This is a genomic window from Pseudomonas sp. SWRI154 (assembly GCF_014268645.1).
GTDB classification, from domain to species: Bacteria; Pseudomonadota; Gammaproteobacteria; order Pseudomonadales; family Pseudomonadaceae; genus Aquipseudomonas; species Aquipseudomonas marvdashtae.
Map to the genome: position 1 here is coordinate 1 of NZ_JABWQW010000008.1, position 57,111 is coordinate 57,111.

At 59.9% G+C, this 57,111-nt stretch carries 53 protein-coding genes, 1 tRNA gene and 2 pseudogenes; 44 read left to right on the plus strand and 12 right to left on the minus strand.

Annotation, left to right across the window (positions count from 1 at the left end; genetic code table 11):
• Positions 1 to 565 precede the first annotated feature (565 nt).
• Positions 566 to 925, plus strand: coding sequence for a DUF6124 family protein (locus HU806_RS09140; RefSeq protein ID WP_186611081.1), 360 nt, complete (start codon positions 566 to 568; stop codon positions 923 to 925).
• Positions 926 to 1,097: 172 nt separating this feature from the next.
• Here HU806_RS09140 and HU806_RS09145 read toward each other — a convergent pair whose 3' ends face one another.
• Positions 1,098 to 1,907: a helix-turn-helix domain-containing protein gene (locus tag HU806_RS09145; protein ID WP_186611082.1), complete on the minus strand. Its 810-nt coding sequence runs from the start codon at positions 1,905 to 1,907 to the stop codon at positions 1,098 to 1,100.
• Between the two features lie 44 nt (positions 1,908 to 1,951).
• On the opposite strand from HU806_RS09145, the gene HU806_RS09150 reads away from it, so the two are divergent.
• Positions 1,952 to 3,109 carry a trans-sulfuration enzyme family protein gene (locus tag HU806_RS09150; RefSeq protein ID WP_186611083.1) on the plus strand — a complete coding sequence of 386 codons (1,158 nt, stop codon included), beginning with the start codon at positions 1,952 to 1,954 and terminating at the stop codon, positions 3,107 to 3,109.
• A gap of 214 nt (positions 3,110 to 3,323) precedes the next feature.
• Here the strand turns inward: HU806_RS09150 and HU806_RS09155 are convergent, their stop codons facing one another.
• Complete coding sequence (locus HU806_RS09155; protein ID WP_186611084.1) at positions 3,324 to 3,653, minus strand: hypothetical protein; 330 nt, start codon at positions 3,651 to 3,653, stop codon at positions 3,324 to 3,326.
• Between the two features lie 273 nt (positions 3,654 to 3,926).
• Positions 3,927 to 4,011, minus strand: a tRNA-Leu gene (locus tag HU806_RS09160).
• Between the two features lie 108 nt (positions 4,012 to 4,119).
• On the opposite strand from HU806_RS09160, the gene queA reads away from it, so the two are divergent.
• The 6 genes from queA to HU806_RS09190 all read left to right on the plus strand — a co-directional run bounded on the left by queA (position 4,120) and on the right by HU806_RS09190 (position 10,200).
• Entirely contained in the window at positions 4,120 to 5,169 is a 1,050-nt protein-coding gene (gene queA / locus HU806_RS09165; protein ID WP_018607457.1) for a tRNA preQ1(34) S-adenosylmethionine ribosyltransferase-isomerase QueA, read from the plus strand.
• Positions 5,170 to 5,183: 14 nt separating this feature from the next.
• Positions 5,184 to 6,299, plus strand: a complete 1,116-nt coding sequence (tgt, locus tag HU806_RS09170; protein WP_186611257.1) for a tRNA guanosine(34) transglycosylase Tgt — start codon at positions 5,184 to 5,186, stop codon at positions 6,297 to 6,299.
• A 43-nt stretch (positions 6,300 to 6,342) separates the two neighbouring features.
• Entirely contained in the window at positions 6,343 to 6,678 is a 336-nt protein-coding gene (yajC, locus tag HU806_RS09175; protein ID WP_007956696.1) for a preprotein translocase subunit YajC, read from the plus strand.
• 63 nt (positions 6,679 to 6,741) lie between these two features.
• Complete coding sequence (secD, locus tag HU806_RS09180; protein WP_186611085.1) at positions 6,742 to 8,610, plus strand: protein translocase subunit SecD; 1,869 nt, start codon at positions 6,742 to 6,744, stop codon at positions 8,608 to 8,610.
• A 9-nt stretch (positions 8,611 to 8,619) separates the two neighbouring features.
• Complete coding sequence (gene secF / locus HU806_RS09185) at positions 8,620 to 9,534, plus strand: protein translocase subunit SecF (protein WP_186611086.1); 915 nt, start codon at positions 8,620 to 8,622, stop codon at positions 9,532 to 9,534.
• 117 nt (positions 9,535 to 9,651) lie between these two features.
• A complete protein-coding gene (locus HU806_RS09190) occupies positions 9,652 to 10,200 on the plus strand; it encodes a glycine zipper 2TM domain-containing protein (RefSeq protein ID WP_018607449.1) in 549 nt (182 codons plus the stop codon).
• A 259-nt stretch (positions 10,201 to 10,459) separates the two neighbouring features.
• On the opposite strand, the gene suhB is transcribed toward HU806_RS09190, so the two are convergent.
• Positions 10,460 to 11,278 (minus strand): type III secretion system regulator SuhB, encoded by an 819-nt coding sequence (suhB, locus tag HU806_RS09195; RefSeq protein WP_003185165.1) that lies wholly within the window; start codon positions 11,276 to 11,278, stop codon positions 10,460 to 10,462.
• A 144-nt stretch (positions 11,279 to 11,422) separates the two neighbouring features.
• Here suhB and trmJ point away from each other — a divergent pair, with 144 nt between their 5' ends.
• From trmJ to HU806_RS09305, 22 genes are all read left to right on the plus strand, one after another.
• The gene (gene trmJ / locus HU806_RS09200; protein ID WP_186611087.1) at positions 11,423 to 12,193 is read left to right on the plus strand and encodes a tRNA (cytosine(32)/uridine(32)-2'-O)-methyltransferase TrmJ; all 771 of its coding nucleotides are present in this window, start codon (positions 11,423 to 11,425) and stop codon (positions 12,191 to 12,193) included.
• A 1-nt stretch (position 12,194) separates the two neighbouring features.
• Entirely contained in the window at positions 12,195 to 12,971 is a 777-nt protein-coding gene (gene cysE, locus HU806_RS09205; RefSeq protein WP_186611088.1) for a serine O-acetyltransferase, read from the plus strand.
• 157 nt (positions 12,972 to 13,128) lie between these two features.
• A complete protein-coding gene (iscR, locus tag HU806_RS09210) occupies positions 13,129 to 13,620 on the plus strand; it encodes a Fe-S cluster assembly transcriptional regulator IscR (protein WP_039592124.1) in 492 nt (163 codons plus the stop codon).
• 50 nt (positions 13,621 to 13,670) lie between these two features.
• The gene (locus HU806_RS09215; RefSeq protein ID WP_186611089.1) at positions 13,671 to 14,885 is read left to right on the plus strand and encodes an IscS subfamily cysteine desulfurase; all 1,215 of its coding nucleotides are present in this window, start codon (positions 13,671 to 13,673) and stop codon (positions 14,883 to 14,885) included.
• A gap of 43 nt (positions 14,886 to 14,928) precedes the next feature.
• The gene (gene iscU / locus HU806_RS09220) at positions 14,929 to 15,315 is read left to right on the plus strand and encodes a Fe-S cluster assembly scaffold IscU (RefSeq protein ID WP_003185157.1); all 387 of its coding nucleotides are present in this window, start codon (positions 14,929 to 14,931) and stop codon (positions 15,313 to 15,315) included.
• Between the two features lie 25 nt (positions 15,316 to 15,340).
• Positions 15,341 to 15,664, plus strand: a complete 324-nt coding sequence (iscA, locus tag HU806_RS09225; protein ID WP_186611090.1) for an iron-sulfur cluster assembly protein IscA — start codon at positions 15,341 to 15,343, stop codon at positions 15,662 to 15,664.
• An 8-nt stretch (positions 15,665 to 15,672) separates the two neighbouring features.
• Positions 15,673 to 16,194 carry a co-chaperone HscB gene (gene hscB, locus HU806_RS09230; protein WP_003185153.1) on the plus strand — a complete coding sequence of 174 codons (522 nt, stop codon included), beginning with the start codon at positions 15,673 to 15,675 and terminating at the stop codon, positions 16,192 to 16,194.
• Positions 16,195 to 16,244: 50 nt separating this feature from the next.
• Positions 16,245 to 18,107, plus strand: coding sequence for a Fe-S protein assembly chaperone HscA (gene hscA / locus HU806_RS09235; protein ID WP_186611091.1), 1,863 nt, complete (start codon positions 16,245 to 16,247; stop codon positions 18,105 to 18,107).
• 3 nt (positions 18,108 to 18,110) lie between these two features.
• Complete coding sequence (gene fdx, locus HU806_RS09240) at positions 18,111 to 18,452, plus strand: ISC system 2Fe-2S type ferredoxin (protein ID WP_042727996.1); 342 nt, start codon at positions 18,111 to 18,113, stop codon at positions 18,450 to 18,452.
• A 14-nt stretch (positions 18,453 to 18,466) separates the two neighbouring features.
• The gene (iscX, locus tag HU806_RS09245) at positions 18,467 to 18,667 is read left to right on the plus strand and encodes a Fe-S cluster assembly protein IscX (RefSeq protein ID WP_025212006.1); all 201 of its coding nucleotides are present in this window, start codon (positions 18,467 to 18,469) and stop codon (positions 18,665 to 18,667) included.
• A gap of 92 nt (positions 18,668 to 18,759) precedes the next feature.
• Complete coding sequence (ndk, locus tag HU806_RS09250) at positions 18,760 to 19,185, plus strand: nucleoside-diphosphate kinase (RefSeq protein WP_003185145.1); 426 nt, start codon at positions 18,760 to 18,762, stop codon at positions 19,183 to 19,185.
• A 28-nt stretch (positions 19,186 to 19,213) separates the two neighbouring features.
• Positions 19,214 to 20,362 carry a dual-specificity RNA methyltransferase RlmN gene (gene rlmN, locus HU806_RS09255; protein ID WP_186611092.1) on the plus strand — a complete coding sequence of 383 codons (1,149 nt, stop codon included), beginning with the start codon at positions 19,214 to 19,216 and terminating at the stop codon, positions 20,360 to 20,362.
• Positions 20,363 to 20,374: 12 nt separating this feature from the next.
• Positions 20,375 to 21,133, plus strand: a complete 759-nt coding sequence (gene pilW / locus HU806_RS09260) for a type IV pilus biogenesis/stability protein PilW (protein WP_186611093.1) — start codon at positions 20,375 to 20,377, stop codon at positions 21,131 to 21,133.
• The gene (locus tag HU806_RS09265; RefSeq protein ID WP_186611094.1) at positions 21,133 to 22,164 is read left to right on the plus strand and encodes a RodZ domain-containing protein; all 1,032 of its coding nucleotides are present in this window, start codon (positions 21,133 to 21,135) and stop codon (positions 22,162 to 22,164) included. Before pilW ends, HU806_RS09265 begins: the two co-directional genes overlap by 1 nt.
• 3 nt (positions 22,165 to 22,167) lie before the next feature.
• On the plus strand, positions 22,168 to 23,277 hold the full coding sequence (gene ispG / locus HU806_RS09270) for a flavodoxin-dependent (E)-4-hydroxy-3-methylbut-2-enyl-diphosphate synthase (protein WP_186611095.1): 1,110 nt from the start codon (positions 22,168 to 22,170) through the stop codon (positions 23,275 to 23,277).
• Between the two features lie 22 nt (positions 23,278 to 23,299).
• On the plus strand, positions 23,300 to 24,589 hold the full coding sequence (hisS, locus tag HU806_RS09275) for a histidine--tRNA ligase (RefSeq protein WP_186611096.1): 1,290 nt from the start codon (positions 23,300 to 23,302) through the stop codon (positions 24,587 to 24,589).
• 40 nt (positions 24,590 to 24,629) lie between these two features.
• Positions 24,630 to 25,271: a tetratricopeptide repeat protein gene (locus HU806_RS09280; protein WP_186611097.1), complete on the plus strand. Its 642-nt coding sequence runs from the start codon at positions 24,630 to 24,632 to the stop codon at positions 25,269 to 25,271.
• Complete coding sequence (gene bamB, locus HU806_RS09285) at positions 25,264 to 26,415, plus strand: outer membrane protein assembly factor BamB (RefSeq protein WP_186611098.1); 1,152 nt, start codon at positions 25,264 to 25,266, stop codon at positions 26,413 to 26,415. Before HU806_RS09280 ends, bamB begins: the two co-directional genes overlap by 8 nt.
• Positions 26,416 to 26,548: 133 nt before the next feature.
• Complete coding sequence (gene der, locus HU806_RS09290; protein ID WP_186611099.1) at positions 26,549 to 28,021, plus strand: ribosome biogenesis GTPase Der; 1,473 nt, start codon at positions 26,549 to 26,551, stop codon at positions 28,019 to 28,021.
• 89 nt (positions 28,022 to 28,110) lie between these two features.
• A complete protein-coding gene (locus HU806_RS09295) occupies positions 28,111 to 29,259 on the plus strand; it encodes a pyridoxal phosphate-dependent aminotransferase (RefSeq protein WP_186611100.1) in 1,149 nt (382 codons plus the stop codon).
• Positions 29,247 to 30,041 (plus strand): amidohydrolase, encoded by a 795-nt coding sequence (locus tag HU806_RS09300; protein ID WP_186611101.1) that lies wholly within the window; start codon positions 29,247 to 29,249, stop codon positions 30,039 to 30,041. The genes HU806_RS09295 and HU806_RS09300 overlap by 13 nt, the downstream gene beginning before the upstream one ends.
• A 63-nt stretch (positions 30,042 to 30,104) precedes the next feature.
• Entirely contained in the window at positions 30,105 to 30,521 is a 417-nt protein-coding gene (locus HU806_RS09305; protein ID WP_186611102.1) for a hypothetical protein, read from the plus strand.
• Positions 30,522 to 30,612: 91 nt separating this feature from the next.
• On the opposite strand, the gene leuA is transcribed toward HU806_RS09305, so the two are convergent.
• The 3 genes from leuA to xseA all read right to left on the minus strand — a co-directional run bounded on the left by leuA (position 30,613) and on the right by xseA (position 34,829).
• Positions 30,613 to 32,292, minus strand: coding sequence for a 2-isopropylmalate synthase (gene leuA, locus HU806_RS09310; protein ID WP_186611103.1), 1,680 nt, complete (start codon positions 32,290 to 32,292; stop codon positions 30,613 to 30,615).
• Positions 32,293 to 32,624: 332 nt separating this feature from the next.
• The gene (locus HU806_RS09315) at positions 32,625 to 33,446 is read right to left on the minus strand and encodes a M23 family metallopeptidase (protein ID WP_186611104.1); all 822 of its coding nucleotides are present in this window, start codon (positions 33,444 to 33,446) and stop codon (positions 32,625 to 32,627) included.
• Between the two features lie 3 nt (positions 33,447 to 33,449).
• Positions 33,450 to 34,829 carry an exodeoxyribonuclease VII large subunit gene (gene xseA / locus HU806_RS09320; protein ID WP_186611258.1) on the minus strand — a complete coding sequence of 460 codons (1,380 nt, stop codon included), beginning with the start codon at positions 34,827 to 34,829 and terminating at the stop codon, positions 33,450 to 33,452.
• A 156-nt stretch (positions 34,830 to 34,985) separates the two neighbouring features.
• Here xseA and HU806_RS09325 point away from each other — a divergent pair, with 156 nt between their 5' ends.
• The 9 genes from HU806_RS09325 to HU806_RS09365 all read left to right on the plus strand — a co-directional run bounded on the left by HU806_RS09325 (position 34,986) and on the right by HU806_RS09365 (position 45,958).
• Positions 34,986 to 35,753 carry a sulfite exporter TauE/SafE family protein gene (locus HU806_RS09325; RefSeq protein ID WP_186611105.1) on the plus strand — a complete coding sequence of 256 codons (768 nt, stop codon included), beginning with the start codon at positions 34,986 to 34,988 and terminating at the stop codon, positions 35,751 to 35,753.
• Between the two features lie 69 nt (positions 35,754 to 35,822).
• On the plus strand, positions 35,823 to 36,371 hold the full coding sequence (locus tag HU806_RS09330) for a sugar ABC transporter ATPase (RefSeq protein WP_186611106.1): 549 nt from the start codon (positions 35,823 to 35,825) through the stop codon (positions 36,369 to 36,371).
• A gap of 269 nt (positions 36,372 to 36,640) precedes the next feature.
• A complete protein-coding gene (guaB, locus tag HU806_RS09335) occupies positions 36,641 to 38,110 on the plus strand; it encodes an IMP dehydrogenase (RefSeq protein WP_186611107.1) in 1,470 nt (489 codons plus the stop codon).
• Between the two features lie 128 nt (positions 38,111 to 38,238).
• Complete coding sequence (gene guaA, locus HU806_RS09340) at positions 38,239 to 39,816, plus strand: glutamine-hydrolyzing GMP synthase (RefSeq protein ID WP_072408106.1); 1,578 nt, start codon at positions 38,239 to 38,241, stop codon at positions 39,814 to 39,816.
• Between the two features lie 326 nt (positions 39,817 to 40,142).
• On the plus strand, positions 40,143 to 40,397 hold the full coding sequence (locus HU806_RS09345; protein ID WP_186611108.1) for a FitA-like ribbon-helix-helix domain-containing protein: 255 nt from the start codon (positions 40,143 to 40,145) through the stop codon (positions 40,395 to 40,397).
• Positions 40,394 to 40,813 (plus strand): type II toxin-antitoxin system VapC family toxin, encoded by a 420-nt coding sequence (locus tag HU806_RS09350; RefSeq protein WP_186611109.1) that lies wholly within the window; start codon positions 40,394 to 40,396, stop codon positions 40,811 to 40,813. Before HU806_RS09345 ends, HU806_RS09350 begins: the two co-directional genes overlap by 4 nt.
• A 231-nt stretch (positions 40,814 to 41,044) precedes the next feature.
• Positions 41,045 to 43,198, plus strand: coding sequence for a nuclease-related domain-containing protein (locus HU806_RS09355; protein WP_186611110.1), 2,154 nt, complete (start codon positions 41,045 to 41,047; stop codon positions 43,196 to 43,198).
• A 414-nt stretch (positions 43,199 to 43,612) separates the two neighbouring features.
• Entirely contained in the window at positions 43,613 to 45,226 is a 1,614-nt protein-coding gene (locus HU806_RS09360; protein ID WP_186611111.1) for a Fic family protein, read from the plus strand.
• Between the two features lie 147 nt (positions 45,227 to 45,373).
• Entirely contained in the window at positions 45,374 to 45,958 is a 585-nt protein-coding gene (locus tag HU806_RS09365; RefSeq protein ID WP_186611112.1) for a plasmid pRiA4b ORF-3 family protein, read from the plus strand.
• Between the two features lie 449 nt (positions 45,959 to 46,407).
• On the opposite strand, the gene HU806_RS09370 is transcribed toward HU806_RS09365, so the two are convergent.
• Complete coding sequence (locus HU806_RS09370) at positions 46,408 to 48,480, minus strand: TerD family protein (protein WP_186611113.1); 2,073 nt, start codon at positions 48,478 to 48,480, stop codon at positions 46,408 to 46,410.
• 294 nt (positions 48,481 to 48,774) lie between these two features.
• On the opposite strand from HU806_RS09370, the pseudogene HU806_RS09375 reads away from it, so the two are divergent.
• From HU806_RS09375 to tadA, 5 genes and pseudogenes are all read left to right on the plus strand, one after another.
• Positions 48,775 to 49,176, plus strand: a pseudogene (locus HU806_RS09375) (DUF6632 domain-containing protein).
• A gap of 268 nt (positions 49,177 to 49,444) precedes the next feature.
• Positions 49,445 to 49,720: pseudogene (locus HU806_RS09380) on the plus strand (hypothetical protein).
• Positions 49,721 to 49,724: 4 nt separating this feature from the next.
• Complete coding sequence (locus HU806_RS09385) at positions 49,725 to 50,249, plus strand: helix-turn-helix transcriptional regulator (RefSeq protein WP_186611114.1); 525 nt, start codon at positions 49,725 to 49,727, stop codon at positions 50,247 to 50,249.
• Positions 50,250 to 50,375: 126 nt separating this feature from the next.
• The gene (locus HU806_RS09390) at positions 50,376 to 51,752 is read left to right on the plus strand and encodes a multicopper oxidase family protein (protein WP_186611115.1); all 1,377 of its coding nucleotides are present in this window, start codon (positions 50,376 to 50,378) and stop codon (positions 51,750 to 51,752) included.
• On the plus strand, positions 51,752 to 52,249 hold the full coding sequence (gene tadA, locus HU806_RS09395) for a tRNA adenosine(34) deaminase TadA (RefSeq protein ID WP_186611116.1): 498 nt from the start codon (positions 51,752 to 51,754) through the stop codon (positions 52,247 to 52,249). The genes HU806_RS09390 and tadA overlap by 1 nt, the downstream gene beginning before the upstream one ends.
• Before the next feature lie 38 nt (positions 52,250 to 52,287).
• Here tadA and cmoB read toward each other — a convergent pair whose 3' ends face one another.
• The 4 genes from cmoB to lon form a co-directional block, all read right to left on the minus strand.
• Complete coding sequence (gene cmoB / locus HU806_RS09400; protein WP_186611117.1) at positions 52,288 to 53,244, minus strand: tRNA 5-methoxyuridine(34)/uridine 5-oxyacetic acid(34) synthase CmoB; 957 nt, start codon at positions 53,242 to 53,244, stop codon at positions 52,288 to 52,290.
• Positions 53,241 to 53,984, minus strand: coding sequence for a carboxy-S-adenosyl-L-methionine synthase CmoA (cmoA, locus tag HU806_RS09405; protein WP_186611118.1), 744 nt, complete (start codon positions 53,982 to 53,984; stop codon positions 53,241 to 53,243). Before cmoA ends, cmoB begins: the two co-directional genes overlap by 4 nt.
• Positions 53,985 to 54,074: 90 nt before the next feature.
• On the minus strand, positions 54,075 to 54,467 hold the full coding sequence (locus HU806_RS09410) for a protease inhibitor I42 family protein (protein WP_186611119.1): 393 nt from the start codon (positions 54,465 to 54,467) through the stop codon (positions 54,075 to 54,077).
• A gap of 134 nt (positions 54,468 to 54,601) precedes the next feature.
• On the minus strand, positions 54,602 to 57,016 hold the full coding sequence (lon, locus tag HU806_RS09415; RefSeq protein WP_238350146.1) for an endopeptidase La: 2,415 nt from the start codon (positions 57,014 to 57,016) through the stop codon (positions 54,602 to 54,604).
• Positions 57,017 to 57,111 lie beyond the last annotated feature (95 nt).

A 57,111-nucleotide genomic window follows, 5' to 3' on the forward strand; every position in this document is an offset into this window, starting at 1 on the left:
AAACCCTGTTACTGAGGAGCCGGATGCGTGAATTGCGCACGTCCGGATCTGTGGGAGGCCGGCCCAGGTAACTGGCCGGTCGACCCGACTTATTACTACGCTGCTCAGTTGAGTAAACGCTGAACCCCGTGGCGAGGGAGCTTGCTCCCGCTGGGCTGCGCAGCAGCCCCTCTTCATCCATCGAGCAACCGCTCACGCCAGCCATATGAAGCCTTGTCAGTAAAGCCCGACAGACACCGCCAACAAAGCGTCGCCAGCCCACGTCGCCTTGCGCCTTTGCCTACAACTACGCCAGAATCCGCCGGCTTGTGCGCCTTTGGTTACGTCGGTAGTTTGGGACCTGTCACTGCTCATCAGTGATCGGGTTTAGTCGCCCGCCGTAGCTAAGTCGCTCAAGCGTCCGTCAGTCAGGTATCCCCATCCCTGCACTCGATGGTGGCTGTGCGCAGGGCGCCTCCGGGCGCGCCGATTTCTTAGCTCGTCGGTCGACTAACCTGCGTACAGCTGCCTCCCAATCGTTTAGTCGCGAACGGGTCGTAGCCTCAACCAAAAGAGAGCTAGGACCATGGTCAAAATTACACCGAATCCCCCAGTTACCGACGAGCACGTCTCCCGTGCTCAGTCTGCGCGCAATAAGAAGATCGACGACGCTGCCACGCGGGCGTTGGATTACTACCTGAAGCCTAAGCCAAAGAGCGAAACGTCTGACAAGCCCGACTCCATTTTTCGGATTGATCCGGGGATTGATTCTGAGTGTTTACTTGCGAATCTCAGTGAGAACCTGGCTTCGGCGAATGCGATGATCAGTGATCTTGCGTTCGATCTGGATGGCTCGCGAAGGCGGGTTGCGTTGGGGATTTTGCAGGTGATCGAGGTGAGTGAGCTGTTGGCGAATCGGGCGTTGGATATTGTTGAGGTGAGGTAGCCGAGGCGTTCGTCTCGGTAGAGGAAAGGTCTTGCGCAGCAGACCTTTCCTGCCGCCTGACGGGAGCATCAAAGCACACCGGGCTTTGATGTGAGCTGGAGTGATGACTCGGAACTTGCGGCTGTCACCTTGCATCGGTTGGCGCTGGAGCAAGCTGTGATGTAAACAGGAATTACTGAGTCATGCTTTGCATTAAATGAGTGGCCTGAAAAGCTCGTGGCGTACTGCCTGTTATTTTTCGAAATGCCGCCACATAAGCGGCTGCACTTGCAAACTGTAGAGTGTGCGCAACCGATTTTACGGACCGATTCGATGCTAGCAAATCCAGTGAGGCGACGATGCGCGCTCGTTGGTGCCAGGTGCGATAGTTCAAGCCAACTTCCGCGCTAAAGCGCCGCGTAAAAGTGCGTTCGGACATGGCCGCACGATACGCAATTTCAGATATCGGCCAATGCCACTGATTGCCTGAAATCAGTTCCATCAATGCCGTGCGCAGCCGGTCGTCAGTCGGCATCGGTAAATGTGTCGGCAGGCAGGCTGCTTCACGCAATGCATGCAGCAGTAAATGCACCATCAGGTCGCGCATTTCATCTTCGCGCGGCTGCTCGAACAAACCCAGTACCAACTCCTTGATCAGCGTGGATGCCACAACTGCGTGCACCTCGTGGCAGCGCGCGAAGTCGGTGATTTGGGTGAATAGCGCCGGTTGGAAATACACCGTTCGCATTTCAACATCCGACAGGATCTGAATGGCATGCGGTTGATGTGGCGGTATCCACAACGCGCGTTGCGGCGGAATCGTCCAGCGACTCAGGTGGGTCTCAACCAACATGATGCCGCTCAACGCAAACACCAGTTGCCCGGTCTGGTGCTCGTGCGAAGGCAATACAGCGCCACGCTCATGCCGCTTCGCCAATAGACGAAACTCGGCGGGCTCGCGATGGCGTTTCAGCGATGTATTTTGGCCGATGGAGTCTGACATGCCAAACATACTATAGGACTCTGACTACTTGAATCGAGGCCATCATGCATCGTGACTCTGATCTTGTTCACCTAGGCCGTACCAGTGCTGCAGCGGTTCATGCGGTCAACCCGCCCTTGGTACGTGCGTCAACGGTCGTGTTTGAAACGCTGGAGCAATACCGGCAGTCGTACCAGAGCAGGGTCTTTGAATCCTCACGTTATGGGCGTTCCGGCACAGTGACCGCGTTTGAGTTGCAGGAGGCCATGGCGAGAATTGCAAATGCCGAAACTTGTATCGCCACTTCCAGCGGTTTGAACGCCATCACCGCCGTGTTAGGCGCACATGCGGGACCGGGGAAACATATTTTGGTCTACGACGGCGTGTATGGTCCGACCCGTATATTTTGCGAGCAATCGCTGACAACACTCGGCACGCGGGTCAGCTTCTTCAATGACGGTGCCGAAGCAAGACGACTGATCAATGACGATACGAGCCTTGTGTTCATCGAAGTGCCTTCGTCGTTGACGATGCAGATGCTGGACATCACGCAAGTTTGCGCGGCGGCGCACGAACGGTGCATACCGGTTGCCTGCGATTCAACATGGGGCTCACCGATGTATTTCAACGCCCATGCGTTGGGGATCGATATTTCGATTCATTCGGCGACCAAGTTCATCAACGGTCACTCAGACGTCATCCTCGGTCTGATTACCGGCACTTACTCAGCGTTGGAAACGACACGCCAATGGTGTGACCGCTACGGCTCGCATGCTTCCCCGGATGCTTGCTGGCTCACCTTGCGCGGGTTGAGAACCCTTGCCGTGCGCATGCCCCGGCACCAAGCCAGCGCAATCGAAGTGGCTCAATGGTTGTGTAGACATCCGAAGGTCAAATGCATGATGTTTCCAGTGTTGGCATCCGATCCCGGGCATGCACTTTGGAAAAGGCAGTTCTCCGGTGGCGCGGGGCCCTTTACCTTCGAATTGCAACCGTGCAACGAAGCCGCATTTGAACGCTTCATCAATGCCTTGAAACTGTTTGGTCTAGGTACCAGTTGGGGCGGCTATGAAAGCTTGGTGATACCAGCAATTCCATACGCGTTGCGCTCGGTCAAGACGCTGCCTGACGAGGGGCGACTGGTTCGTCTGCACATAGGGCTCGAACACGCGCCGGACCTGTGTGCAGATCTGGCTCATGCGTTTGATCAGATGGATGAATGAACCTGGTAGCTCCTTCGCGGCGATCGCGCTGGCAATCGCGAAAGCGATGCAGAAGAGCGTTTCCGGGTTGCTCCCATCCGCCGCTTCGTTTCGTGGGTTTCGGTTAGCCTACTGCCTATCGCTGCGATGAGAGGTTGTCCATAGATTATCTGCGTAGGAGTGTGTTTTGCCTGTTGGATCAGCAACCCCGCAGCGTGGGAACGAGCGCTGCGGTTCATAGAATATCTTTCACATAACCATTGAGCGCGATGAGCGGAGCATAAAGATCATCCATTTTCTGCACTGCGTTGAAGTCCGCAGCCAAACGATGCAGCTCCCGCCCCAGCACCGTATCCACCCCACCAACCGCCCCCAACGCTAAACCCAGGCATCGGCTGATTTCGCCCTGAATCCCAGCCAAGTCCCCCCGCCGTATCAACAACTCAAAAACCTCGCGGTCGCAACTGCCCATCAAAGGATCATCCCGCAGGATCGGGCTGTGGCCTTCTGTCTCATAAGCCAGCTTGAGGGAGTAGAGAGCGACCGTTTCCAGCAGCAATTCCATGGGGGAAATCCTTTTTGACTGGGTGAGGAGGGAGTGGTAGCTCGAAGCATCAGTGGGTGCAGTGACATTTTTGTGAGCGCTACGCGCTCAAGCGGGAGCAAGCTCCCTCGCCACGGGTTCTTCCTCTCCATGAGGTTCGGTATCGGGCCGCTTCGCGACCCAGCGGGGATAAATCCCCTCGCCACAAAAGCGGGATGGTGGCGTCGATAATGGGCAAGCCACTTTCCTACAGACGAAAAAAAAGACCTTGAATTTCAAGGTCTTTCTTTAAGATGGTGCCCCGAGGGAGACTCGAACTCCCACTCCTTTCGAAAACGGATTTTGAATCCGCCGCGTCTACCAATTCCGCCATCAGGGCTCAATGGCGGCGAAGTATAGAGAGGTGCCTACCGTTGGTCAATCACGTTTCATGGTGAATTTTTAATAATTCCGCTAGACTTTCCGGCCCTGCTAGACGAACCCCATCATGCGTGTTGCTGACTTTACCTTCGAACTCCCGGATTCGCTGATCGCTCGCCACCCTCTGGCTGAGCGTCGCGCCAGTCGACTGTTGACCCTGGACGGGGTCAGCGGTGCCATGGCTCACCGTCAATTCACTGATTTGCTTGAGCATTTGCGCCCAGGCGATTTGATGGTGTTCAACAATACCCGCGTCATTCCGGCGCGTTTGTTTGGCCAGAAGGCCTCCGGCGGCAAGCTGGAGATTCTGGTGGAGCGGGTTCTGGATAGCCATCGCGTGCTGGCCCATGTGCGGTCGAGCAAGTCGCCCAAGCCTGGCTCGTCGATCTTGATCGATGGCGGCGGTGAGGCGCGGATGGTGGCGCGGCATGATGCGTTGTTCGAGCTGGAATTTGCCGAAGAGGTGTTGCCGCTGCTCGACCGTGTCGGGCACATGCCGTTGCCTCCTTATATAGACCGCCCGGACGAAGGTTCGGATCGCGAGCGTTATCAGACCGTGTACGCCGAGCGCCTGGGGGCGGTGGCGGCGCCGACGGCGGGGCTGCATTTTGATCAGCCGTTGCTGGAGGCGATTGCGGCCAAGGGCGTGGAGACGGCGTTCGTGACGCTGCACGTCGGCGCGGGGACGTTCCAGCCGGTGCGCGTGGAGCGCATCGAAGATCACCACATGCACAACGAATGGCTGGAAGTCAGCCAGGAAGTGGTCGACGCCGTGGCGGCCTGTCGCGCGCGCGGTGGGCGGGTGGTGGCGGTGGGGACCACCAGCGTGCGCTCCCTGGAAAGCGCTGCGCGCGATGGTGTGCTCAAGCCGTTCAGTGGCGACACCGATATCTTTATCTACCCGGGCCGGCCGTTTCATGTGGTCGATGCCTTGGTCACCAACTTTCATTTGCCCGAATCCACGCTGTTGATGCTGGTTTCGGCGTTCGCCGGTTATCCCGAAGCCATGGCCGCCTACAAGGCCGCCGTCGAGCATGGATACCGCTTTTTCAGCTACGGTGATGCGATGTTCATCACCCGTAACCCCGCGCCACGCGGGCCCGAGGAAACAGTATGAGTCGCACCTGTCGCATGTCCTTCGAGTTGCTAGCCACCGATGGCAAGGCTCGTCGCGGTCGTCTGACCTTCCCCCGCGGAACCGTGGAAACCCCTGCGTTCATGCCGGTGGGCACCTACGGCACGGTCAAGGGCATGCTGCCGCGTGACATCGAGGCGATTGGCGCCGAGATCATCCTCGGCAACACTTTCCACCTGTGGCTGCGCCCGGGCATGGAAGTGATCAAGGCCCACGGCGACCTGCACGATTTCATGCAGTGGAAAGGCCCGATCCTGACGGACTCCGGCGGCTTTCAGGTGTTTAGCTTGGGTGCGATGCGCAAGATCAAGGAGGAGGGCGTGACCTTCGCTTCTCCGGTGGACGGTTCCAAGGTGTTCATGGGGCCGGAAGAGTCGATGCAAGTGCAGCGCGACCTGGGCTCGGACATCGTGATGATTTTCGACGAATGCACGCCGTACCCGGCCGATGAAGACGTGGCGCGGGTGTCCATGGAACTGTCGTTGCGCTGGGCCCAGCGCTCGAAGAATGCCCATGGCGAAAATACCGCGGCGCTGTTCGGCATTGTCCAGGGCGGCATGCACGAAGATTTGCGCAAGCGCTCGCTGGAAGGCCTGGACAAGATCGGCTTCGACGGCCTGGCGATTGGCGGCCTGTCGGTGGGCGAACCCAAGCACGAAATGATCAAGGTGCTTGATTACCTGCCGGGCCTGATGCCGGCTGACAAACCTCGTTACCTTATGGGCGTTGGCAAACCGGAAGATCTGGTTGAGGGTGTGCGCCGCGGGGTGGACATGTTCGATTGCGTGATGCCAACCCGTAATGCCCGCAATGGGCATCTGTTCATCGACACCGGTGTGCTGAAGATCCGTAACGCGTTCCATCGCCATGATGATTCGCCGCTCGATCCGACGTGCGATTGCTACACCTGCCAGAACTTCTCTCGCGCTTACCTGCATCATTTGGACAAGTGCGGCGAAATGCTCGGCAGCATGCTCAATACCATCCACAATTTGCGCCATTATCAGGTGCTTATGGCTGGTTTGCGCGAGGCTATCCAACAGGGTACATTGGCCGCCTTTGTCGAGGCCTTCTATGCCAAGCGCGGGTTGCCTGTTCCGCCTTTGGACTAAGTTTTCCGATCCCTAGATTCAATACTTGCAACTGGAGTGCTAAATGAGCTTTTTTATCTCTAACGCCATGGCTGATGCCGCTGCACCCGCAGCCGCGCCTATGGGTGGCGGTTTCGAGTGGATTTTCCTGGTCGGCTTCCTGGTCATCTTCTACCTGATGATCTGGCGTCCACAGGCCAAGCGCGCCAAAGAGCAGAAGAACCTGCTCAGCAGCCTGCAAAAAGGTGATGAAGTGGTCACCACCGGCGGCATCGCTGGCAAGATCACTAAAGTGGCTGATGACTTCGTGGTACTGGAAGTGTCGGACACTGTTGAAATGAAGTTCCAGAAGGGCGCCATCGCGGCCACGCTGCCAAAAGGCACGCTGAAAGCGATCTAAGTAACAACTTCTCTTCAATCGACGGGGCGCGCAAGGCGCCCCGCGTCATAAGCGGGCGGCGTGATGCTGAACAAATACCCTCTGTGGAAATATTTACTGATCCTGGCGGTGCTGGCGGTCGGTGTGATTTATTCCGCTCCCAATCTATACCCGGATGACCCGGCCATTCAGGTCAGTGGCGCAAGCACTGCGCTGCAGGTCACCCAGGCCGATCTGGACCGTGCGAGCGCTGCGCTCAAGGCGTCCAATATCGAGGTCAAGGCTGCGTCCATCGCCGAAAACGGCAAGGGCGGCCTGTTGCGCCTCGTCAAGTCTGAAGACCAGTTGCCAGCCAAGGACGTGGTGCGCAAGGCCTTGGGCGACGATTACGTTGTGGCCCTGAACCTGGCACAGACCACCCCGCAGTGGCTGCGTAATCTTGGCGCGCACCCGATGAAGCTGGGCCTGGACTTGTCCGGTGGTGTGCACTTCCTGCTGGAAGTGGACATGGAAAAAGCCCTCGACGCACGCCTGAAAGTCTACGAAGGCGACGTCAAGAGCCTGCTGCGTAAAGAGCGCCTGCGTTATCGCAGCCTGCCGCAGTTCGAAGGCGCCATTCAGCTGGGCTTCAGCGATGAAGATGCCCGCGAACAGGCCCGTGCGCTGATCCGCAAGAATTTCAACGATTTCGACATTGTGCCGGCCGACCTCAATGGTCAGGCGGTGCTGCGTCTGGCGATGACCCCGGCCAAGCTGGCGGAAATCCGCGAATACTCCATCAAGCAGAACTTGACCACGGTGCGTAACCGCGTCAACGAGCTGGGTGTGGCCGAGCCGATCGTGCAGCGCCAGGGCGCCAACCGTATCGTGGTTGAGCTGCCAGGTGTACAGGACACCGCCGAAGCCAAGCGTATCCTCGGCAAAACCGCCAACCTAGAATTCCGCCTGGCCGCTGAGCCGGGTGCTTCCAAGGCCACTTCCGAGAGCTTTGAGTTCCGTGAAGGCGGTCGTCCGGCGGCGCAGATCGAGCGTGGCCTGATCATCACCGGTGACCAGGTAACCGACGCCCAGGCGGGCTTCGACGAGCAAGGTCGCCCACAGGTGAACATTCGCCTTGACGGTCACGGCGGCGAACTGATGAGCCGCGCCACGCGCAGCAACGTCGGTCGCAGCATGGCGGTGATCTTCATCGAGCAGAAGCCGACCACCACTTACACCAAGCAAGTGGTCAACGGTGTCGAGAAGGACGTACCGGTCCAGACCTTCAAGGAAGAGAAGAAGATCATCAGCCTGGCGACCATCCAGTCGCCACTGGGCAGCCAGTTCCGCATCACCGGCCTGAACGGCCAGGGGGAATCTTCGGAACTGGCCTTGCTGTTGCGTGCTGGCGGCCTGGCCGCGCCGATGTACTTCGCTGAAGAGCGCACCATTGGCCCGAGCCTGGGTGCCGATAACATCACCAAGGGTGTCGATGCGTCGCTATGGGGCATGCTGTTTGTGTCGCTGTTCATCATCGCCATCTACCGCTTCTTCGGCGTGATCGCTACGGTTGCGCTGGCGGTGAACATGGTGCTGCTGCTGGCCCTGATGTCCTTGCTGGGCGCCACCCTGACCCTGCCGGGTATCGCCGGTATCGTCTTGACCATGGGCATGGCTGTGGACGCCAACGTGCTGATCTTCTCGCGGATACGTGAAGAGATCGCCGCTGGCATGTCGATCCAGCGGGCGATCAACGAAGGCTTCGGCCGAGCATTCACGGCGATCCTCGACTCCAACCTGACCACGTTGCTGGTCGGCGGGATTCTCTTTGCCATGGGCACCGGCCCGGTGAAGGGCTTCGCAGTGACCATGTCCCTCGGGATCTTTACCTCGATGTTCACAGCCATCATGGTGACCCGCGCAATGGTCAACCTGATCTTTGGCGGTCGTGACTTCAAGAAGTTGTGGATTTAAGGGGCTGCCATGTTACGTACAATCAACTTCATGGGCGTTCGCAACATTGCGTTCGGCGTCACATTGTTCCTTACCGTCCTGGCGTTGTTCAGCTGGGCCACCAAGGGCCTGAACTATGGCCTGGACTTCACCGGCGGTACGCTCATCGAGCTGACCTACGAGCGTCCGGCGGACGTTGGCAAGGTGCGCGAGCAACTGATGACGTCGGGTTATACCGACGCAGTTGTACAGAGCTTCGGCGCAACGACCGACTTGTTGGTGCGTATGCCAGGTGAAGACCCGCAATTGGGTCATCAGGTAGCCGAAGCCTTGCAGAAGGCTGGCGGCGACAACCCGGCCCAGGTCAAGCGCGTCGAATTCGTCGGCCCGCAGGTGGGTGAAGAGCTGCGCGACCAGGGCGGCCTCGGCATGCTGTTGGCGCTGGGCGGTGTGATGCTCTACCTGGCTTTCCGCTTCCAGTGGAAATTCGCGGTGGGCGCGATTGTCTCGCTGATCCACGACGTGATCGTGACCGTGGGCATTCTGTCGTTCTTCCAGATCACCTTCGACTTGACGGTGCTGGCGGCGGTGTTGGCGATCATCGGTTACTCGCTCAACGACACCATCGTTGTGTTCGACCGGGTGCGTGAAAACTTCCGTGTGCTGCGCAAGGCCTCGCTGATCGAGAATATCAACATCTCGACCACCCAGACCCTGCTGCGGACCATGGCAACGTCGATCTCGACCTTGCTGGCAATTGCTGCGCTGCTGTTCTTTGGCGGCGACAACCTGTTCGGCTTCTCCATCGCGCTGTTCATCGGTGTGATGGCGGGTACCTACTCGTCGATCTACATCGCCAACGTGGTGCTGATCTGGTTGAACCTGAGCTCCGAGGATCTGATTCCTCCAGCGGCCACCGAGACCGAGGTGGACGACCGCCCGTAAGGCTCGGTTTTCCGTCCGTCACAGCTGAAAAGGCGCGAGTTGAACTCGCGCCTTTTTTTGTGCTCCAAGGCTGGGAGAAGCGCGGATTAATCCGCATGTGATGGCCTGGAGGTTCAAGTGAACAAATCGATGCTGGTTGGTGCGGTATTGGGTGCTGTCGGTGTGACTGCCGGTGGTGCGGTCGCGACCTACAGCTTGGTAAAGAGTGGCCCCGAGTATGCGCAAGTACTGGCCGTGGAACCGGTCAAGACCCAAATCAAGACCCCGCGTGAAGTGTGCAAGGACGTCACCGTGACTCGGCAGAAGCCGGTCCAGGATCAACACCAGATCGCCGGCACCGTGCTGGGCGCCGTGGCCGGTGGCCTGTTGGGCAACCAGATCGGTGGCGGCAACGGCAAGAAAATCGCCACCGTGGCGGGTGCGGCCGGCGGCGGTTATGCCGGTAACAAGATTCAGGAAGGCATGCAGGAACGCGACACCTATACCACCACCCAAACTCGCTGCAACACGGTCAATGACATCAGCGACAAGGTTGTGGGCTACGACGTTCGCTATATGCTCGACGGCAAAGAAGGCAAAGTCCGCATGGACCGCGACCCGGGCAACCAGATCCCAGTCAGCAAGGAAGGCCAGCTGATCCTGGGTCAGAACGAACCGGCTCAGTGATCCAACCGCTATGAAAAAGCACCCTCCGGGTGCTTTTTTTTTCGCCCGATTTTTATGCCCCGCCCCTATATCCAGGCGTAATTCATCGTGGCGAGGGAGCTTGCTCCCGCTGGGCTGCGCAGCTGCCCCAGGATCTTGCGGTCGCTGCGCAGCCGAGCGGGAGCAAGCTCCCTCGCCACAGTGTCCACCTATGAGTTGAGTGGTGTGAGGCATGCATAAAAAAGCACTCCGAAGAGTGCTTTTTTTATAGCTGAACTGCTTAACGCTTCAACGAAGCCGGCAAATGCGGCTGGATGGCGGTGAGCACAGCCTTGAAGCATTTGGTGTTGCCGGCAACGATGTGGCCTTTTTCAAGGAAGTCGTGACCGCCGGTGAAGTCGCTCACCAAGCCGCCGGCTTCCTGGATCAGCAGGGCACCTGCCGCCATGTCCCACTCGGACAGGCCCGACTCCCAGAACGCATCGAAACGACCAGCAGCGACGTAAGCCAGGTCCAGGCTCGCGGCACCGGCGCGGCGGATGCCGGCGGTCTGGCCGACCAGGGCGCGGAACATGCCCAAGTAGTTGTCCAGGTTGTCCATCTGGTCGTCACGGAACGGGAAGCCGGTACCCAGCAAGGCGCCGTCCAGGCTGGTGCGGCCGCTGACGCGCAGGCGACGACCGTTCAGTTGGGCGCCGCGACCACGGCTAGCGGTGAATTCTTCCTGGCGAACCGGGTCCAGCACGACGGCGTGTTCCAGGCGACCACGGTATTTGCAGGCGATGCTGACAGCGAAGTGAGGGATGCCGCGCAGGAAGTTGGTGGTGCCATCCAGCGGATCGATGATCCACAGGTACTCTTCGCCCTCGATGCCAGTGCCGGCGTGCATGCCGGTCTCTTCACCGAGGATAGAGTGGTTGGGGTAAGCCTTGCGCAGGGCGTCGACGATCTTCTGTTCGGCGGCGCGATCGACCTCGGACACGTAGTCCTTGGCGTCTTTTTCATCGACCTTGATGGTATCCAGGCGCTCGATGGAGCGGAAGATCAGTTCACTGGCGCTGCGGGCGGCGCGCAGCGCGATATTCAGCATGGGCTGCATGGATGTGTCACCTAAGGTTGTTAAAGAAAGCCGCGCATTCTATCAGAAAGTTTTCTCAGGAGAAGGTTGGTGTTCGCTTTCATAGCTTAACGGTAGGTGCTTAGGTAAGATTTGCTCCCTTTTAAGTGTTCGAGAGCGCCTCCCTTGTTGCAGAACATTCGTGTCGTCCTGGTCAATACCAGCCATCCGGGGAACATCGGCGGAGCTGCGCGGGCCATGAAGAACATGGGCCTGTCGCGGCTGGTGCTGGTCGAGCCTCGCTCGTTTCCCCATCACGAAGCCGATGCCCGGGCGTCCGGCGCCGGCGATGTCCTGGCCAATGCCCAGGTCGTCGCCACGCTGGAAGATGCCCTTGTGGGGTGCAACCTGGTGCTCGGCACCAGCGCCCGTGATCGCCGCATTCCCTGGCCGCTGCTCGACCCTCGCGAGTGCGGCACCAAAGTGGTCGAGGAAGCCGCGCAGGGCGCTGAAATCGCCCTGGTGTTCGGTCGTGAAGATTCCGGCCTGACCAATGAAGAGCTGCAGCGATGTCACTTTCACGTGCATATCCCCTCCGATCCCGAATTCAGCTCGCTGAACCTCGGCGCGGCGGTGCAGGTGTTGAGCTATGAAGTGCGCATGGCCTGGCTGAAAGCCGAAGGCCAGCCAAGCAAGGTGGAAAAATACGAGGCGACGTCGCCGCGCAGTGAGACACTGGCGACCATGGACGAGCTGGAGCGGTTCTATGAACACCTGGAGCAGACCCTGGTGGACATCGAATTCCTCGACCCGGACAAGCCTCGGCACTTGATGGCGCGCCTGCGTCGGTTGTACGGACGAAGCTCGGTGAGCCGGGCGGAAATGAATATATTGCGCGGCATCCTCACGGAAACCCAGAAAGCGGCCCGTGGCGAGCTGATTAAGCGGAAGGAATAAAATGTTCGAACGTTTGCGTGAAGATATCCAGAGCGTTTTCCATCGTGACCCAGCGGCGCGCAATGCTTTTGAAGTGCTGACCTGCTACCCGGGCATGCACGCCATCTGGATCCATCGCTTGTCCAGCGCCTTGTGGAGCATGGGTTGGAAATGGTTGGCGCGGCTGGTCTCGAACTTCGGGCGCTGGTTGACCGGCATTGAGATCCATCCGGGCGCCAAGGTCGGTCGCCGGTTCTTCATCGACCACGGCATGGGCATCGTCATCGGCGAAACCGCCGAGATTGGCAACGATGTCACGCTGTACCAAGGCGTGACCCTCGGCGGCACCAGCTGGAACAAAGGCAAGCGCCACCCGACGCTGGAAGACGGCGTCGTCGTCGGTGCCGGCGCCAAGGTGCTCGGGCCGTTCACGGTGGGCGCGGGGGCGAAAGTCGGCTCCAACGCCGTGGTAACCAAGGCCGTGCCCCCCGGCGCGACCGTGGTCGGCATTCCAGGTCGGATCATCGTCAAGTCTGACGAGGAGCAGGACGCGCGGCGCAAAGCCATGGCCGAGAAAATCGGCTTCGACGCCTACGGTGTCGGCGAAGACATGCCCGACCCGGTGGCCCGCGCCATCAACCAGTTGCTCGATCACCTGCAGGCGGTGGACGGGCGCCTGGAGGGGATGTGCGGCGCCCTCAAGGACCTCGGCAGTAATTATTGTGCCAAGGACCTGCCTGAACTGCGCGAAGAAGATTTCGCCTGCGTGAAGGACAAGGACGAAACCCGCGCCAGCTGATCTCATCGCGGTATCGCTGGCCGCCACAGGCCAGCCTTTGCTATGATGCGCGCGCTCTTTTGCGGGTAAACCCGAGTAAAGCACTAGGTCTTATACTTGACTTAAATACTCGGGAATTGCATACTCGCCCCCATTCCGAACTCCGTGGTAATTGTCCATGCGACTGACTACAAAAGGCCGATACGCCGTGACCGCGATGCTCGATCTGGCATTGCATGCGCAGCACGGGCCGGTGTCCCTGGCCGATATCTCCGAGCGCCAGGGCATCTCCCTGTCATACCTCGAACAGTTGTTTGCCAAGCTGCGCCGCAGCAACCTGGTTTCCAGCGTTCGTGGCCCCGGTGGCGGCTATCAGCTGTCGCGGGAGATGCAAGGCATCCAGGTCGCCCAGGTGATCGATGCCGTGAACGAATCGGTCGATGCGACCAAATGCCAGGGCCTTGGCGACTGCCATGGCGGCGATACTTGCCTGACCCATCATCTGTGGTGCGACTTGAGCCTGCAGATTCACGAATTTCTGAGTGGTATCAGCTTGGCCGACCTTGTAACTCGCCGTGAGGTGCAAGAAGTGGCCCAGCGTCAGGACCAGCGCCGTTGCAACAGCAAGTCGCTGCACCTGGACAAGATTGAAGCGTCCGCCGTCGAATGACCGCCGCAGAGCACGCGGAACGCCAGCCAGCCTGATTTAGGAGAGAGTCCATGAAATTGCCGATTTACCTTGATTACTCAGCGACCACCCCGGTTGATCCGCGTGTTGCGCAAAAAATGAGTGAATGCCTGCTGGTCGACGGAAACTTTGGCAACCCGGCGTCCCGTTCCCACGTATTTGGCTGGAAGGCTGAAGAGTCGGTCGAAAACGCCCGTCGCCAGGTCGCCGACCTGGTCAACGCCGACCCGCGTGAAATCGTCTGGACCTCCGGTGCCACCGAATCCGACAACCTGGCAATCAAAGGTGTCGCGCATTTCTACCACACCAAGGGCAAGCACCTGATCACCTCCAAGATCGAGCACAAGGCTGTCCTGGACACCATGCGCCAACTGGAGCGTGAAGGCTTCGAAGTCACCTACATCGAGCCAGGCGAAGACGGCATCATCACCCCGGACATGATCGAAGCTGCACTGCGCGACGACACCATCCTGGTCTCGATCATGCACGTGAACAACGAAATCGGCACCGTCAACGACATCGCCGCCATCGGCGAACTGACCCGTTCCAAGGGTGTCCTGTTCCACGTCGACGGCGCGCAGTCCACCGGCAAGGTCGACATCGACCTGTCGAAGCTGAAAGTTGACCTGATGTCGTTCTCCGCCCACAAAACCTACGGCCCTAAAGGCATCGGCGCGCTGTACGTGAGCCGCAAGCCGCGTGTTCGCATCGAAGCGACCATGCACGGCGGCGGTCACGAGCGCGGCATGCGTTCGGGCACCCTGGCGACCCACCAGATCGTCGGCATGGGCGAAGCCTTCCGCGTGGCCAAGGAAGACATGGCTGCCGAGAACGTGCGCATCAAGGCCCTGAGCGACCGTTTCTTCAAGCAGGTCGAGCACCTCGAAGAACTCTACGTCAACGGCAGCCTGACCGCCCGCGTCCCGCACAACCTGAACCTGAGCTTCAACTACGTTGAAGGCGAGTCGCTGATCATGGCGCTCAAGGATCTGGCCGTGTCATCCGGTTCGGCGTGCACCTCGGCGTCCCTCGAGCCTTCGTACGTACTGCGTGCCCTGGGCCGCAACGACGAACTGGCGCACAGCTCGATCCGCTTTACCTTCGGCCGTTTCACTACCGAAGAAGAAATCGATTACGCCGCGCAGAAAGTCTGCGAGGCCGTTACCAAGCTGCGCGCTTTGTCGCCGCTGTGGGATATGTACAAAGACGGCGTCGACATTTCGAAAATCGAATGGGCGGCGCACTGAGAAGTCGCCACCAGAGCGGCTCCACTGATGAGGATTAAAGCAAATGGCATATAGCGAAAAGGTCATCGACCACTACGAGAACCCGCGCAACGTCGGCAAGATGGACGCGCAGGATCCTGACGTCGGCACCGGCATGGTCGGCGCTCCGGCGTGCGGCGACGTCATGCGCCTGCAGATCAAGGTCAACGAGCAAGGCATCATCGAAGACGCCAAGTTCAAGACCTACGGCTGCGGTTCGGCCATCGCGTCCAGCTCCCTCGCCACCGAGTGGATGAAGGGCAAGACCCTCGATGAAGCCGAAACCATCAAGAACACCCAGCTGGCCGAAGAACTGGCCCTGCCGCCAGTGAAGATCCACTGCTCGGTACTCGCCGAAGACGCCATCAAGGCCGCCGTTCGCGATTACAAGCAGAAGAAAGGCTTGATCTGATCCGCGTTACGGTAAGGAGTTTTCCATGGCTATCCAGATGACAGAAGCGGCAGCTAACCATATCCAGCGTTCTCTTGCGGGGCGCGGCAAGGGCGAAGGTATCCGCCTGGGTGTTCGCACCACGGGCTGTTCTGGCCTCGCCTATGTACTGGAATTCGTCGACGAAGTCGGTGAAGACGACAAGGTATTCGAAAGTCATGGTCAGAAAGTGATCATCGACCCGAAGAGCCTGACGTACCTGGACGGCACCGAGCTGGATTTCGTCAAGGAAGGGTTAAACGAAGGCTTCAAGTTCAACAACCCCAACGTGCGCGGTGAATGTGGCTGCGGCGAAAGCTTCAACATCTGAGGCAGCTTGTGGGTACTCCTTGTCATTTTGCGTTGTTCCAGTTGCAGCCTGCTTTCCAGCTGGATCTCGATCAGTTGTCCGCGCGTTACCTTGAGCTGGCCCGTGGCGTCCATCCCGACCGTTTTGCCGATGCCTCCGAGGCGGAACAGCGGCGGGCGCTCGAGCAGTCGGCGAACCTCAACGAGGCTTACCAGACGCTCAAGCACCCGGCCAAGCGCGCGCGCTACCTGCTCGCCATCAGCGGTCATGAGCTGCCTCTGGAGGTCACGGTCCACGATCCCGAGTTCCTGTTGCAGCAGATGCAATGGCGTGAGGAGCTTGAAGACCTGCAGGACAGCGCCGACCTGGCCGGAGTCGCGGTATTCAAGCGTCGCTTGAAGGACGCCCAGCAGGAACTCAACGAAAGCTTCGCAGCCTGCTGGAACGATGCCGCGCAACGCGAACAGGCCGAACGCCTGATGCGGCGCATGCAGTTCCTTGACAAGCTCACCTACGAAGTGCGCCAGCTCGAAGAGCGCCTCGACGATTAACCCAGTGCCGCTTCGGTCGCACGCCTGATTACAGATAAGTCCTGATTACGATGGCCCTACTGCAGATCGCCGAACCCGGCCAAAGTCCACAACCGCACCAGCGTCGCCTGGCTGTCGGGATCGACTTGGGTACTACCAATTCCCTGGTCGCTGCCTTGCGCAGCGGTCTTTCCGAACCGCTGGCCGACGAGCAGGGGCAGGTGATCTTGCCGTCTGCCGTCCGCTATCACGCCGATCGCGTCGAAGTGGGCGAGTCGGCCAAGCTGGCCGCCGCCACCGATCCCTTGAACACCATTGTCTCGGTCAAGCGCTTGATGGGTCGTGGTCTCTCCGACGTCAAGCAATTGGGCGATCAGCTGCCGTACCGCTTCGTCGGTGGCGAATCGCACATGCCGTTCATCGAAACCGTGCAGGGCCCGAAAAGCCCGGTCGAGGTTTCCGCCGACATCCTCAAGGTCCTGCGCCAGCGTGCCGAAGCGGCGTTGGGTGGTGAGCTGGTGGGGGCGGTCATCACCGTCCCGGCCTATTTCGATGACGCCCAGCGCCAGGCCACCAAGGACGCGGCCAAGCTCGCGGGCCTAAATGTGCTGCGCCTGCTCAACGAACCGACCGCCGCGGCGGTCGCGTACGGCTTGGACCAGCATGCCGAAGGCTTGGTCGCCATCTACGACCTGGGCGGCGGCACCTTCGATATTTCGATTCTGCGCCTGACCGGCGGTGTCTTCGAAGTCCTGGCCACCGGCGGCGATAGTGCCTTGGGCGGCGATGACTTCGACCACGCCATCGCTGGCTGGATCATCGAGCAGGCGAGCCTGTCCGCCGACCTCGATCCGGGTGCGCAACGCCACCTGCTGCAAACCGCCTGCGCGGCCAAGGAAGCCTTGACCGGCGCTGCCTCCGTTGAAGTTGCCTATGGCGAGTGGAAATCCACGCTGACCCGCGAAGCCTTCAATGCCCTGATCGAGCCCATGGTTGCCCGCAGCCTCAAGGCCTGCCGCCGTGCCGTGCGTGATTCCGGCGTAGAGCTCGAAAACGTCAAGGCCGTGGTCATGGTTGGCGGTTCGACCCGTGTGCCTCGGGTTCGCGAAGCCGTTGCCGAGGCTTTTGGTCGCGAGCCGCTGACCGAAATCGATCCGGATCAGGTGGTCGCCATCGGCGCCGCGATCCAGGCCGATACCCTGGCCGGCAACAAGCGCGACGGCGGCGAACTGCTGCTGCTCGACGTGATCCCGTTGTCCCTGGGCCTGGAAACCATGGGCGGCCTGATGGAGAAGGTGATTCCACGCAACACCACCATCCCGGTTGCCCGCGCCCAGGACTTCACCACCTACAAAGACGGCCAGTCGGCCATGATGATTCACGTGCTGCAAGGCGAGCGTGAGCTGATTAGCGACTGCCGTTCCCTGGCCCGCTTCGAATTGCGCGGCATCCCGGCCATGGTTGCTGGTGCGGCGAAGATCCGCGTGACCTTCCAGGTTGATGCCGACGGCTTGCTCAACGTCTCCGCCCGCGAGCTGGGTTCGGGCGTCGAGGCGAGCATCCAGGTCAAGCCGTCCTATGGACTGACCGACGGCGAGATCGCCAAGATGCTCAAGGATTCCTTCCAGCACGCCAGCGACGACAAGGTCGCCCGCGTATTGCGCGAACAGCAGGTCGACGGCCAGCGCTTGATCGAAGCTGTGCAGGCTGCCCTTGAGGCTGACGGCGACCGCTTGCTCGATGCTGAAGAGCGCATGGTCATCGAAATGCAGATGCAAGAACTCTCCGAATTGATCAAGGGCACCGATGGTTATGCCATTGAGCAGCAGACCAAGCGTCTGTCGCACGTCACCGATGCCTTTGCTGCCCGCCGCCTGGACTCGACGGTGAAAGCCGCCCTGGCGGGGCGCAACCTGAATGAAATCGAGGAATAACTGATGCCGCAGATCATTTTTCTGCCACACGCCGAGCATTGCCCGGACGGTATGGTGGTAGAGGCCGAAACCGGCAAGTCCCTGCTTGAAGTGGCCCATGACAACCACATCGAGATCGAGAGCGCCTGCGGCGGCGTGTGTGCCTGCACCACGTGCCATTGCATCATTCGCGAAGGTTTCGACTCGCTGAACGAGGCCGATGAGCTGGAAGAGGACTATCTTGATCGGGCCTGGGGCCTGGAGCCGACGTCGCGCCTGACCTGTCAGGCGAAGGTCGGGACAGAAGACCTGGTCGTGGAAATACCGAAATACTCGCTCAACCACGCCGCCGAAGCGCCGCACTGATTCAGGGAGCTACAATGAGTCTGAAATGGGTTGATGTACTGGAAATCGCCATCCAGCTGGTTGAATCCAAACCAGATGTAGACCCCCGTTACGTGAACTTCGTCGATCTGCACAAATGGGTGCTGGCATTGCCGGAGTTCAGCGATGATCCGACCCGTGGTGGTGAGAAGGTGCTTGAAGCCATTCAAGCGGCCTGGATCGAAGAGGCAGACTGATTCTGCACTGTACGCAGTTAGGCAATACCCAAGAACCCGCGTATAATTCGCGGGTTTAATTTTTCGCAAATTACCGTTTCTGGAGTTACACCATGGCTGTTCAACGTACTTTCTCCATCATCAAGCCTGACGCCGTTGCTAAAAACGTGATCGGCAAGATCGTTACCCGTTTCGAAGACGCTGGCCTGCGCGTTGTAGCTTCGAAAATGAAGCAACTGTCCAAAGCCGAAGCCGAAGGCTTCTACGCTGAGCACAGCGAGCGCGGTTTCTTCGGTGAACTGGTTGCCTTCATGACTTCCGGTCCGGTTGTCGTTCAGGTGCTGGAAGGCGAAAATGCCATCGCTCGCAACCGTGAGCTGATGGGCGCTACCAACCCTAAAGAAGCTGCTGCCGGCACCATCCGTGCTGACTTCGCCGAGTCCATCGACGCCAACGCCGTCCACGGTTCGGACTCCGAAGCCGCCGCTGCTCGCGAAATCGCTTACTTTTTCGCTGCTACTGAAGTAACCGCTCGCTAAGCATTGGCTTAAGAGTGAAGGTGAATCCATGACTACATCGACTGTTAAAACCAATCTGCTGGGGCTGACCCAGCCGGAAATGGAGAAATTCTTCGACTCGATCGGGGAGAAGCGTTTCCGTGCCGGTCAGGTGATGAAATGGATTCACCACTTTGGCGTCGACGACTTCGACGCCATGACGAATGTCAGCAAGGCCCTACGCGAAAAGCTCAAGGCTGTTGCCGAGATTCGCGGCCCCGAAGTGGTCAGCGAGGACATCTCCAGCGACGGTACCCGTAAATGGGTGGTGCGCGTGGCGTCCGGCAGCTGCGTCGAGACCGTCTACATTCCCCAGGGCAAGCGCGGCACCTTGTGCGTTTCGTCCCAGGCAGGCTGTGCCCTGGATTGCAGTTTCTGCTCCACCGGCAAGCAAGGCTTCAATAGCAACCTCACCGCCGCCGAAGTGATCGGCCAGGTGTGGATTGCCAACAAATCCTTTGGCAGCGTCCCGGCAACCGTCGACCGTGCCATCACCAACGTGGTGATGATGGGCATGGGTGAGCCGCTGTTGAACTTCGACAACGTCGTTTCCGCCATGCACCTGATGATGGACGACCTGGGCTACGGCATCTCCAAGCGCCGCGTGACCCTGTCCACCTCCGGCGTGGTGCCGATGATCGATGAGCTGGCCAAGCACATCGACGTCTCCCTGGCGCTGTCGCTGCACGCACCCAATGACGCATTGCGTAACCAATTGGTACCGATCAACAAGAAGTATCCGCTTAAGATGCTGCTCGAGTCGTGCCAGCGCTACATGTCGTCCCTGGGCGAAAAACGCGTGCTGACCATCGAGTACACCTTGCTCAAGGACGTGAACGACAAGGTTGAACACGCCGTCGAGATGATTGAGCTGCTCAAGAACATCCCGTGCAAGATCAACCTGATCCCGTTCAACCCGTTCCCGCATTCCGGCTACGAGCGCCCTAGCAATAACGCGATTCGTCGCTTCCAGGATCAGCTTCACCACGCTGGCTTCAACGTCACCGTGCGCACCACTCGTGGCGAAGACATCGACGCCGCGTGTGGCCAGTTGGTAGGACAGGTGCTGGATCGCACCCGTCGCAGCGAACGCTACATTGCCGTGCGCGAATTGAACGCCGCCGACGATGCAGTGCAAAACGCTGCGAACAGTCACTAAGAGAGGAACTCTATGTCCCTGCGCTTTGCGCTGCTGTTGCTGTTGGCCGGCCTTTGTTCCGGTTGTGTGCTGTCGGGTGACTACAACCCGATGAAGACCAGCAAGGGCCGCGACGAAGCGCGCGAAGCCTATGTGCAGTTGGGCATCGGCTATTTGCAACAGGGCATGACCGAGCGGGCCAAGGTGCCCCTAAAGAAAGCCCTGGAGCTGGACGGCAGCGATGCCGATGCCAACGCGGCGCTGGCCTTGGTGTTCCAGGCGGAGATGGAGCCGGAACTGGCCGACGAGCATTTTCGCAAGGCGCTGTCGGCCCGGCCGCAAGATGCCCGATTCCTGAACAACTACGGCAGCTTCCTTTACGAGCAGGCGCGTTACAAGGAGGCCTACGAACGCTTCGAGCAAGCGGCCGCCGATACCCTTTATCCCGAACGTTCACGGGTTTTTGAAAACCTTGGCATGACCGCCGCGAAACTTGGCCAGCGCGACCTGGCCCGCCAGCAGCTTGAAAAGGCACTGCGACTCAACCGCCAGCAGCCGCGCGCATTGCTGGAAATGGCTGAGTTGTCTTACGAAGACAGGCATTATGTGCCCGCGCGTGACTATTACGAGCGTTTTAGCCTGCTGAGCGAGCAAAATGCACGTAGTCTATTGCTCGGCGTTCGGCTGGCACATGTGTTCGAAGATCGTGACAAGGCCGCAAGCTATGGCCTGCAACTCAAAAGACTCTATCCCGGTACGCCGGAATATCAGCAATACCTGTCGGAGCAATGATGAAAGCGGCGCATCCCGAAGTTGTAGCAGCGACTCGCGTAAATCCCGGTGAGACCCTGCGTCAAGCCCGCGAAAGCAATGGTTGGTCGCTGGCCGAAGTGGCCCTCAAGCTCAATCTCACCGTGACTTCCCTGGGCAATCTGGAAGCTGGCGCGTTCGACAAATTGCCTGGGCACACCTTTGCCCGGGGCTACATCCGCGCTTATGCCAAATTGCTCGGCATGGACCAGACCGTGCTGGTCCAGCAATTCGATCAATACACCGGTTCCGACGCCCAGGGCAGCAGCGTGCACAGCCTGGGTCGTATCGAAGAGCCGGTGCGTGTTTCCCACACCATTTTGCGAATCGTCAGCCTGTTGCTGCTGATTGCGGTGATTGGTGGCGGTTTCGTCTGGTGGCAGGACCAGGCGTCCTTGCGCACCAAGGAACCGGTCGCGATGAACCCTGAACACGTCGAAGTCGAAGGCGCCGACGGCACCACCCAGATCCATCCGTTGGACGAGCCGGAAGACCAGGCTGTCGTAGAAGCGCAAGCCGAAGGCGAAACCGCCCTGGCGTTGCCTCAGGACCAGGACGGCACCGAGGCCGATGCCGCCGCTGGCACCGAGCCGACCGCTCCATCGGTTCCCGCGCCTACGCCTGCGCCTGCCGCACCGACGACTCCAGCCCATGCTGGCACCGCACCGGCAACTCCGGCCCCGACGCTGGCCGCGCCAGCGCCAACCGTGGCTACGCCGACGGCTCCCGCTGCCCCGACGGTTCCGGCAACCGCGGCCGCTCCGGCACCGGGTGACGGCCAGGTACAGATCCAGTTCACCGCCGATTGCTGGACTCAGGTCACCGACGGCAACGGCAAGGTGCTGTTCAGTGGCCTCAAGCGCAAGGGCGACAGCACTTCCATCAACGGCAAGCCTCCGTTTGCCGTACGCCTGGGCTATGCCCGTGGCGCGCAGGTCAGCTACAACGGCCAGCCGGTCGACGTGGCTCCGTTCACCAGTGGCGAGACCGCTCGCCTGAAGTTGGGTCAATAAGTCATGCACGGCGAATCTTTAATCAAGCGTCGCGAATCCCGGAAGATCTGGGTCGGTAACGTGCCCGTGGGCGGCGATGCGCCAATCGCTGTGCAGAGCATGACCAACAGCGATACCAACGACGTAGCCGCCACCGTTGCGCAGATCAATCGCCTGGAAGCCGCCGGTGTCGACATCGTGCGGGTTTCGGTGCCGGACATGGACGCCGCCGAGGCGTTCGGCAAGATCAAGCAATTGGTCAAGGTGCCGTTGGTGGCCGACATTCATTTCGATTACCGCATCGCTTTGCGCGTAGCCGAGCTGGGCGTCGACTGCCTGCGCATCAATCCTGGCAACATCGGTCGCGAAGACCGCGTGCGGGCAGTGGTGGATGCCGCCCGTGACCGTGGCATCCCGATCCGCATCGGTGTCAACGCCGGTTCCCTGGAAAAGGATCTGCAAAAGAAATACGGCGAACCGACCCCGGCCGCTTTGGTTGAATCGGCCCTGCGCCACGTCGAGCACCTGGAACGCCTGAATTTCCCGGATTTCAAGGTCAGCGTGAAGGCGTCCGATGTGTTCATGGCCGTCGAAGCCTACCGCCTGCTGGCCAAGGAAATCGTCCAGCCGCTGCACCTGGGCATCACTGAAGCCGGTGGGTTGCGTTCGGGTACGGTGAAATCCGCCGTCGGCCTCGGTATGCTGCTTGCCGAAGGGATTGGCGATACCATCCGCATCTCGTTGGCGGCGGACCCGGTCGAGGAAGTGAAAGTCGGCTACGACATCCTCAAATCCTTGCACCTGCGTTCCCGCGGTATCAACTTCATCGCCTGCCCGAGTTGCTCGCGGCAGAACTTCGATGTGGTCAAGACCATGAACGAGCTGGAAGGGCGCCTTGAAGACTTGCTGGTGCCGCTGGATGTCGCGGTGATCGGCTGCGTGGTCAACGGGCCGGGCGAAGCCAAGGAGGCCCATATCGGCCTGACTGGCGGTACGCCGAACCTGATTTACATCGACGGCAAACCGTCGCAGAAACTGACGAATGACAATCTGGTGGATGAGCTGGAACGGCTGATCCGCCAGAAAGCGGCCGAAAAGGTCGAAGCCGACGCAGCGGTCATCGCGCGCGGTTAAGTCGAAAGATTAAGGAATACATGTGAGCAAGTCTCTGCAAGCCATTCGTGGCATGAACGACATCCTGCCCGAGCAGACGCCCCTGTGGCGCTATTTCGAGGGCACCGTGGCGCGCCTGCTGGATAACTACGGTTATCGGCAGATCCGCATGCCCATCGTCGAATTCACCGAGCTGTTCAAGCGCTCCATCGGCGAAGTCACCGACATCGTCGAGAAAGAGATGTACACCTTCGACGACCGCAACGGCGATTCGCTGACCCTGCGCCCGGAAGGCACCGCGGCATGCGTGCGTGCGGTGCTTGAACACGGCATCACCGGTGGCGGCCAGGTGCAGAAACTCTGGTACGTCGGCCCGATGTTCCGTCACGAACGTCCGCAGAAAGGCCGTTATCGCCAGTTCCACCAGATCGGCCTGGAAGTGTTCAACCTGGAAGGTCCGGACATCGACGCCGAGCTGATCGTCATGACCTGGCGCCTGTGGGGAGAGCTGGGGCTGCGCGATGCGGTCAAGCTTGAGCTCAACAGCCTGGGCACCAGCGAGTCCCGTGGCCGTTACCGCGAAGCGTTGGTGGAGTTTCTTTCCGGGCACGTGGACAAGCTGGACGAAGACAGCCAACGCCGCCTGAAGACCAATCCACTGCGGGTGCTGGACACCAAGAATCCGGAAACCCAGGCGATCCTGGTCGATGCGCCGAAAATGGCCGACTACCTCGACGACGAATCCCGTGCGCACTTCGAAGGGCTGAAGGCGCGCCTGGACGCCGTTGGCATTCCTTACGTGATCAACCCCAAGTTGGTTCGTGGCCTGGATTACTACAGCAAGACCGTATTTGAATGGGTCACCGACAAGCTCGGCGCCCAGGGCACCGTGTGCGCCGGCGGCCGCTACGACGGGCTGGTGGAACAGATGGGCGGCAAGCCGACGCCGGGCGTGGGTTTTGCCATGGGCATCGAGCGCCTGGTGCTGATGCTTGAAGCACTGGACAAGGTGCCTGAAGAGCTTGCCCGCCAGATTGACGTCTACCTGTGCGCCTTCGGCGAGGCCGCCGAACTGGCAGCCCTGGCCCTGAGCGAACGGGTCCGCGACCAGTTGCCCAATCTGCGCCTGCAGATCAATGCCGGCGGCGGCAGTTTCAAAAGCCAGTTCAAGAAGGCCGACAAGAGCGGTGCGTTGTACGCATTGATCCTCGGTGACGACGAACTGGCCCAACAAGTGGTAGGTTTCAAACCCCTGCGTGGCCAGGGCGAACAACAAAGCATTGCCTGGGATGCGCTTGCTGCACACCTGGCCACCTGCGTCGTGCAGGGTTGAAGCTGTCAAACAGCCGATTTAGCGATTAAGGAGTATTGGGGTGTCGAGTAGCGAAGATGAACAGCTGGCGGATTTGAAGGACTGGTGGACGCGCAACGGCAAGCCACTGCTCACTGGCGGCCTGCTGGCGCTGGTCATCGTGTTCGGCTGGCAGGCCTACCAGAAATACCAGGGCAACCAGTCGCAAGGCGCCTCGATGCTCTATCAGCAATTGCTGGAAACCACCCTGACACCGGACGGCAAGCCTGACGCTGCCCGCGTGGCGGACCTGGCTGGCAAGCTCAACAAAGAGTTCGGCGGCACCGCCTACGCCCAGTACGGCAGCCTGTTCGTGGCCAAGGTCGCGGTAGACAGCGGCAAACTGGACGACGCGGCCACCGAGCTGAAGGCCATCGTCGACAAGCCGGCCAACCCGACCCTGGGCGAAGTGGCGCGTCAGCGTCTGGCACAGGTGCTGGCGGCGCAGAACAAGGTTGAAGACGCCTTGAAGCTGCTCGACGGCGACGCCGACAAGGCGTTCCTGGCGACTCGCGAAGAACTCAAGGGCGACCTGCTGGTACAGCTGGGCCGCGCTGATGAGGCCCATGCGGCCTACCAAAAAGCCAAGGCTGCGCTGTCGGATGAAGCCGCGGTCGGTGGCCTGCAAATCAAGCTGGACGACCTGGCTAAAGGGGATGCGTGACGTGATCCGTTGGAAACATGCAGCATTGCTGGCCCTGGCCATTCTGGCCGCGGGTTGCAGCAGCAACAGCAAGAAAGAACTGCCTCCAGCCGAACTGACCGACTTCAAAGAAGAAGTCGTGCTGCAGAAGCAATGGAGCCGTTCCATCGGTGACGGCCAGGGCGAAACCTACAACATGCTGGTGCCGGCCATCGACGGCGACACCATCTATGCCGGCGACGTCACGGGCGTCGTCATGGCGATGGACCGCATGAACGGCGACGTCAAATGGGAAAAGGATCTTGAACTGCCTGTGTCCGGCGCCGTTGGCGTGGGTTACGGGCTGGTGATGATCGGCACGCTCAAGGGCGAGATTGTCGCCCTTGACGCGAGCAGCGGTGAAGAGAAATGGCGCGCCCGCGTGACCAGTGAAGTCCTCGCACCGCCTGCCACCAACGGCGACGTGGTGGTGATCCAGACCCAGGATGATCGTCTGATCGGTTTGGATGCCGCCACCGGCAACCAACGCTGGTTGTATGACAGCACCCCGGCGGTACTGACCCTGCGCGGCACCAGCGCACCGATTGTCACCAACCGCCTCGCGGTGGCTGGCTTGTCGACCGGTAAAGTCGTTGCCCTGGACATTTCCAACGGCGTGCCGCTATGGGAACAACGCGTAGCCATCCCGCAAGGTCGTTCGGAACTGGAACGCGTGGTCGACATCGACGGCGGCCTGCTGCTGTCCGGCGGCACGCTCTACGTTGCCAGCTACCAGGGCCGTGTCGCGGCATTGGACCTGGAAAGCGGCCGTGTATTGTGGCAGCGCGATGCCTCCAGCTACGCCGGTGTCGCCCAAGGCTTCGGCAGCGTCTACGTGAGCCTGTCCTCGGGCACCGTCGAAGGCGTTGACGAGCGTTCCACCACGGCATTGTGGAGCAACGATTCCCTGGCCCGCCGTCAACTGTCGGCCCCGGAAGTGTTCTCCAGTTACGTTGCAGTGGGTGACCTGGAAGGTTACCTGCACCTGCTCAGCCAGGTGGACGGTCGTTTCGTCGGCCGCGAGCGCATCGACAGCGACGGCCTGCGTGCCCGTCCGCTGGTGGTAGGCAGCATGATTTATGTGTATGGCAACAGCGGCAAACTGGAAGCCCTGACCATCAAGTAAGACTATGCTTGGGGCTAATCCCCCAAGCGGCCTTGTTCGCAAGGTTTGCAGGGCTTGCACAGACTGCCCCGAGCACCAGCCGCTGCCTCGCAGCGGCTTTTGTATTTTCTGAAATAACGAAGTGGAGAGCCGCATGGTTCCCGTAATCGCCCTGGTGGGCCGACCGAACGTCGGCAAGTCCACCTTGTTCAACCGCCTGACCAGGACTCGCGACGCCATCGTCGGCGACTTGTCCGGTCTGACCCGTGATCGCCAATACGGTGAGGCCAAGTGGCAAGGGCGTACCTATATTCTGGTCGACACCGGCGGCATCTCCGGTGATGAACATGGCATGGACGAAAAAATGGCCGAGCAGTCGCTGCTCGCCATCGAAGAAGCCGATGTGGTGCTGTTCCTGGTAGACGCCAAGGCCGGTTTTACCGCCGCCGACCAGATGATCGCCGAGCATTTGCGCAAACGTAACAAGCGCTCCTACGTGGTTGCCAACAAGGTCGACAACATCGACCCGGACATGGCTCGCGCCGAGTTCGCGCCATTGGGCATGGGCCAGGCGATCCCGATCGCCGGCGCCCACGGCCGTGGCATCACCCAGATGCTGGAAATCGCCCTGGCTGATTTCCCCAAGGACGACGCAGACGAGCCGGAAGAGGGCGAAGAAGAGATCGTCGCCGAGGGCGAGGAAGCCAAGCGCATTCCGGGCCCGAGCGAAAAAGACGGGATCAAGATCGCCATCATCGGTCGCCCGAACGTCGGCAAGTCGACCCTGGTCAACCGCATGCTCGGCGAAGACCGGGTCATCGTCTACGACCAGCCCGGCACCACCCGTGACAGCATCTACATTCCCTTCGAGCGTAACGAAGAGAAATACACGCTGATCGACACCGCCGGTGTGCGCAAGCGCGGCAAGATCCACGAAGAAGTCGAAAAATTCTCCGTGGTCAAGACCTTGCAGGCGATCAAAGACGCCAACGTGGTGATCTTCGTGATGGACGCCCGCGAAGGCGTGGTCGATCACGACTTGAACCTGCTGGGCTTTGCCCTGGAAGCCGGTCGTGCGTTGGTCATCGCGATCAACAAGTGGGACGGCATGACGCCGAGCGAGCGCGACTACGTGAAGGTCGAATTGCAGCGACGGCTGTTCTTCGTCGACTTCGCTGACATCCACTTCATCTCGGCCCTGCACGGCACCGGCGTGGGCAACCTCTACGCCTCGGTACAGAACTCGTTCAAGTCGGCGGTCACTCGCTGGCCGACCAACCGCCTGACCCAGATCCTCGAGGATGCGGTGGGCGAGCACGCGCCACCGATGGTCAACAACCGTCGGATCAAGTTGCGTTATGCCCACTTGGGTGGTGCCAACCCGCCGATCATCGTGATTCACGGTAACCAGATCGAAAAGGTGCCGAAGTCGTACGTTCGCTACCTGGAGAATACCTATCGCCGCGTCCTGAAGCTGGTCGGCACGCCGATCCGCATCGAGTTCAAGGGCGGCGAGAACCCGTACGAAGGCAATAAGAACACGCTCACCGACCGCCAGGTCAACAAGAAACGCCGCTTGATGTCGCACCACAAAAAGGCCGACAAGAAGCGCCGCGATAAGAAATAGAAACAGCGGCAGGTTTCAAGCTACAAGCTGCAAGTTTGGTGCGCATCAGCTTGTAGCTTGTAGCTTGTGGCTCGCAGAAGGCGCGTCCAATGATCACCAGCAAGTTGCCGAATGTCGGCATCACGATTTTCACCCAGATGTCCCAGCTCGCCGCGCAGACCGGCGCGCTCAATCTGTCCCAGGGGTTTCCCGATTTCGATGGTCCGCAGGCCCTGCGCGATGCGGTCGGCCGGCATATCGCCCAAGGCCATAACCAATACTCGCCGATGACTGGCCTGCCAGCGCTGCGCCAGCAGATCGCGGCAAAGATCGCCCGCAGTTATGGCGCCAACGTCGATGCCGATCAGGAGGTCACTGTGACCCCCGGCGCGACCCAGGCGATTTTCTGCGCCATCGCGGCAGTGGTTCACAGCGGCGACGAGGTGATTGTCTTCGACCCTAGCTACGACAGCTACGAGCCAGCCGTGCAACTGGCCGGCGGACGTTGCGTGCATGTTCAGTTGGGCCTCGACGACTTTGCCATCGACTTCGAGAAGCTCGGCGAGGCCCTGAGCCCGCGTACGCGCATGATCATCCTCAATACCCCGCACAACCCCAGCGGCGCCTTGATCAGCCGCGCCGAGCTGGACCAGTTGGCGGCGCTGGTTCGCGACCGCGACATTTACCTGATCAGCGATGAGGTCTATGAACATCTGGTGTTCGACGGTGTACCCCACGCCAGCATCCTCGCCCACGAAGAGCTGTATCGCCGCGCTTTCGTGGTCAGTTCGTTCGGCAAGACCTATCACGTCACCGGCTGGAAAACTGGCTACGTGGTTGCGCCAGCGGCGCTGACAGCTGAGCTGCGCAAGGTGCACCAGTACGTCAGCTTTTGCGGCGTGACGCCGTTGCAGTACGCGTTGGCCGACTTCATGGCCGAACATCCGGAACACGTCGACGAACTGCCGGACTTCTATCAGGCCAAGCGCGACTTGTTCTGCGATCTGCTGGCACCGTCGCGCTTCAACTTCAAGCGGGTCGCCGGCACCTATTTTCAACTGGTGGATTATTCGCAGATTCGCCCGGACCTGAATGACGTCGACATGGCCGTCTGGATGACCCGCGAACACGGCGTGGCGACCATTCCGATCTCGGTCTTCTACCAAAAACCGCCCCAAGGCCAGCGCCTGGTGCGCCTGTGCTTTGCCAAACGCGAGGAGACGCTGCGCGAGGCGGCGGAGAAACTATGCGTGATTTGAGTGCATTACCGGACCTGAACATCGCCTTGATCCAGACCACCTTGGCCTGGCACGACCGCCAGGCGAACCTGGAGCATTTCGAGGCGCTGCTCGAGCAGGCGCGCGGGGCGGACCTCATCATCCTGCCGGAAATGTTCACCACCGGATTCTCTATGGAATCCGAAACCCTGGCGGAGCCTGAGAGCGGCCCCGCCAGCCAATGGCTCAAGGTCCAGGCGGCGAAGCTGGACGCGGTGGTCACCGGCAGCGTGATCGTCCGGGCCGGCGATGGCAGCCATCGCAATCGCTTGCTGTGGGCGCGACCGGACGGCGAAGTGCTGCATTACGACAAGCGCCATCTGTTCCGCATGGCGGGTGAACACAATCACTACACACCGGGCGAGCGCCAAGTACTGTTCGAACTCAAGGGCTGGCGGATCCGGCCGTTGATTTGCTACGACCTGCGTTTCCCGGTCTGGAGCCGCGACGCCGAGGACACCGACCTGTTGCTGTACACCGCCAACTGGCCGGGCGCCCGGCGTCAGCACTGGAACCGGCTGTTGCCGGCACGGGCCATTGAAAACCTCTGCTATGTGGCGGCGGTGAACCGTGTCGGCACCGATGGCAAGGGTTTCGCCTACACCGGCGACAGCCAGGTACTGGACTTCCAGGGCGAGACACTCCTCAGCGCCGGCGAGGCCGACGGCGTATTCACTGTTCGTCTGGGCGCGGCGGATCTGGCGGCTTACCGCACACGGTTCCCGGCGAACCTGGACGCTGATCGCTTCGAATTCGTATATTGAACGATTCAGCCCTTAAGGAACGCTGTTGCAGGCCGATAACGGGTCAGCCAAGGAGGAGTCCCCATGACCAGTATCAGCGCAACGACCGTAAACCCTTATCCGCTGTCGGCCCCCAAAGTGTCCATTCGCGGGGCTGAAGAAGAAAAAGTGGTCAGTCCAGTAGCACCGACTGATAGCGCGGAAGAAAAAGACAAGAAGTTGGAAGTCGACACCAGTGGCGCGAACATTGCCGGCGTTGGTGGCAGCAATGGCAGTAACGTCATCGAACAGCTGAAGAAGCAGATCGAGCGGACCGAGAAGTTGCTCGCCGACCAGCAAGCCCAGTTGGCCCGTGTGCAGAAAAGCCAGGCCAACCAGGAGCAGAAAGCTCAGGAGGCCATGGCGATCCAGACCCAGATCATGGCGACCCAGGCGACTTTGCAGACCTTGCAGGCTGCGCTTTTGCAGGCGATGACCGTTTCGATCGATACCCATGCCTGATAATTGTATGGCCTGACAGCCAACCAGAAATCAAGCAAACAAAAGGCCCCGGGGTTCACACCGCGGGGCCTTTCTGTTCTTCAACGACCGATCAGGCCGCCTTGGCTTCCGGCTGGCTCAGCGAGCGGTTCAGCGCACTGAACAGCGCCTTGAAGCTTGCCGTGGTGATGTTTTCATCGATGCCGACGCCATGCACCGCGCGTTCACCGTTGACTCGCAGTTCGATGTACGCCGCGGCCTTGGCGTTGGTGCCGGCGCCGATGGCGTGTTCGTTGTAGTCCATGATTTCCACCGGGATCGGCAGTCCGGCCACCAGGGCCTCCAGCGCGCCGTTGCCCTTGCCGCGCCAGTGCAGGTTGGTCTCGCCCTGGCCCTTGCTCGCCACTTCCACTTCCACGGCGCTGTTGCCGTTTTCTTCTTGCAGGCGATGGCTGACCAGCGCGTACGGGGTGTTGGCTTGCAGGTATTCACGCTGCAGCAGGGCGTGGATCTGCTGGGCGGTCATTTCCAGGCCCAGGCGGTCGGTTTCACGCTGCACCACTTGGCTGAACTCGATCTGCATGCGACGCGGCAGGCTGATGCCATATTCCTGTTCCAGCAGGTAGGCGATGCCGCCTTTGCCCGACTGGCTGTTCACGCGGATCACCGCTTCGTAGCTGCGACCGATGTCGGCCGGGTCGATCGGCAGGTACGGCACTTCCCACAGGGTGTCCGGTTTCTGCTGGGCGAAGCCCTTGCGAATCGCGTCCTGGTGCGAGCCGGAGAACGCGGTGTGGACCAGGTCGCCAACGTACGGATGGCGAGGGTGAACCGGGATCTGGTTGCATTCCTCGACCACCTTGCGCACGCCATCGATGTCGGAGAAGTCCAGCTCAGGGTCGATGCCCTGGGTGTAGAGGTTCAGTGCCACGGTCACCAGGTCGACGTTGCCGGTGCGTTCGCCGTTGCCGAACAGGCAGCCTTCGACACGGTCGGCGCCGGCCATCAGGCCCAGCTCGGTGGCAGCTACGCCGGTGCCACGGTCGTTGTGGGTGTGCAGGCTGATGAGCACGCTGTCACGACGGCTGATGTTGCGGTGGAACCACTCGATCTGGTCGGCATAGATGTTCGGGGTGGCGACTTCCACGGTGGCCGGCAGGTTGAGGATCACCTTGCGCTCGGGCGTCGGGTTCCACACTTCGATCACGGCGTCGCAAACTTCCTTGGCGAACTCCAGCTCGGTGGCGCTGAAGGTTTCCGGCGAGTACTCGAATTGCCATTGGGTTTCCGGCTGCTGGGCGGCATATTTGACGAACAGCTTGGCCGCGTTCACGGCGATTTCCTTCACGCCTTCCTTGTCCTGGTTGAACACGATGCGGCGGAACGACGGACAGGTGGCGTTGTACAGGTGGACGATGGCTTTTTTCGCCCCGCGCAGGGATTCGAAGGTCCGGGCGATCAGGTCTTCACGGGCCTGGGTCAGCACCTGGATGGTGGTGTCGTCCGGGATGTGGCCTTCTTCGATGAGGGTGCGCACGAAGTCGAAGTCGGTCTGCGACGCGGCTGGGAACGAAGCCTCGATTTCCTTGACGCCTACCGCCACCAGGGTTTTCCAGAAGCGCAGCTTCTTCGCAGCGTCCATCGGCTCGATCAGCGACTGGTTGCCATCGCGCAGGTCGGAGCTGCACCAGATCGGCGCGACGGTGATCGTCTTCGACGGCCAGGTGCGATCCGGCAGGTTGATGGTCGGGAAGGCGCGGTATTTCGAAGACGGGTCTTTGAGCATGCTCATGGGCGGAATCCTTATTGTCGTGGCCGGAAAAAGGCGGCCTGCCGGTGGTTCGAATGGGGTGGTTTGTCAGCCGGGACGAGGTGCTGCGATTCACCCCGGCAGTCGTGCGCTGACGAGGCACAGGCTGCGGTGCTGGCGAAGCTGAATGAGGGTATGAGAGGTTTTCATGCCCTCAACCCTAACCGCGTGGACGGGGGATCGCAAGCAGTCGGAAAAAATTAGGATAAGTTCTGTTTTTAGGTGGATGCGCGAGATTTAATCGCGCCTTCTAGCAATATTTATCTCAGCAATTGCGTCGATATTTGCAGCTCGGCAATTGCTGGTCGGCGGTGTCAGGGCTGGAATGCTCCGATGAAAATCGCCGGGTCCACCCGCGCATCGTTCAGGCTGATGTTCCAATGCATGTGCGGCCCGGTCGCCCGGCCCGTGGCGCCGACCTTGCCCACCACTGTGCCCCGTGCCAATTGCTGGCCAACCTTCACGTCGATTTTCGACATGTGGCAGAACATGCTGATGAAGCCCTGGCCATGGTCGACGAACACCGTGTTGCCATTGAAAAAGTAGTTGCCCGTGAGGATGACCTTGCCGGCGGCCGGCGTCTTGATCGGCGTGCCGGCTGGTACGGCGAAATCCAGGCCGGAATGCGGGTTGCGTTCCTCGCCGTTGAAGAACCGGCGCACGCCAAACTTGCTCGACAGCGGGCCATTGACCGGTTTGTCCAGCAACAGGTTGCTGGGAATGTTCGGGCTGAAGCTACGGTAGGCCTTCAGTTGGACCGCGAGCTCGGCGTTGATCCGCGCAAGGTCCGCCGGGTCCGGATTCACCTGGCGTTTGTTCTTCAGCGTGATGTGCTGCTCGGGGTACTTCTTGTAGCCGACTACGAATGGCTGGGTGGTGCCGCCACTGCTGATTTGTTGGGTACCGGGCTGGACCGTCAGTGGAATGCCGACGATTGCCAGCCAGTTTTGCTGCTCCTTGAGCACCAGCACCGGTTTGCCCTGGTACGTGGCTTTCGGCGCCTGGGCCGCGGCGCCCAAATCGACCACGGCAACGCCGCCGGGCACCGGTTTGTTCAGCAGGCGGGTGATGTAGCTGTCGGCATGGGCGTTGAAGGGCAGGCACAGCAAGAGCAGTGGGGCGAGAAATCGCAGCATGAATCAATCCAGTAGAGAAAGGGTGACCGGCGTCAGGTGATTGTCTTCGACTCGCACCAGGAGCTCGCCTTCGCCGAGCTTGGCAGTCAGGCGCTGGCCGGTCTGGGTCTGTGCGGCATTGCGGACCGCATGGCCGCGCTCGTCCAACAGAATGCTGTAGCCCCGGCCAAGGGTCGCCAGAGGGCTGACGATATGCAGCGTCTGCATCTGATTCTGTAACTGCACGCGTCGGGTTTTCAGGCCTTCGCGCATGGCCCGGGGCAGGCGTTCGGCCAGGCTCTCCAGGCGATGGCGCAGCATCGCCAGTTGCCGGCCCGGATGTTGCCCGGCCAGGCGGGTTTCCAGGCGGATCAAGCGCTCGCGACGGGTATTGAGACTGCGTTCGAAGGCCCGGCGCATGCGCATGTCCAAGTCGTCGAGGCGCTGGGCTTGCTGGCGCAGGCGTTCGCCGGGATGACGCAGGCGTCGGGTCAGGCCTTCGAGGCGAAGTTGATCGCGCATCAACCGGTCGCGCATGCGCATCACCAGCCGGCGATGCAGGCTTTCAATCCGGCGAACCAGATCCCCGGCATCCGGCGCCAGCAGTTCGGCGGCGGCGGACGGTGTCGGCGCGCGCACGTCGGCGACGAAATCGCTGATGGATACGTCGGTTTCATGGCCGACGGCGCTGACGATCGGCGTGACGCAGGCGTCCACCGCGCGGGCCACCGCTTCTTCGTTGAAGCACCACAAGTCTTCCAGCGAACCGCCACCCCGGGCCAGGATCAGCGCATCGAAACCGCGGGCATCAGCCAGTTTCAGGGCGCGGACGATTTGCGCGGTGGCTTCGCGGCCTTGCACGGCGGTGGGAATCAGCGTCAGGGCAATCTGCGGCGCCCGGCGGCGGAACACGCTGATGATGTCGCGGATCACCGCGCCGGTCGGCGAACTGATGATGCCGATGCGCTGCGGGTGAGCCGGCAGCGGCACCTTGCGCTCGGCGCTGAACAGGCCCTCGGCGCTGAGTTTTTCCTTCAAGGCATCGAAGGACAGGCGCAGGGCGCCATCGCCGGCCGGCTCGACGGTGTCGAGGATCAACTGATAGTCGCCGCGACCCTCGAACAGCGAGACCTTGCCGCGTACCTTCACCGCCAACCCGTCCTTCAGCGCCTGGCGCACCCGCGCGGCATTCTGCCGGAACAGTGCGCAACGCACCTGGGCGCCGCTGTCCTTCAGCGTGAAGTACACGTGCCCAGAGGCGGGCCGGGCGAGGTTGGAGATTTCGCCCTCGACCCAGATGCTGCTGAACACGTCTTCGAGCAGCACCCGCGCGCGGCCGTTGAGCTGGCTGACAGTCAGGACCTCGCGGTCCAGGCCCAGTCGGGCAAAGGGATCTTTAATCATGGGCGGCATGATAAGGGGATTCGTAGGTGAATCTCCATGAGCGCAGACATTTCGATTCCATTAGCTCCATTGCGGACAGGTCCGCCAGCATAAATGCTGGATATGCCGCGACACATCTGGCTAAAGTCGCCGCTTTCGTCCTCAGGGAAGTGCCGGATGGAGCTTTTGTCATGGCTGGGCCAGTGGGCATTCGCACCGATGCAGTGGCTGGTGATCGGGCTGGCGATCATCCTGGCCTACATTGTTTTCGGTATCGCCGGGTTTGGCACCGCATTGGTGGCCGCGCCGATCCTGCTGCTGTACATGCCGCTGTCCAAGATCGTGCCGCTGCTGGTGCTGCTGGATTTTGTCGCGGCGTTCGGCAATCTGTTGCCCTCGCGGCGAGACGTCGCCCGGCCCGAGTTGCTGCGGTTGTTGCCGTGCATGGCGGTGGGGTGCACCCTCGGGGTGATTTTCCTGCTTAACCTCAAGTCCGACCTGTTGCTGTTGTTGATGGGGCTGTTCATCAGCGCCTACGCAATCTACAACCTGTTGATAAAAACCCGGCCGGCGCAGTTGTCGGCGCTGTGGGCGCTGCCGATGGGAACGGTGGGCGGGATGTTCGGTGCGTTGTTCGGCAGTGGCGGCTTTTTATATGCCATCTACCTCAACAGCCGTTTGTCCAAGGAGGCGGCCCGGGCGACGCAGAGCGCGCTGATCAGTTGCAGCACGGTGGTGCGCTTGAGCCTGTTCATCGTCGCTGGGGTGTATGCCGAGCTACCCTTGTTGGTACTGGCGCTGTGTTTGTTGCCGGCCATGGCGCTGGGGTTGTGGGTCGGGCGTCGCTTGACCATGAAAATGTCGCGAGAGGCGTTCGTGCGCCTGGTTACCTGGCTGGTGCTCGCCAGCGGCCTTGCGTTGATTGGGCGCTACCTGAGTGCTTGACCTGGCTCGGCCAGGGATTAAGCTGCCGGCCTTCTATCAGACCCGCCAGGGAAACAGCCAGGCCTCGCCATGAATTCGCAAAGCATCATCGTCCCGAAAATTTCCACCCTCCCGGTCCACGAGCCCCGGGCCCGGGCGATCGTGCGTTGGCTGGTGCGCAAGAATATCGTCGAAGAGCAACTGACCACTTGCGGGCGCACCGGCAACCGCATGGCCCACGCCTTAGCCCCCGGTGCGCGCGATGTGGTCCTGCATCCCGACGCGCTACCGTTCGGCGAACCGGTCAACGGCCTGGAGATCATCACCAAGCGCTGCATCTATACGCCGGCCAAGGGTTTTCTTGAGGAGGCCGGTTGTGCCGAGTGTCGCAAGGAGATCGGCGAAGCGTTGTTCGAAAGCCTGGAAGACTGGATGCCGGGGCGCACCGATAACTTCACTTGCCCTGAGTGCGGGCATGAAGATGACATCAATGGTTTCCTGTTCCTGCAACCCTGCGCTTTTTCAAACCTGGGTTTCATCTTCAATAACTGGCTGGAGGCGGGGTTCAGGCAGGAATTTATCGATGAGTTCGCCGATTGGCTGGATCAGCCGGTGAGTTGGGTGAAGGTGGAGTTGTAGCGAGGAACACATCCTGTGGTGAGGAGTACACAACTCCTGTGGCGAGGGAGCTTGCTCCCGCTGGGCTGCGAAGCGGCCCCAAGATGTCTGCGGTCGCTGCGCAACCGAGCGGGAGCAAGCTCCCTCGCCACGGGTTCGGTGTATGGCCGCAATGCAGTGATTTAGCCCCTCAATCACCCCGCCAATAATAGACAGAGTTTTACATTGAGCCAGACGGGGTGCATGAGTATAATGGCGCGCTTCCATTTTCCCGCTCGGGAGCCCCCGCGATGCTGCGTATCAGCCAAGAAGCTCTGACCTTCGACGACATTCTCCTAGTGCCCGGTTATTCCGAGGTACTGCCTAACGAAGTCAGTCTCAAAACCCGTCTCACCCGTGGCATCGAACTGAATATCCCCCTGGTTTCCGCCGCCATGGACACCGTGACCGAAGCCCGTCTGGCCATTGCCATGGCCCAGGAAGGCGGTATCGGTATCATCCACAAGAACATGACCATCGAACAGCAGGCCGCCGAAGTGCGCAAGGTCAAGCGGTTCGAGGCTGGCGTGGTCAAGGACCCGATCACCATCGAGGCTGACGCCACGGTTCGTGATCTGTTCGAACTGACCCGCATGCACAACATTTCCGGCGTTCCGGTGCTGCACGATGGCGACCTGGTCGGCATCGTCACCTCCCGCGACGTGCGTTTCGAGAATCGCCTGGATGCCACCGTCCGTCAGGTGATGACGCCTAAAGAGCGCCTGGTCACGGTCAAGGAAGGCATCGGCAAGGACGAAGTTCGCGAGTTGCTGCACAAGCACCGCATCGAACGCGTGCTGATCGTCGACGACAAGTTCGCCCTCAAGGGCATGATGACCGTCAATGACATCGAAAAAGCCAAGGCCTACCCCCTGGCCAGCAAGGACGACCAAGGTCGCCTGCGCGTCGGCGCGGCGGTCGGCACCGGCAAGGACACCGGTGACCGTGTCGCCGCCCTGGTCAATGCCGGCGTTGACGTGGTGGTGGTCGACACCGCCCACGGTCACTCCAAAGGCGTGATCGACCGCGTGCGCTGGGTCAAGCAGAACTTCCCGGACGTGCAGGTGATCGGCGGCAACATCGCCACCGGCGAAGCCGCCAAGGCCCTGGCCGAAGCCGGCGCCGACGCGGTCAAGGTCGGTATCGGCCCTGGCTCGATTTGCACCACCCGCATCGTTGCTGGTGTCGGCGTGCCGCAGATCAGCGCCATCGCCAACGTTGCCGCCGCCCTTGAAGGCACTGGCGTGCCGTTGATCGCCGACGGCGGCATCCGTTTCTCCGGTGACCTGTCCAAGGCCATCGTTGCCGGTGCCTACTGCGTGATGATGGGATCGATGTTCGCCGGTACCGAAGAAGCACCCGGCGAGATCGAACTGTTCCAGGGCCGCAGCTACAAGGCTTATCGCGGCATGGGTTCGCTGGGCGCGATGTCCCAGGCCCAGGGCTCTTCCGACCGGTACTTCCAGGACTCCTCCGCGGGTGCCGAGAAGCTGGTGCCGGAAGGCATCGAAGGTCGCGTGCCGTACAAAGGCACCCTCAGCGCGATCATCCATCAACTGATGGGCGGCCTGCGTTCTTCCATGGGTTATACCGGCAGCGCTGACATCGAAGAGATGCGCACCAAGCCGGAATTCGTGCGCATCACCGGCGCCGGCATGGCCGAGTCCCATGTCCACGACGTGCAGATCACCAAGGAAGCGCCGAACTATCGGGTCGGCTGACGCCGACAGCTTTGAGCCACAAGCTATAAGTTACAAGCGGTGGTTGCGCTGCAGCAGCCACCGCGTATTGCCCGATCAACTTGCAGCTTGCGGCTTGCGGCTTGCAACTGCTCTTCAGAGTTTCTCCCATGGCCCTCGACATTCACGCTCACCGCATCCTGATCCTCGACTTCGGTTCCCAGTACACCCAACTGATCGCCCGCCGCGTGCGTGAGATCGGCGTGTACTGCGAACTGCATCCGTTCGACATGGATGACGAAGCGATTCGCGAATTCGCTCCCAAAGGCGTCATCCTCGCCGGCGGCCCCGAGTCCGTGCACGAAGCCGACAGCCCGCGCTGCCCGCAAGCCGTGTTTGACCTTGGCGTGCCGGTCTTCGGCATCTGCTACGGCATGCAGACCATGGCCGAGCAACTGGGCGGCAAGGTCGAAGGTTCGGACCTGCGTGAGTTCGGTTATGCCCGCGTCGACGTCGTCGGCAAGAGTCGCCTGCTCGACGGCATCGAAGACCATATCGACGCCGATGGCCTGTTCGGCCTCGACGTGTGGATGAGCCACGGTGACAAAGTCACCAAGATGCCGGAAGACTTCCACATCCTGGCCAGCACCCCGAGCTGCCCGATCGCTGGCATGTTCAACGACGATCGCCGCTACTACGGCGTGCAGTTCCACCCGGAAGTGACCCACACCAAGCAGGGTGGCCGCATCCTGTCGCGCTTCATCCTCGACATCTGCGGGTGCGAAGCCCTGTGGACCCCGTCGAAGATCGCCGAAGACGCCATCGCCCAGGTCCGCGCCCAGGTTGGTACCGACAACGTGCTGCTGGGCCTGTCTGGCGGCGTTGACTCGTCGGTGGTTGCCGCGCTTTTGCACAAGGCCATCGGCGATCAACTGACCTGCGTCTTCGTCGACAACGGCCTGCTGCGCCTGCACGAAGGCGAGCAAGTGATGGCCATGTTCGCCGAGAACATGGGCGTCAAGGTGATCCGCGCCAACGCCGAAGAGCAGTTCCTGAACAACCTGGCCGGCGAGTCCGACCCGGAGAAGAAACGCAAGATCATCGGCCGTACCTTCATCGATGTGTTCGATGCCGAATCCTGCAAGCTGGACAACATCAAGTACCTGGCCCAGGGCACCATCTACCCCGACGTGATCGAGTCGGCCGGCGCCAAGAGCGGCAAGGCCCACGTGATCAAGTCCCACCACAACGTCGGTGGCCTGCCGGAAGAGATGAACCTCAAGCTGGTCGAGCCGCTGCGCGAATTGTTCAAGGACGAAGTGCGTCGCCTCGGCCTGGAACTGGGCCTGCCCTACGACATGGTCTACCGCCACCCATTCCCAGGCCCGGGCCTGGGCGTGCGGATCCTCGGTGAAGTGAAGAAGGAATACGCCGACCTGCTGCGTCGCGCCGACCACATCTTCATCGAAGAACTGCGCAAGGCCGACTGGTACCACAAGGTCAGCCAGGCATTCGTGGTGTTCCAACCGGTGAAATCGGTGGGTGTGGTCGGCGATGGCCGTCGCTACGCCTGGGTCGTCGCCCTGCGCGCCGTGGAAACCATCGACTTCATGACTGCTCGCTGGGCACACCTGCCGTACGAGCTGCTGGAAACCGTTTCCGGACGGATCATCAATGAAATCGAAGGCATTTCTCGCGTGACGTACGACGTGTCGAGCAAGCCGCCGGCGACGATTGAGTGGGAATGAGCCCCACTCTGTTAGCGTAAGCAAGAAGCCCGCATTATTGCGGGCTTCTTGCATTTTTGCGTTTGGAATTTTCTGGCAGCGCCAAGCAGCTCTTTTAGGTGGTGCGGATGGGCTGCTCAATCTCTGGTTAACCGATGACGCAAGAGCACTTCGCTAGGGGCGTCAGTAATCCGCGCATTATGAGGTCGACCAAGGGCTAACCCATGGCGTTATGAGTGAGGTTGTCATATCAAAAACGAAACGCTGAGCGGTGGTGTCCTGATCTTGCGAAGATGACTCCATTATTGTATTTTGATGTCATTGAATGCGTTTCATGAGGTGTGACTATGGCAATCCTGACGGTAAGAAATGTGCCTGATGAGGTACATCGCGCCATTCGCGTTCGGGCCGCTCAGCATGGCCGTAGCGCAGAAGCAGAGGTTCGGGAAATTTTGGCTAATGCGGTGAAGCCCCATCGGCGTTTGCGTCTCGGTGATGCCCTGGCAGAGCTGGGTAAGAAAGTAGGCCTGACCAATGAAGACTTTGCAGTGCTTGGCCAGGTGCGCGACACGACCCCAGCTGAACCGATGAGGTTTGAATGATCGTCCTGGACACTAATGTCGTATCTGAGGCGATGAAGCCAACACCAGACCCAAGGGTTCGGGATTGGCTAAACGAACAAGCAGCAGACACGCTTTACCTTTCCAGCGTGAGCATTGCTGAATTGACGTTCGGAATTGCTGCACTGCCAGTCGGTAAGCGCAAAAACATGCTGGATAAGGCCTTTGAAGGCCTTCTGGGTTTGTTCGAAGGGCGAGTGTTGAACTTCGATACAGGTGCTGCACGTTGCTATGCAGGATTGGCTGTAACTGCCAGAGGCCGTGGAAGGGGGTTCCCAACACCTGATGGTTATATTGCAGCGATTGCAGCATCACGTGGGTTTATCGTGGCGTCACGTGATACCGCTCCGTATGAGGCAGTAGGTGTAACAGTCATAAATCCTTGGGAAGACAGATGAACATCTTTACCTGACAAATTTAACAAGTTAAGGCCGGACTTCGGTGTCGTCATGGTCGAGGGTCGGGATAGCGCTACGTGGCGAGCCCCTGATTTCAACCGTCCTGGACACGCTGATGATCGCGGTTTTTCAGGCGGGGACAGGTGGGGCAAGAAGGGGAGATTCCACCCGGGCCAAGAGCGACATCGACCGGGCCGTCAGGGTCACTACCTGTCCATGAGGGAGTGAAGCATGCGTATTACAGGGCGTAGTGAGTCCGAGGTGTTCGCTGACCTTGGCGTGCTTACCGCCAAACCGGGTTACGTTCACGCGATCGCGTACATCTGCCATCGCGATAACATGGTCGCCTTTCGAGATGAGTACACAGCTTGTGATTTGAGTGAGCTCTACGATCCCAATCGACTTCTCAGAACGGAAATCAACACCTTGCTAGGGTTGTTGGTGCGCCAGCCGTTGGATCTGGCACTCCCGGAGCTTGGTCAAATCCAAGCTTACGTAGAGAAAACCGATGAGCTGATGGCTGAACTCCATGGCTCAATGAACAGCGTCATCTTCGAGGCGCTGAAGCGTAGATCTGCGAGCGCGACAGATCGCATGTCTATTTGGGAAGGGGCGGCGCTGAGGGAGCCAATCTTCTACGGCCCGGAGTCCGCTTACAGTTTCCAGTACCGAGATTTTTTCGTCGACAAGCACGAGGACGATGACGCTTGGCTTCAGCAGAATAAGGGTTTCACGAGTCGTCAGGCACAAGCAGTTGCCCGTGCGATGTGTTCGCTCATGGACCTACGTGCAACCCAGCTGCATCAAAATGGTAAGAAAGCACTGGAAGCCGCCGGTTCACCTCTGGCTCACTTCGAGTTCACCCCTGAGGAAGTCGCTCGAAAAACTGGGCTGGACGTTGGCGTCGTACAGGCAGTGTTTGAGGCATTGACGTTCACCGGTCAGAACGCGGAATTCCGGGAGCTGGGGGATTACAACAGCGTGGTCGGAACACCGCTGTTGCCGACTGATCGCGGGTCGGTGCTCCTCTTCATGCACTACGCAATTTACGAATCACTGTACGAGTCACCGTTCTTTTGGATGAAAGACGACCCTGTCTATCGCCGACAGGCCTCTGACAACCGTGGCGCGTTCGTTGAACGTTTTGCTCACAAACGATTAGCTGCGGTCTTTGGAAGAGCCAACGTTTTCACCAACGTCAACATTCTTGACGGGAAAAATAGGGCCGGAGAAGCTGACGTGCTGGTGATCTTCGGTGACCGCATGATCATCGTTCAAGCCAAAGCGAAGAAGCTAACACTGGCCGCACGGAAGGGGAACGATGGTCAGCTCAAGGCTGACTTCGCTGCGGCTATTCAGAAGGCCTCTGATCAAGCGTGGGACTGCGCTGAGGCAATTCTCTCCGGTAGGTGCCGGATGATCGATGATGCGGGGTGCGAGATCGCCATGCCTAATTCGATCAAAGAGATCTTCCCGTTCTGTGTGGTATCTGACCACTATCCTGCGCTAGCGCTCCAGGCGAGCCAATACCTTGAGTTCGAAACCACGGAGATCGTCCGGGCCCCGTTGGTGATGGATGTTTTCCTACTGGACGTCCTGACGGAAATGTTGGACTCCCCCCTGCGACTTCTCAGCTACGTACGCTTGCGGGCGATCGCACGTGACAAGCTCAGAGTTAGCCATGAGCTGACAGCGCTGGGTTATCACCTGAATCAAAATCTCTGGCTCGACCCAACCTACAGCATGGCATCGGTGGACGACTCGTTCGCGAGTGACGTGGATGTCGCGATGACGGTGCGCAGGGAAGGGTTCCCAGGGAAAAGAACACCGCCAGGTATTCTGACGCACATGCTAGGTACTCAGTATGAGCAGTTGATTGCCCAGATTGAGCGAGCAGCAGATCCTGCAATGCTTGAACTCGGTTTTGTGCTGCTGTCGCTAGATGGCAAGGCGTGTCAGCACATCCACCAGGGCATAGCCGGTATCATGGGTATGGCCATGAGAGATGGGCGCCCTCACGACTTCACCTTTGCCATTGATGGAGGAGAAGCGGGAATTACGTTCCATTGCTACCCAGCTCCAGATCCTCACGCGATTGAACACCTGAAACTGCATTGTGAAAAACGCAAGTACGTGGAGCGAGCTGCCACATGGTTCGGTGTTTCCATCAATACGCAGGGAAAAATTCAATTCGGCATGATGTACAACCTACCCTGGGCCCAATCCGACTTGATGGACGAGCTGACTAAGGGAATGCGAAAGCCTGTAGCCATGAACGCGGCGATGAAAATCTTGGAGAGAGGCACGAGGCACGTGGAGCCGGGCCGCAATGAAGCATGCCCATGCGGTAGTGGAAAAAAATACAAGAAGTGCTGTCGCTCTTGAGTTTATTGCTTCCGCTTCGCGCTTTGCTTTAGCAGTGCAATTCGCTCGAATAGGGTTGTCTGCGGTTCAAGGTGCCGGAAAGCAGATATCTGATTGCAGTGAATGTGTGGCGTGAGAGATCCGGGCTTTGCGAGACGACGGAGTAGCGATATCTGAGGAAACTTGAATGCGGGCGTCAAGATCGGACTCCGACAACATAAACGTGGTGTAGGCAGGTAAGGAATGCGTCGCACCGCCCAGGAATGTTCAGTCTCTTTCTCAGTTTTGACAAGCCGGCTGTCAGTAATAATCGTTTTTGTGCTCGACTATTGTTATCTAATCGTTTCTGTACAATCTTAACCGTTAGCTGACAAAGTCTGGCGCACGACATCATTTCCGCCCCCCTAAAAATCGTCTTGTCCGGAGAGCCCCTTTATGACCGATTTGCCCGCAGACCCGATAGGCGCCGCCTGGCTGGCCCAAACCTGTGGCGTGCAGCCCCTGGGGCGGCTGCCTGTGACGAGCCAAGTGGGTGGGCGACGCGCAACTCAAGTCAACGACGGTTTCCGTCTGGAAACCTATACGGAGGCGATGCGACCGGATAAGGAGCCTGCTGCGCACCTGCAGTTCCATCTGCGTCATGAAGTCCCCAATCTGGAATTCCTTGCCCGTCTGTTCGAGAGGACGGGGCCGGCTTTCGTCCAAGACTGGATAGCGGCCGAGCCTACCGGGCAGTATGCGCGTCGTGCTGCGTTTCTGTATGAATGGCTGACTGGAAATACTCTGGTCGTGCCCGAGCGCTTGGGTGGCAATTACGTCGATGCCATTGACGAAGCCAAGCTGGTATCGGCATCCCGCGACCGGGTGGTCAAGGTGCAGCGCTGGCGGGTAAATGACAACCTGCCCGGCACGCGTGAATTCTGCCCCTGCGTGATCAAGACTGAGGCGGTAATGCGTGCGCTCGGACTGGACGTCCCACGCCTGTTCGGTGAACTGACGGACGAGTTTGGCGAGGATCTGCTGATGCGGTCGGCTGTCTGGATGACGCTACGCGAGAGCAAGGCCAGCTTCGCCATCGAAGGAGAGGCTGACCGGGTAGGGCGGGTGCAGCGCTTTGCCGACGTGATGGCACGTCGTACCGGACAAGGTGCAGTCCCGTTGAGCAACGCCGCACTGGCAGAATTGCAGCAGGAAATTCTTGGCGATCGGACGACGATCGCCCACTTCGGCGTGCGCCAGTCACCGGTTTTCGTCGGCGAAACGGTGCGCTACCAGGAGGTCGTACATTACGTCGCCCCTGCGGCCGATGAGATCGGCGCGATGCTTGAAGGGCTTAGGGTGTTCCTCGAAAGGACGCAAGGCCAGTCGTCGGTGATGCGCAGCGCGGTGGCAGCCTTTGGTTTCGTCTATATCCACCCACTTGCCGATGGTAATGGCCGTGTGCATCGGTTTTTGGTCAACGACGTATTGCGACGTGATGGCGTGATCCCGGATCCGGTGATTCTGCCGATCTCAGCGGTGATTACCGATGACGCGGGCGAGCGTCGTGGCTACGACCGAGTGCTGGACCAGGTGTCCAGGCCGCTTATGCAGGCTGTACGTGAACAAGTAGTCTTCGAGCCCAGACAGACGACCTATCCAGACGGTGTCGTGTCGAACTTCTCTTTTCGGGGCGCTGATCAGGCCCGACCGCTGTGGCGCTATCCGGATCTCGGACCCCATACCGTGTTTCTGGCCAATATCATTGGCCGGACGTTGACCGAGCAGATGCGCGAGGAGTCTCGTTATCTGCGCAGCCATGCGCGGGCGCGCGCGATGCTGAAGGAGGTGGTCGAGATGCCTGATCAACAGGCGGATCGGGTGCTGCGCTCAATTGAGCAGAATCGCGGCGAGTTGAGCAATGTGCTTGCCAAGGAAATGCCCGTCCTGCAACAGGTCGGGGTTTGGGCCGAGATCGTTGACGCCGTCTCGCAGGCGTTTGCGCAGGACGGTGGAGTGGGTGCTGCTGTGATTGATCGCTATCGTCCGGGAAAGCCCGTCGACCGCTGAAACCCGGGCCAATTCGTACAGCATCCGTCCTTGCGGTCTGACTTGCCGCACTGAGCAAACTCAGTAACATGCGGGTCATGACTCTCGTGATCAATTCTTTGGAACGTTTCCCTTAACTCCCCCGAACACTGCGAGGCTGCTCGACCCATGCCAAAGACGACCCCTCTGTCCGGGATTAAACCCGACCAAGTCCTGATTCTGCACATCGAATTTAAATGGATAAAACCTTCGATCTGGCGTCGAGTTGCAGTGCCTGAAAACATCACCTTGAGCAAGTTGCATCAGGTGATCCAGGCTGTGTTTGGCTGGAGCGACACGCATCTGCATGAGTTTGAAATTGATGGTGAAAGTTACGGTGTGCCTGACCCGGATTGGGGCCCGCCGGTGATTTCCGAGCAGCGTAAAAAGCTGATCAACGTGTTGTACGGGAAGAAGACGTTTCGTTATGTCTACGACTTTGGCGACAACTGGGAGCTGCGCATCAAAGTCGAGAAAACCTTGCCCGCAATTATTTTTTCGCAGGTGCCATGTTGCATCGATGGGGCCAATCGACGCCCGCCGGAAGATATTGGCGGTGCGCCTGGATATGAAACGTTTCTGGCGGCGTTGGCGGATCCGAATCATCCCGAACATGAAGAAATGTCGGAGTGGTATGGGGATGATGGATTTGATCCGACAGCGTTTGACTGCGATTGGGTCAACCAGTGGCTGAAGAAACAGGTGAAGACCTGATCCACAAGAGGGTGCCGGACGGACGCTTACGTGCTAAGCGGGGCTGGGCTCCTGATCCGGATGCATAGGGAAAGTTGAATGCAAATCGTAAAAACGAAAGGACATTTGATCTATAGTGCTAATCAAGGCTCGCCAACTCACGCATGTCTCGGGAGCTGTCAAAAGGTTTGGTGGCCTGACGACATTCCGTCTGATATTGCAGTTCTGGCCAAGCCTGTCTGCCCTCAGTGTGGTGGTGTTCTCACATGTGATATTCCGCCGGGGTACTACCGCGTGATATCGGATGATGCGGGAGTGCTACAGAAAGGCGGCGCAACGATCAAAAATGTAGGGCTTAACCTGGGCAAATAATGAGCTAGGAAAAAAGGAAGCAGCTCGTACCATGCCGCGCTAGGTTCGGAGGGCCGTAGGAAAGGGTTATAGCCAATGCCAAAAGGCTTGCTTAGGCACTAGAGAAACTGTGATCGAATCAAAGCCGTATCGAACGGCGTCATCCCTTGATCAGGCGCAAATACCGCCTGTGCCTGTTGCGGCGAAGCCACCCGTTCTCCTCGTGCGCGTGCATGTAAATCGAACAGCGTCTCCAGATCCGGACGTGGTGTATGCACCAAAGCCCGCAGCATCAACGATACCCCTCCCAGGTTGTTCTGAACGTTGTTCCACCGCGGCGATGATGTAAGTCCGAGATCGGCCCAGATCACACGCCGCTCTTGCAAGTCCATCACGAATGGCAGGCAGATACTGGTATCGGATGCGATATCGAGACGGTCGATCACCGAGCGCGGTTCGAATACTTCACCTGATGCCACGTCAGCACGGGCCATCCAGCCAGCGAAGCATTCGGGTAGATCGCAGTACGGCTGCTCGGTATATGAATTGATAGACGTGACGACGTAGCGGATACCCTTCTCGACGAGGGCATCGATGTCGAGGTCGATGAATTCTGAAGCCCCGTGGGGCGCGTCGACGATATCGCCGCTGTGGTAGCCGCCGAATCCCTTCAGGTTGTAATACGCGACAGTTTGTATGAACACGAAGTTGGCGTCGAAAAATGCGGCGGACAAGTCGATGTCCGTGCGTTCACGTCCGTTCTTCCACCACAGAAACAGACGAATGAAACGCGTGTCAGGCATAGGCAACCGGCTTCCGCGCACCAGCGTACGTAGTGACTTCGATGCGGCACGTTGTGCCAGCGGCACCCTGTATTCGCGCAGTGCGGGGTCGATGAAACAGCGGCCTAGCGGCGGCAGAGACGCAAAACGCGTTATGAGGGCGTCCTGGCAAATGTGAGCTGCGCGCGCCAACACCTCAGGCGTGAGAGGTTCGCGCCGGTCCTTGATGCCATAGACCTTAGCCAATGCCCCTTTCGGTGTGAAGGCCCGCAGGGGCAGGGGACGCGGGGCACGTACTTGGGCTAACACCTGCAGCAGGATAGGTGTGGACACTTGTGTCGCGACGGCCTCGAACGCGTCGAGTACAGCGTCTGCTTCGCTCGCACGGCGCAAGGTCACATCCAGCCGTCGTGCGAATTCACCGGGACGCTCCTGTAATAAGGGCGTGAGCGCGGCGATCTGACGCTGGGCAAGCATTGTTTCGACGCGTGATCCGAACGAGGCCGGCGGGTCGTTGCGGCGCGCTGCTGTGATCGCGGCGAGTGCTCTTGGGTATTTATCGGCATGCTCTCCCGGATGCAGTACTTCGGCCAAGCGTTTCCAACGTTCGGCATGACGCATCACATCCTCCCCGGCGTTGGCTGCGCGATCGAGTAGGCGCAACAGCAGACGGCGCGTCGCGCGCTTCATCGCTGTGAAACGTGTCGAAGCTGTCATCAGTGACACGTCGCCTCCACTCAGCGCGACTGCCAGTCGTAGTACATCTGTCGCCGTTTCGACGTTTTGCTCCAGGAATGCATCCACCCGTGCATCGCCGGCTGCATGCAGGAGCAGTGCGCCGCCAACCAGTGCGCGAGTCTCCCGGAACGGGACGACCTCAGGCAGCAGACGGAAGACGTCACTTTTGTATGTCTGGATGAACCAGACGACATCGGCCGTTTCCTCCTCGGAGAGTGAGGTACGCGATGAAACCAGGGGTTCGAGCAGTGCCTCGAACTCAGAGACGCTGCCCAGTTCGATCACTCGGGATATGAAGCTTCCTTCAAGCATCACAGGTCGAGCATGTTCGCTCGGTGGCAAACGCCGAAGCGTGAGGTAGTGAATGACGGCGGTCAGGTACAACTCTGCCTCTGAGGTTTTCAAAACCTGCTCTGGGAAGTCAGGATAAAACGGCTGGTGGTGCACATGGGCGCCGGTCTGCCGCCGAAGCACTCCGATAACGTCGCGCAGCCAGTTCGTGAGTTCTGCCGCCGAGAGCATGCCGATTTGCTCGATCAGTGGCTCCGATAGCACGCATCGGAACGCTGCTATTTCCTGGACAGCCGACGCGACCTGAGCGCGCGTTGCACCGCCGGTGCCCTCAGGAACGTGAACCTTTGTACGACGACGCAAAAACAGCTCCTGATCCATGCTTGATGTCTTTCCTTGGCCGTCGTTGTGAGTGAGTTGCAGCGTCACGTCGCGTCGATGTAAAAACGCCTGCAAGAAGCAGGCGCGGTGTGGAGAGCGGAACCCCTAGATCATAGGAGGTTAGAAGGAAGGTGTTCCATAGCCACGCAGGCATTCTAAGAGAGGTTGTCTCTGTTTGTCAGGTTGCCTACATATCTTGAACCATTACCGGTAAATGAGTGGATGTGAGTCAGGCATCCTATACTCCCGGGCATCTAATGATGGCGACAGTCACGCCGGAATAAGGAGCCCGCCATGAATGACATTCAACGAGTCGCCATTCTGCGCATCGTGTTGTTGTTGGCTTAATCGCGATTTCGCGATCTGGCCACTGATGCTCCTGTGGCCGTCCGGCTGGGCGTGGCACAGCGGTCATTCGAATATCTAATGATAATCGTCGGCATCTACGCAACGCTCGGCGTGTTCCTGCTAAGGGCGTCCCGCGAGCCGATGAGACACCTGAGCCTGATCTGGTTCACCGTGTGGTCGAGCGTCGTGCACGGCGCGATCATGGCCGCGCAGTCTTTTGGCGTCGGCATGGACGGGGCGCGGCATTTCGACCATTTGCTCGGCGATGTGCCCGCGTTGTTCATCGTCGCGGCGGCGTTGGCTTTTTTCATGCCACGAAGTGATAAGGCGCGTTTGCTGCACGATTGACCACCGCGTTGATTTGTACATAAAAAACCTGTGGATAATCTCTCCAGGTTTTTTCTTTTGTCGGCCTGCTGTTTCTCATTGGAGGGTTACCGGAGGATAGCCCCTGCCAGACGGATTCCCCGTCACGTTTCGCTACGATTACCGCCTCAGCGGGCGCCGAGACGCGCTTATCATCGGGCGGAATGGCCTGCAGGTATCGCAGTCATTCGAAGTGAAAGAAGTTGTCGATTGACAACCTTTTCCGCCGCGCGAATACTGGAGATCACGGATGATTCGTCACTCGCACCCGAAAAAAGAGGTCGAAGAAACGCTCAGGCATGCCGAAGGGCACGGCTGGCGCATTGAAGTTGGCGGCAGTCACGCCTGGGGACGGGCTTATTGCCCATACAACGATCAGGAGTGTCGCTGAGGTGAGTTCTGCATCACGTCGATATGGAGCACGCCGAAGAATCCTGGCAACCACGCGCGAGCATTGCGACGCGTCGTGGACAATTGCTCCACGCATCGCAATCGACGTGATGCGGATCATGATGCTAAGGAATAGAGCAATGGAATTTATCTTTACCTTGAAATATCAGCTTGCCGACGATGGCTATGCCATGGATGAACTGGTGGAGCGGCTGGGAGAAGCGGGCTGCGACGATGCCCTGGTCGGCATCGGGCAACCGGGGCGGCTGGCGCTTGAGTTCACTCGCGATGCGCCTGATGCCGCTGAGGCGGTGCTTGGTGCGCTGGACGATGTGCGCCGTGCGGTGCCGTCGGCCAAGCTGATCGAAGTTGCGCCTGATCTGGTCGGTCTGACCGACGTAGCCGAGATCGTAGGGGTATCGCGGCAGAACATGCGCAAGCTGATGTTGACTCATCCGGGCAGCTTTCCGACGCCGGTGCACGAGGGCAGTGCATCCATCTGGCATCTGGCGGACATTCTGACCTGGCTGCAGGACAGGGGCAGCTATTCGCTTACCAATAATGTGTTGGATGTGGCCCGGGTGGCCTTGCAGGTCAACGTTGCGAAAGAAGGCCGACGGCTATCAGAGGTGGGTTCCAAACGGCTGGAAGCGCTGGTTGGGTGACAGGCAGTCATCGTCCGAACCGCGCCCCGCGACAATCCTTCACTTAATCTTTCTCAATTGCAGGTGTATCGTATTCGCCTTTTGCGGGCCCCCGGTCCGTCGTAGATTCAAGAGGTAGTCACGTTCATGTCCTTTACCCGTCGCCAAATTCTCGGTGGCCTGGCCGGTCTTGTTGTCGTTGGCGTAGGTGCGGGAGGCGCGTCGCGGTATTGGCTGGGCAAGATGGCTGATGCCGAGGCCGGTCATGACTATGAGCTGATCGCGGCGCCGTTGGACGTCGAGCTGGTAGCCGGGCACAAGACCCAGGCTTGGGCTTTTGGTCCGTCGGCGCCGGGCACCGAGCTGCGGGTGCGCCAGGGGGAGTGGTTGCGGGTTCGCTTCATCAATCATTTGCCGGTCGCCACCACGATTCATTGGCATGGCATCCGCCTGCCGCTGGAGATGGACGGCGTACCGTACGTCTCACAATTGCCGGTGTTGCCGGGTGAGTACTTCGATTACAAATTCCGTGTGCCGGACGCTGGCAGCTATTGGTATCACCCTCACGTCAACAGCAGCGAGGAGCTCGGACGCGGGCTGGTCGGGCCGCTGATCATCGAAGAGCGTGAGCCTACCGGCTTCAGATACGAGCAGACCCTGAGCCTCAAGAGCTGGCACGTGGATGAGCAGGGCGAGTTCGTCGCGTTCAGCATCCCCCGTGAAGCGGCCCGTGGTGGCACGGCGGGGCGGTTGTCGACGATCAATGGCGTGCCGCAAGCGGTGATCGATTTACCGGCCGGGCAGATTACTAGGGTGCGCTTGCTCAATCTCGACAACACCCTGACTTACCGCATCAACATCCCCGGCGTTGAAGCGCAGATCTATGCGCTGGACGGCAACCCCATCACGCCGCGCCCGCTGGGCAAGGAGTACTGGCTTGGTCCGGGCATGCGCATCTGCCTGGCGATCAAGGCACCACCGGCCGGGGAAGAGTTGTCGCTGCGCAACGGTCCTGTACGCCTGGGCACGTTGCGTTCGGTGCCCAACAATGACGCGCCGACTCCATGGCCGCCAGCATTGCCGCCTAACCCGGTGGCCGAGCCGGACCTGGCCAATGCCGAGAAACTCAACTTCAATTTCGAGTGGGTCGGCTCGGTGTCGGTCAATGTCGATAACGGCAAGCCGCCAAGCCTTTGGCAGATTAACGGCAAGGCTTGGGACATCACCGACAAGACCTGCGCCGACCGGCCGATCGCCACGCTGAAAAAAGGCCAGAGCTACATTTTCGAATTGAAGAACATGACCCAGTACCAGCACCCGATCCATTTGCACGGCATGAGCTTCAAGGTGATCGCGTCGAACCGGCACAAGGTCGTGCCGTATTTCACCGACACCTACTTGCTGGGTAAAAACGAACGGGCGCAGGTGGCACTGGTGGCAGATAATCCTGGCGTGTGGATGTTCCACTGCCATGTGATCGACCACATGGAAACCGGCCTGATGGCCGCCATCGAGGTGGCGTGATGCGCCAGATTCGCCCTGCCAGAATCATCGACCGCAGCTGTGACCAGGACTTCATGCGCGAAGCCCTGGCCCTCGCCGAGCAGGGCGCAGCCCTGGGCGAGGTGCCGGTAGGCGCTGTGTTGGTCCAGGACGGTGAGATCATCGGGCGTGGCTTCAATTGCCCGATCAGTGGCCACGACCCTAGCGCCCACGCCGAAATGGTCGCGATTCGCGCCGCCGCCCAGGCCGTGAGCAACTACCGCCTGCCCGGCAGCACGCTATATGTAACGTTGGAGCCGTGCAGCATGTGCGCCGGCCTTATCGTCCATTCGCGTATCGCTCGGGTCGTCTACGGCGCCCTGGAACCCAAGGCCGGCATTGTGCAGAGCCAGGGGCAGTTCTTCACTCAGGGATTCTTGAACCATCGGGTGATGTTCGAGGGGGGAGTGTTGGCTGAGGAGTGCGGTGCTGTGCTGAGTGAGTTTTTCAAGGCCAGAAGAGCCAAATCCTCAGGCTGAACACCCACTCCCACAGGGTTTTGTGGTGCTTGGACTATTTATTTGCGCGCCACAATCACCGCCCGCATCGGCGCCGGCAGCCCTTCGATGGTCTTGCTGTGGTCGGCGGGGTCGAGGAAGTCACTCAGCGACTGGTACTTCATCCACTCGGTGCTGCGCTGTTCTTCGACCGTGGTCAGGCTTACGTCCACGCAACGCACGTCGCTGAACCCGGCACGGCGCAGCCAGCGTTCCAAGGCCGGGACCGATGGCAGGAACCACACGTTGCGCATCTGCGCGTAGCGGTCCTCGGGCACTAGCACCTGATGCTCGTCGCCTTCGATCACGAGGGTTTCCAGCACCAGCTCGCCGCCCTTGACCAGGCAATCCTTCAAGGCCAGCAAGTGTTCGATCGGCGAGCGGCGGTGATAGAACACGCCCATGGAGAACACCGTGTCGAAGCCTTCCAGTTCCGGCGGCAGGGCCTCGAACGGGAACGGCAGGTGCCAGGCGTTGGGCTGCGACAGGTAACGCTGCACGGCCTGGAACTGACAGAAAAATAACCAGTTGGGATCGACACCGATCACTGTGTCGGCCCCGGCGCCCAGCATGCGCCACATGTAATAGCCGTTGCCGCAACCCACGTCGAGGATGCGCTTGCCCGCAAGGTCCAGGTGCGGCGCCACCCGCGACCATTTCCAGTCCGAGCGCCATTCGGTGTCGACGTGCACGCCAAACAGATCGAACGGCCCTTTGCGCCATGGTGACAGGCCCATCAGTGCCGTACGCATCTGCATACGGGTTTCGTCGGAGCAATCGACATCCAGCGTCAGACCGTTCAGCAAGTCCACTGTGGTTGGCTGCAAGTCCGGCAAAGCATCGAGCGCGCTTTGCCAGCGCTCCAGATCGCCATGGCCCTTTTCCATTTTGCTGTCGAGCTGCGCCTGCAGCGTTGCGGCCCATTCGGCCAGGGGCGTGCCAGCCAGATGACGGGCGAGGGGCGACAGATCAATCATGGCAGGGCAATCAACGAGGCGAAGTTAAGACATTGGAACCACGGCACGACTTTCGAGAAACCGGCGGCCAGCAGGCGCTCGCGGTGTTCGTCGAGGCTGTCGGGCTTCATGACGTTTTCGATGGCGCTGCGTTTCTGGGCGATTTCCAGCTCGCTGTAGCCGTTGGCGCGCTTGAACGCGACGTGCAGGTCGGTGAGCAGCGCGTGTTCCTCGGCATCGTTGAAGCGCAGCTTCTCCGAGAGGATCAAGGCGCCGCCGGGCAGCAATGACTGGTGGATGCGACTCAGGAGAGCGGTTCGCTGGTCCGGCGCGATAAATTGCAGGGTAAAGTTCAACGCCACCACCGAGGCGGGCTGAAACTCGAGGGCAAGGATGTCGCCTTCGATCACTTCTACCGGCAGTAATTCCTGGAACATCGAGTCCTGGCCGTTGAGGTACTCGCGGCAGCGCTCGACCATGGCCGTCGAGTTATCCACGGCTATCACGCGGCAACCGTCGGTGCGCACATGGCGGCGCAGCGCCTGGGTCACCGCGCCCAGGGACGAACCCAAGTCGTAGAGCACGCTGCCCGGCTGGGCAAATTGCGCCGCGAGCACACCGAGGTTCTCGACGATGGTCGGGTAACCCGGTACCGAACGCTTGATCATGTCCGGAAACACCCGCACCACGTCTTCATTGAAAGCGAAGTCAGGCACCTGGGCCAAGGGTTGGGCGAATAGACGATCGGGTTCTTTGCTCACGGCGGTTCCGGTGGCAGGGGTGGAAAGGCCGGCATTTTAACCAAAAAAACCATGAGCGCGAGCTTTGTTCAAGTGCGGCTTCGGGGAGCGTTATTTCACCGAAATGGCGCACTCAAAGGTTTCGACCGGTGGCACTTCCGGTGCCCAGGGCTGTTGATACGTCAGGCGTAATTTCCCGGTTCCACCGGCAAATGCCTGGAAGCGCCAACTGGACACTCCTGCGGCGCCGACAATGCCCGCGTCTTCGGGGTTGCGGTAAACCTCAGGCCCCAAGGATTTCAGCACGCCACCCGCTGAATCCTGGATCGTCCAGCGATAACCGGTGCTGGGGTTGCTCGGTAAACTCAGGATCAGGTTCTGCCCGTTATTGAGTTGCACGGGGCATTGGCTCTGTTTCTCCACCGTCACGTTTTGTTTTGGCTGAGTAGCGCAAGCACTCAACAAGGCGAGGCTGACAGGGACGAGCAAGCGGGTGAGGGACATAAAGGCTCCGGCATTCACGACGAACGGCGAGCATAACCGAAGATGCTACGGGGTGTGTCGGGCGGGATGCGCTGCCTATGGAGCCCCGTCGCGCGCAACGCTCGCGACGGGGCCGTACAGCCGCTATACGAGTATCAGAACAACACCTTCGCCACATCCGCGAACCGCTTGGCAAAGTGCACCGTGACGCCTTCCTTGAGATAGTCCGGCAGTTCTTCGAAGTTGCCCCGGTTGGCTTCCGGCAGGATCAGTTCGTTGATTTTCTGCCGGCGCGCCGCGATGACTTTCTCGCGCACGCCGCCAATCGGCAAGACATGCCCGGTGAGAGTCAGTTCGCCGGTCATGGCCACGCCTTTTTTCGGTGCCTGGTTGCGCGCCAGGGACAGCAAGGCGCTGGCCATGGTTACGCCGGCGCTTGGGCCGTCCTTGGGCGTGGCGCCCTCCGGTACGTGCAGGTGCACAAAAGCCTCGTCGAAGAACTTCGGATCCCCACCAAACTGCTTCAGGTGCGAACTGACGTAGCTGTGGGCGATTTCAGCCGATTCCTTCATTACCTCGCCCAGTTGCCCGGTGAGCTTGAAACCACGATTAAGGGTGTGGATGCGCGTCGCTTCGATCGGCAGGGTTGCACCGCCCATGCTGGTCCAGGCCAATCCGGTAATCACACCGACGCCGGACAGCACTTGTTCATTGCGGAACACTGGTTTGCCCAGCGAGGCTTCGAGGTCCTTCGGCCCGAGCTTGATCACCGCTTTTGGATCGTCGATCAGCTTCATGACCGCCTTGCGTACCAGCTTGCCCAGTTGTTTTTCCAACTGGCGTACCCCGGCCTCGCGAGCATAACCGTCGATCAGGGCCTTGAGGGCGCCGTCATTGATACTGAGACTGCCCTTGGACACCCCCGCCTTGGCCAGTTGCTTGGGCCACAAGTGGCGCTTGGCGATGGCGACTTTCTCTTCGGTGATGTAACCCGACAGGCGGATCACTTCCATGCGGTCCAGCAGCGGGCCGGGAATCGAGTCCAGCGTGTTAGCGGTGCAGATGAACAGCACTTTTGACAAGTCCAGGCGCATGTCCAGGTAATGATCCAGAAACTCGACGTTCTGCTCGGGGTCAAGGGTTTCCAGCAACGCGGAAGCCGGGTCGCCCTGGTAGCTCTGACCCATTTTGTCGATTTCATCGAGCATGATCACCGGGTTCATCACTTCGACGTCTTTGAGCGCCTGTACCAGCTTGCCCGGCTGGGCGCCAATGTAGGTGCGCCGGTGCCCCTTGATCTCGGCCTCGTCGCGCATGCCGCCGACGCTGAAACGGTAGAACGGTCGCCCGAGGGATTCGGCAATCGACTTGCCTACACTGGTCTTGCCCACGCCCGGTGGGCCGACCAGCAAGACGATGGAACCGCTGATCTCGCCTTTGTAGGCGCCCACCGCGAGAAATTCCAGGATACGGTCCTTGATGTCGTCCAGGCCGGCGTGATGCTGGTCGAGGATCTTGCGGGCATGCTTGAGCTCCAGTTTGTCCTGGCCAAACACGCCCCACGGCACCGAGGTCGCCCAGTCGAGATAGTTGCGGGTGACGGCATACTCCGGTGAGCCGGTTTCGAGGATCGAGAGCTTGTTCATTTCCTCTTCGATGCGCTTCTGGGCCTGGGCCGGCAACACCTTGCCTTCCAGGCGCTGCTCGAACTGTTCAAGGTCGGCGCTGCGGTCATCCTTGGTCAGCCCCAGCTCCTGCTGGATGACCTTGAGCTGTTCCTTGAGGAAGAACTGGCGCTGGTGTTCGCCGATCTTGCTGTTGACCTCGGCGGAAATTTCTTTTTGCAGCCGCGCGACTTCCACTTCCTTGCGCAGCATCGGCAGCACTTTTTCCATGCGCTTGAGCATCGGCACGCAGTCGAGAACTTCCTGCAACTCGCTGCCGGTGGCGGAGGTGAGCGCGGCGGCGAAGTCGGTCAGGGGCGAAGGATCGTTGGGGCTGAAGCGGTTGAGGTAGTTCTTCAGCTCTTCGCTGTACAGCGGATTGAGCGGCAGCAGTTCCTTGATCGCATTGATCAGCGCCATGCCGTAGGCCTTGACCTCGTCGGTCGGCTCGCTTGGCTGGTGCGGGTATTCGACCTCCACCAGGTAAGGCGGGCGATGGTGCTTGAGCCAGGTGCGGATGCGCACGCGGGTAAGGCCCTGGGCGACGAACTGCAATTTGCCCGCCTCGCGACTGGCGTGGTGCACCTTCACCAGCGTGCCGTACAGCGGCAGCTTCGAGGTGTCGAAATGACGCGGGTCCTCCTGGGGCGAGTCCATGAAGAACAGCGCCAGGGAGTGATGATCGGACTTGGCCACCAGTTCCAGGGTTTCAGCCCACGGTTCTTCATTGACGATGACCGGCAACACTTGGGCCGGGAAGAACGGGCGGTTGTGGATGGGAATGATGTAGACCTTGTCCGGCAGGCTCTGGCCAGGCAGCGCCAGGCCGGTGCCGGAAACGGTGTGCTCGATGTGCTCGGCGTCTGCGTATTCGTTTGTGGCTTCAGTAGAGTGCTGGTCGCTCATGGGGCACCTGCGCAATGGAGTATGGATCTTAGATGGGGCAGGTGAGGGGTTGTTTCAATGCTGGACAATTGTGAGCGGTTATTTCATCGGCCTGT

Bases quoted from the DNA above. Each gene is read 5' to 3' on its own strand.
- iscX (WP_025212006.1), top strand. From the start codon at position 18,467: ATGAGTCTGAAATGGGTTGATGTACTGGAAATCGCCATCCAGCTGGTT.
- HU806_RS09345 (WP_186611108.1), top strand. From the start codon at position 40,143: ATGGCAATCCTGACGGTAAGAAATGTGCCTGATGAGGTACATCGCGCC.
- iscA (WP_186611090.1), top strand. From the start codon at position 15,341: ATGGCTATCCAGATGACAGAAGCGGCAGCTAACCATATCCAGCGTTCT.
- guaB (WP_186611107.1), top strand. From the start codon at position 36,641: ATGCTGCGTATCAGCCAAGAAGCTCTGACCTTCGACGACATTCTCCTA.
- yajC (WP_007956696.1), top strand. From the start codon at position 6,343: ATGAGCTTTTTTATCTCTAACGCCATGGCTGATGCCGCTGCACCCGCA.
- guaA (WP_072408106.1), top strand. From the start codon at position 38,239: ATGGCCCTCGACATTCACGCTCACCGCATCCTGATCCTCGACTTCGGT.
- HU806_RS09365 (WP_186611112.1), top strand. From the start codon at position 45,374: ATGCCAAAGACGACCCCTCTGTCCGGGATTAAACCCGACCAAGTCCTG.
- HU806_RS09355 (WP_186611110.1), top strand. From the start codon at position 41,045: ATGCGTATTACAGGGCGTAGTGAGTCCGAGGTGTTCGCTGACCTTGGC.
- HU806_RS09325 (WP_186611105.1), top strand. From the start codon at position 34,986: ATGGAGCTTTTGTCATGGCTGGGCCAGTGGGCATTCGCACCGATGCAG.
- HU806_RS09390 (WP_186611115.1), top strand. From the start codon at position 50,376: ATGTCCTTTACCCGTCGCCAAATTCTCGGTGGCCTGGCCGGTCTTGTT.
- HU806_RS09155 (WP_186611084.1), bottom strand. From the start codon at position 3,653: ATGGAATTGCTGCTGGAAACGGTCGCTCTCTACTCCCTCAAGCTGGCT.
- HU806_RS09300 (WP_186611101.1), top strand. From the start codon at position 29,247: ATGCGTGATTTGAGTGCATTACCGGACCTGAACATCGCCTTGATCCAG.
- pilW (WP_186611093.1), top strand. From the start codon at position 20,375: ATGTCCCTGCGCTTTGCGCTGCTGTTGCTGTTGGCCGGCCTTTGTTCC.
- HU806_RS09385 (WP_186611114.1), top strand. From the start codon at position 49,725: ATGGAATTTATCTTTACCTTGAAATATCAGCTTGCCGACGATGGCTAT.
- ndk (WP_003185145.1), top strand. From the start codon at position 18,760: ATGGCTGTTCAACGTACTTTCTCCATCATCAAGCCTGACGCCGTTGCT.
- der (WP_186611099.1), top strand. From the start codon at position 26,549: ATGGTTCCCGTAATCGCCCTGGTGGGCCGACCGAACGTCGGCAAGTCC.
- HU806_RS09330 (WP_186611106.1), top strand. From the start codon at position 35,823: ATGAATTCGCAAAGCATCATCGTCCCGAAAATTTCCACCCTCCCGGTC.
- lon (WP_238350146.1), bottom strand. From the start codon at position 57,016: ATGAGCGACCAGCACTCTACTGAAGCCACAAACGAATACGCAGACGCC.
- bamB (WP_186611098.1), top strand. From the start codon at position 25,264: ATGCGTGACGTGATCCGTTGGAAACATGCAGCATTGCTGGCCCTGGCC.
- HU806_RS09295 (WP_186611100.1), top strand. From the start codon at position 28,111: ATGATCACCAGCAAGTTGCCGAATGTCGGCATCACGATTTTCACCCAG.
- HU806_RS09215 (WP_186611089.1), top strand. From the start codon at position 13,671: ATGAAATTGCCGATTTACCTTGATTACTCAGCGACCACCCCGGTTGAT.
- queA (WP_018607457.1), top strand. From the start codon at position 4,120: ATGCGTGTTGCTGACTTTACCTTCGAACTCCCGGATTCGCTGATCGCT.
- secF (WP_186611086.1), top strand. From the start codon at position 8,620: ATGTTACGTACAATCAACTTCATGGGCGTTCGCAACATTGCGTTCGGC.
- HU806_RS09370 (WP_186611113.1), bottom strand. From the start codon at position 48,480: ATGGATCAGGAGCTGTTTTTGCGTCGTCGTACAAAGGTTCACGTTCCT.
- xseA (WP_186611258.1), bottom strand. From the start codon at position 34,829: ATGATTAAAGATCCCTTTGCCCGACTGGGCCTGGACCGCGAGGTCCTG.
- HU806_RS09145 (WP_186611082.1), bottom strand. From the start codon at position 1,907: ATGTCAGACTCCATCGGCCAAAATACATCGCTGAAACGCCATCGCGAG.
- HU806_RS09410 (WP_186611119.1), bottom strand. From the start codon at position 54,467: ATGTCCCTCACCCGCTTGCTCGTCCCTGTCAGCCTCGCCTTGTTGAGT.
- HU806_RS09315 (WP_186611104.1), bottom strand. From the start codon at position 33,446: ATGCTGCGATTTCTCGCCCCACTGCTCTTGCTGTGCCTGCCCTTCAAC.
- tadA (WP_186611116.1), top strand. From the start codon at position 51,752: ATGCGCCAGATTCGCCCTGCCAGAATCATCGACCGCAGCTGTGACCAG.
- cmoB (WP_186611117.1), bottom strand. From the start codon at position 53,244: ATGATTGATCTGTCGCCCCTCGCCCGTCATCTGGCTGGCACGCCCCTG.
- rlmN (WP_186611092.1), top strand. From the start codon at position 19,214: ATGACTACATCGACTGTTAAAACCAATCTGCTGGGGCTGACCCAGCCG.
- HU806_RS09140 (WP_186611081.1), top strand. From the start codon at position 566: ATGGTCAAAATTACACCGAATCCCCCAGTTACCGACGAGCACGTCTCC.
- HU806_RS09150 (WP_186611083.1), top strand. From the start codon at position 1,952: ATGCATCGTGACTCTGATCTTGTTCACCTAGGCCGTACCAGTGCTGCA.
- HU806_RS09265 (WP_186611094.1), top strand. From the start codon at position 21,133: ATGAAAGCGGCGCATCCCGAAGTTGTAGCAGCGACTCGCGTAAATCCC.
- fdx (WP_042727996.1), top strand. From the start codon at position 18,111: ATGCCGCAGATCATTTTTCTGCCACACGCCGAGCATTGCCCGGACGGT.
- leuA (WP_186611103.1), bottom strand. From the start codon at position 32,292: ATGAGCATGCTCAAAGACCCGTCTTCGAAATACCGCGCCTTCCCGACC.
- cysE (WP_186611088.1), top strand. From the start codon at position 12,195: ATGTTCGAACGTTTGCGTGAAGATATCCAGAGCGTTTTCCATCGTGAC.
- hscA (WP_186611091.1), top strand. From the start codon at position 16,245: ATGGCCCTACTGCAGATCGCCGAACCCGGCCAAAGTCCACAACCGCAC.
- secD (WP_186611085.1), top strand. From the start codon at position 6,742: ATGCTGAACAAATACCCTCTGTGGAAATATTTACTGATCCTGGCGGTG.
- iscR (WP_039592124.1), top strand. From the start codon at position 13,129: ATGCGACTGACTACAAAAGGCCGATACGCCGTGACCGCGATGCTCGAT.
- iscU (WP_003185157.1), top strand. From the start codon at position 14,929: ATGGCATATAGCGAAAAGGTCATCGACCACTACGAGAACCCGCGCAAC.
- HU806_RS09350 (WP_186611109.1), top strand. From the start codon at position 40,394: ATGATCGTCCTGGACACTAATGTCGTATCTGAGGCGATGAAGCCAACA.
- suhB (WP_003185165.1), bottom strand. From the start codon at position 11,278: ATGCAGCCCATGCTGAATATCGCGCTGCGCGCCGCCCGCAGCGCCAGT.
- HU806_RS09360 (WP_186611111.1), top strand. From the start codon at position 43,613: ATGACCGATTTGCCCGCAGACCCGATAGGCGCCGCCTGGCTGGCCCAA.
- HU806_RS09305 (WP_186611102.1), top strand. From the start codon at position 30,105: ATGACCAGTATCAGCGCAACGACCGTAAACCCTTATCCGCTGTCGGCC.
- tgt (WP_186611257.1), top strand. From the start codon at position 5,184: ATGTCCTTCGAGTTGCTAGCCACCGATGGCAAGGCTCGTCGCGGTCGT.
- ispG (WP_186611095.1), top strand. From the start codon at position 22,168: ATGCACGGCGAATCTTTAATCAAGCGTCGCGAATCCCGGAAGATCTGG.